Origin of the sequence: Halobaculum sp. CBA1158, assembly GCF_021431925.1 — an archaeon.
In the GTDB taxonomy this organism is placed as follows: Archaea; Halobacteriota; Halobacteria; order Halobacteriales; family Haloferacaceae; genus Halobaculum.
Map to the genome: position 1 here is coordinate 57,672 of NZ_CP090372.1, position 55,442 is coordinate 113,113.

Sequence of the window (55,442 nt, forward strand, 5' to 3'; positions counted from 1 at the left end):
TCGATCAAGGACAAGGGGTACTTCCTGAAGGCCCCCTCCAGCGTCGTCGGCGCGGACGACGGCGTCGAGCTCCCGTTCTCGGACCGCCGCGTCGACCACGAGATCGAACTCGCGTTCGTGATGGGCGACGACGTGAAGAACGTCGACGCCGAGGACGCGTGGGACCACATCTTCGGCTACACGATCCTGCTCGACATCTCCGTGCGCGGCGACCAGGACCGCTCGAACCGCAAGTCGTACGACACCTTCACCGTCATCGGGCCGAGCGTCGTCACGGCCGACGAGATCGACGACCCGCAGGACCTGGAGATGGAACTGCAGTTGAACGGCGAGACCCGCCAGCAGGAGAACACCGGGGACATGGTGTACACCTGCGCGGACGTGGTGCAGTACGCCTCGCTGGGCGCGACGATCGAGGCCGGCGACGTGATCACCACAGGGACGCCCGAGGGCGTCAGCCAGCTCCACGGCGGCGACACCATCGACGCCGAGATCGAGGACGTGGGCGCGATGTCGGTCGACGTGACCGAGCGCGACGTGCGGTTCGCGGACGTGAACGTTGCGAAGGGCGGCCAGGAGTAGGGCTCTCACTCTCAGGGCGAGGGTAACGCCCGCTCTGCCGCGATCTGTAATTTCTTGCCGCGACCCGTCGTGAATGCGTGTGGCGCGTTCATCGATCGATCTCCCGCACGACGCGAGCGGGAGACGGTCCGGTCGTCTCCGCCTCGCCCGTGAGTCGCGTCCGGAGGCACCTCACGCGGTCTCGAGGAGTACCTCGGCGGTCCGTCCGGGGGCCGAGAGGAACGGCGAGTGACTCGTGTCGAGCGTGTGGACCTCCGCACACGGCAACGCCTCGTACATTCGTTCTTGCGCCTCAGGCGTGATCGCTCGGTCGGCCGTACAGCTGACGTACACCCGCCGAACGCTCCCGAATTGGTCCTCGGTCGTCTCCACGGGCGCGGACATCGCGGCGAGCGACTCCGGCCGGAGCAGCGATCGTGCGAGCGTCACGTCCTCGGGCGAGCAGTCCGCGTAGAACGACTCGTCGATCGCGTCGTCGGCGACGGTTGTGAGTCCGGCCTCCTCGTCCAACTGGAAGTTCCGCGTGACGACCGACTCCTCGTCGGTCTGGGCGTAGTCGAGGAGCGACTCGCCGGACTCGGGGAGGAACGCCGAGAGGTAAACGAGCGCGTCGACGGCCTCGGGAGAGCGCTCTGCGACCCCCGTGATCACCATCCCCGCCATGCTGTGGCCGACGAGTACGGTCCTGCTGTCCGTCTCTCGAACGGCGTCGTCGACCCGGTCAACGAAGTCCTCCAGCGTCGCCTCTGCGACCGGACCGGTGTCGGTTCCGTGGCCGGGAAGGTCGACGGCGACGACCTCGTGGCCCGCGTTCTCCAGTCGGGGTACCACTTTGTACCACGCCCAAGCCCCGTGCCAGGCTCCGTGGACCAGCACGAACGTCGTCATCGGTGACCAACTCCGGCGTCAGGTCGGGTTACTTCCATAGAAATACCTCATAACCCTGTGTCATAACGGTTCTCCCTCGGACGGGAATGGAGAGCGCTTCGGCGGGCGGCCTACGAGGACGGCTCGGCCTCGGCGTAGAAGTTGAACGCCTCGAACACCGGCCGGTCGGTCATCCCCAACAGGATCGCCTCGCCGTCCGGTTCGTGGTGGTGAATCTCGTCCGGCGGGACGACGAAGATGTCCCACTGGCTCCACTCGAGCGCCTCGTCGCCGACGTGGGTCGCGCCCTCGCCCTCGATGACGAAGTACACCTCCACGGCGTTGTGGAAGTGCGGATCGGTCGGCCCCTCGTTCAGGAGCTGCGCCCGGAACGACATCGTCGGGAACAGCGGTTCCTGTCCGGTCGCGGGGTTGACGTACGCCAGCGAGTAGCCGTCGTGGGGGTCGGGGTCGTCGTTCTCGGCGCGCTGTCGCAGCGACTCCTCCATCTCGTCCCAGCCGAAGCGGTACGGCGGCGTCGGCTCCCTGTTCCCCTCGAACGGCCCGGGGATCGACCCGTCGGACTTCTCGTCTGCCGGCCGCCCGCGGCCGTACTGGGAGTCCCAGTACCCCTGTGTCTTGGTGACGGGCTGGCGTTCGAGCTCGTGGTTCTCGAAGACGTTCTTGCGGTTGAGCGAGTCGAGCACGAGCGGCAGGTCGAGCACGTCGAGCCAGGCGGCCGTCTCGTCGGAGTCGTTGACGTGGTCGTGCCACTCCCATTGCGGGGTGGTGACGAGGTCGTTGTCCTCCATCGGGAACTCCTCGCCGGCGACGACCGTCTTCATGTCCTCGTTCCCGTTGATCGTGTACCGGAGGGCGTTCGCCCCGTGTCGGTGCGAGGGCGCGGTCTCGCCGGGCGAGACGGTCTGCACGCCGACGTAGATGGTGTTCGAGATGGCGTTCCCGAGGGCGGTGTTGATCGGAACGGCGACCCGTCGCTGGAACCCCGGCGGCAGATCCGCGATCGGCACGTCGGACTCGATGCCGTCGATCGACGCCTGGATGTCCTCCCACTTCCAGATGTCCGGCTCCATGTCGCCGAACGTGTTCCCGAAGTCGTCTTCCACCTCCCACAGCGGGCGGAGGTTGTTCTCCTCGAGAAGCTCCCGAGTCTCCGTGCTCATCTCTAGGAGTTCCTCCGGATCTTGCTGAGCCATGGTGAGATCGTAGCACAGATCGCTCATAAGTGTATTGGACGGCGGGGTCGCCGTCGCGGTCGGTGTCCCCCGCAGTTCGCTTGTCGTCCCGCCTCATGGGGGGTAGGGGGTGCCAGGGGTCCAGGGTGGCAGGGAAAGCGTTCCTCCCGGCTCAGACCTCGGCCTGCGCGTCGAAGACGTCCGCCGACTGGAACACGGCCCGACAGTCCTCACAGACCATCTGTCCCTGGATCGCGTACTCCCAGAGCTTCCCGCCGCAGGTCGAACAGTCGAAGTGCGCGCGGACGAACGGGTCCTCCTCGGCGTAGGGGTTCTCGAACTCGGCCATGTGTCGGCTTGCTCCGGGAGAAGCAAAAGCATATCGTCGGCGTCGTTCGGTCGTCGGACCTCGACGGGTCCGCGCGGCGCTCCCGCCGCCCCGTCTCAGTCTTCGGCGTACGACGAGAGCGCCGCGCGGAGGTCGTCGGGGATCTCGCGCGACCCGCCGCCCTGTTCCGTGCACACGCGCTGTTCGTACCCCGAGAAGGCGACCGCCCCGTCGTGGCGGGCGACGTAGTCGAACCGGACGCTCCGGGTACCGAGATCGGGGACGAGCGAGATCGTCACGTCGTCGCCGGCCTCGACCGGCCGCTCGAACTCGAAGTCGATCTCGACGAGCGGGAGCCCGTATCCGTGGTCCTCGGTGATCGCCCAGAAGGGGAACCCGATCTCCTGCATGAAGATGTCGGAGGTCTCGTGGAGCGCGTCGACGATCCGCGGGTAGTGGGCGATGCCGAACGGGTCCGTGTCCGAGAACCGGACGGTCCACACCCGCTCGAAGCGCTCGCTCATTCGCCCCCCTCCGTGCGGTCGTCGTCGAGCACCACGAGCGCGTCGAGCGCGACCGCGCCCTCGCCGGTCGCCAGCACCGGGTTCACATCGACCTCGACGATCGCCTCGTGTTCGATCAGCAGGTCGCCGACGGCGACGACTACGTCCGCCAGCGCGTCGAGATCGGCTGGCTCGCTCCCGCGGTATCCCGCGAGCAGTCTCGCCGCGGTCAGCGACTCGACGGCCTCCCGTGCCTCCGCTCGGTCGACGGGCGCGAGCCGGTGGCTCGTGTCCTCGAACACCTCGGTGAACACGCCGCCCAGGCCGGCGAGCACGACCGGGCCGAACGAGGGATCGCGCAGCCCGCCGACGATGACCTCCGTGCCGGCGTCGGTGTCGGCCAGTTCCTCGACGAGCAACCGGGCGTCGACGCCGGCCGCCTCCGCCTCGGTCTCGATGCGCTCGGCTGCGCTCCGGACCGCTTCCGCCGAGTCGAGGCCGACGGCGACGCCCGCGCCGCTGCCCCACTCGCTCTTGTGGGTCACCGCCGGCGACGACACCTTGAGCACGACCGGGTACCCGATCTCCTCGGCGGCCGCGACCGCCCCGTCGGCGTCGTCGGCGATGACGAAGTCGGTCGTTTCGACGCCCGCCCCGCGCAGCAGCGTCTTCGACTCAGCCTCGGTGAGCGTCGTCCGCCCGTCCGCCAGCGCCGCCGCGACCGGGTTCGCGTCGTCGGCGTCGGTGTCATCGGCGTCGGTGTCGTCGGCGTCGTCGGCGTCGTCCACGGGCGTCATCTGCTCACCCCCTGCTCCGCGGCGGACTCCGGGACTGCACCGGCCTCGCGCAGGTCGGCGTAGCGCGCGAGCGTCGCCGTCGCCTCCGCGGCGCGCTCGGGCTGAACGTACACCGGCACGCCCGCCTCCCGGAGCGCGTCGACCTGATCGGCCATCGCGTCCGGCGGCCCCTCGGTCGCGAACAGCACCGGCGTTCCCGTCGCCTCGTGGAGGCCGTCGAGCGCCTCGACCGGGAACCCAAGGGCCTCCTCGAACAGTTCGTACACCAACACCGCGTCGATGGCGTCGTCCGCGGCGACCGCTTCGACGACCTCGCCGAACTCGGGCATCGGTCGGCCGGTGTCGACGGGGTTGCCGGAGAAGGTGATCCCCGGCAGGATCTCGTCGATGCGCTCGCGCGTCTCCGCGCCCAGTTCCGGGAGCGTCGCGCCGGCCCGCTGGAGGCGGTCGGCGATGATGATCCCCGGCCCCGCCTGCGCGGTCACGACGCCGACGTTGGCCCCCGAGGGCTCGGGCTCGTGTGCGAGCGCGACGCCGGCGTCCAACAACGCGGCCGTCGAGTCGACCGTCGGAACGCCGTACTGCTCGAACCCGGCCAGGTAGAGGTCGTGGTCGCCCGTGAGCGCGCCCGTGTGCGACTCGGCGAACTCGCCCACGTCCGACTGACCGACCTTGTAGGCGGCCACCGGCGTCTCGGCGTCGCGACACGTCTCCAGCAGGCCGCGGGCGTCGTCGGTCCCCTCGACGTGGAGCACGATGGCGTCGGTGTCGTCGTGGCCGTCGAAGTACTCGATCGCCTCCTCGAAGCCGACGTTCGCGCGGTTGCCGAGACCGACCATCGCCGAGAGGCCGTACCCCTCGCGGGTCGAGCGGAACGCCAGGTCGTGCGCAACGCCGCCCGACTGGGCAAGCACCGCCACGTCGCCGGCGGGCACGGTCTCGACCCCGCTGGCGAACGAGAACAGCAGGTCGCTCCCGGGAACGACGTACCCGCTCGTGTTCGGTCCCAGGAGGGCGATGTCGTGTTCCGCGGCGGCGTCGACGACCGTCCGCTGGAGTTCTTCGCCCTCTTCGCCGGCCTCGGCGAAGCCGCCGGAGTAGATGACCGCCGCGCCGACCCCCGCCTCGCCGCACTCGGCGATCACGTCGGGGACGACGGGCGCGGGGACGCACAGCAGCGCGAGGTCGACGCCGTCCACGTCCGTCACCGAATCGACGAACGGCTCGCCGAACAGTTCCCCCTCCCCGGACGGATTGACGGGGTAGACGGGACCGTCGAAGCGGACCGCACTCGCCATGGCCTCGTAGCCGATCTTGTCCTCGTTGGCCGACGCCCCGACGACGGCGACGGCGTCGGGGTCGAACAGGCGCTGTAAGTTCACGACGTGAGGTTCCGGCGGGGCCCGCATATCGTTTTCCCCGCCGGCGAACGCCGCGACGGCTTTCACCGATTCGGCGTCGGGCCGCGTCGGTTCCCCGTCGACAGCGAGGGCGGCGTCTCGCGAATCACCAACGCCGGAGGGGTCCGTCGTCCCGGCGAAGAGCTGTCCGTGATCCCGGTAGCGAAGCCGCCGTCACCGCGGTAGGGAAGGGTTATTGTAGGAGGCGAGCGCGCGGACCCACAGGACGATGTCTGACCGACCCGGCCCGTTCGCCCGCCTCGAATCCCGGCTTCCGGTCGACGCCCCGTGGCTCTCGGTCCCCGTCGGGGTCGTCGCTGCGGGGGCGATACTCGCGGCTGCACCCCTGCCGACGGAGGCGGCACGGATGCTTGCGATCACGGCGTTCTGTATCGCGCTGTGGGTCGGCACGCCCGTCCCGCCGTGGCTCACCGGCGTCGTGGGGATCGGACTCATCGGGGTGAACTTCTCGACGGAACTGGCGCTGTTCGGGTTCCGTTCGCCGGCGACGTGGCTGATCGTCCTCGGCATTCTCATCGGGGAAGCGACCCGCCAGAGCGGCCTCGCAGGGCTCGTCGAGCGCCGCGTGATCGAGGTGATGCCGGCGGAGGCAGCGACCGACCCGCGGGCGGCGTACCGCTACCTCCTCGTCGCGTTCTCGGCCATCGGCGCGGGGTTCGTCTTCCTCGTTCCCTCGGCGCTGGTGCGCGTGCTGATCCTCGGGCCCGTCCTGATCTCCGTCGGCGAGCGCTTCACGCAGCGGCGGGCGCGGGTGGGGCTGTTCCTCGGGCCGCTGTTCGTCACCTACTACGCGGGTGCCGGTGTGCTCACCGGCTCGCTCGGCAACATCATCATCACCGGCATCACGGAGTCAGCCGCGGGCCTCTCGATCGGCTGGGTCGAGTGGCTCGTCTGGCTCGGTCCGGTGATGACGGTCCTCCGAACGGCCGTGGTCGTCGCCATCGCGTACGCCCTCTACCGCCCGACCACCGGCGACGCGCTCGCCGCCGACGCGGGCGAGGTAGCTGCTGTCACCCCGAATTCGAGCGGGAGCGAGGAAGCGACCGACGAGGGCGTGGTTGCCGGCGACGAGCGTCGGATGCTCGCGTTCCTGTTGGTCGGCGTGGCGATCTGGGCGACCGACGCGATCCACGGCCTCCACCCGCTGTACGGCGCGCTCGTCGTGGCGGTGCTGGTGTTCCTCCCGCGGGTCGGCGTCGTCGACCTGGAGGCCGCCGGCGACGCCGACTTCACGATCCTCTTTTTCCTCGGTGCCATCTTCGCCATCGCCGAGGGGCTCCAGCGCACGGCCTTCACAGACGCCGCCGCGGGCGCGATCCTGTCCGCCGTGCCCGCCGACGCGTCGCTCCCGGTCGTCCTCGGGGCCGTCTCGCTGGTCACGGCCGCACTGACGCTCGTGATGGAGGGGCTCGCGGTCGCGAGCGTCCTGACGCCCGTGCTCGTCGCGTTCGCCCGCGACGCGGGCGTCCCGCTGTTGCCCGTGGCGATGGTGGAGGCGGTGACGCTCGTCACCTACTTCTTCCCGTACCAGTCGGCCGTCCTCGTGGCGCTGCTCGGACTGGACGTCGTCGAGTCCCGCGAGGTGATCCGCATGGCGACTGCCTGCTCGCTGGCGACGCTACTCGTGCTCTTGCCGATCCAAATCGCCGTGTTCACCGTCGCGTTCGGCTGACCGACACGGAAGCCGACTCCGGGGTCGAGACCCCTAGCTCGCCCGGCTCACTCCTCGATCTCGTCGAGCACGGCGTCGCGCTTGATCTTCCCCGTGCTCGTGCGGGGGATCGACGCCGACTCCGACCGGACCGTGTAGTTGCGGGGGCGCTTGAAGTTCGCAAGGTCCGTCTCCTCGCGACAGAATTCGTCGAGGTCGTCCCCGGTCACGTCCGCGTCGGCGACGACGACGACGGCGCTGACGACCTTCCCCCAGTGGTCGTCGTCAACGCCGTAGACGAACGCCTCGTCGACGGCCTCGTGGTTTTCGAGCGCGTGCTCGACCTCGACGGGGTAGACGTTCTCCCCGCCGCTTTGGAACATGTTGTCGACGCGGTCGACGATGTAGAGGTAGCCGTCCTCGTCGACCTCGGCCACGTCGCGCGTGCGGAGCCAGCCGTCGAAGAAGGACTTCTCTTCGGCCTCGGGGTTGTCGATGTAGCCGCGGGCCATGCCCGGACCGCGGGCGATGATCTCGCCCTGTTCGCCGGCGTCGACGGTCGCCTCCGGGTCGGGGTCCTCGGTGATCGGCGCGGTCTCGACGACGCGCAGCTCGTAGGTGTGGGCCTCTTTCCCGATGGTGCCGTAGTGGCCCTCCTGGTCCTCTGGGTGTGCATACGAGAGGTTCGGGCCGGCCTCGGTCATCCCGTAGGTGTTGTACAGCTCCTCGCTGAGGTGCTCGTGGGTTCGTTCGACCAACTGTTCGCTGACGACCGACCCGCCCGTGCGGACGTACGTCAGGGAGTCGGTGTCGTAGTCGCCGTCGGCGGCCACGTCGTTCATCGCCGTCAGCTGCGTCGGCACGGCGAGCAGGCCGGTCGCGTTCGCTTCCTCCACCAGCGACAGCGCCGCCGCCGGGTCGAAGTCCGACTGCACGAGCACCGTCGCGCCCGCGAGCAGGTGCGGGTAGATCCAGGCGTCGCTGGAGACCATATGGTACCACGGCGTCGTCATCACGCCGACGTCGGTGTGGTCGATGCCGTGCTCCATCACGCCCTGGATCGCGCCGTACCACAGCTGTTCGCCGTCGAACGGCACGGCCTTCGGGAGGCTCGTCGTCCCGCTGGTGTAGAAGACGCTCGCGTCGCCGTCGGCGGGGAGACCGGGGTCGGAGTCGGCGGCGGCGGCCGCGAGGAGGTCCTCGTAGTCGACGACGCCCTCGATATCGACGTCTGCTTCGCCGGCGTGGACCGCGAACTCGAACTCGCCGCGGTCGAGCATCGCGCGCGCCGTCTGGACGTTCGCGTCGTCGAACAGCAGCGCCTCCGCGTCGGCGGCCTCGCACATCCGGACCAACTCGCCGGCCTTCGCGCGGAACGGAAGCTGGACGGTGGGGGTCCCCCGCTTGTGCCCGACGATCATCGACTCGATCATCTCCGGGCCGTTGACGCCGAGGCTCGCGAGGGGGCCGTCGTTCACCCGTGACTCCACGGCGTTCACGAGGCGCGTGGTCCGCTCGTCGAGTTCGTCGTAGCTGAACGTCCGTCCGTCGTCGGTCATGACGGCGGTCTCGGAGCCGTGGCACCGGACGGACCGTCGGAAGGCGTCGAGAAACTTCATGGCTCGTGGTGGTGTGTGAGCCACTCGCGCGAAGTATTAAATCTTCCATCGAGCGCGCGCCGTCGGTCGGGTCGTCCACGTGCGTCGCCGACGAGACGATCGCGACCGGAGGCTGTCGGGACCCGTCGGGCCGTCACCGACAGGCTTTCGCACGCTCGGAGGCGTGCGACCGGTATGGATCGGGGAGAGGCGGGAGATCCGAGGGGGCCGGCCGAGCCCGGATCGCCGGCGGGATCGCCGGTCCGAGCGCTCGCGACGCAGGTGAAGCCCCGGTTCATGGCTCCGGCCGTCGCGACCGCCGCCTTCGGCGCGCTCCTCGCCCCGGCGGTCGACCCCGTCGTCGCCGGACTCCACGTCGCCTGCGCCGCCCTCGCGGTGTACGTCGCCCACCTTCGCGACGAGCGCGTCGACGCGTACGTCCGCGGCGAGGAGGACCCCGCCGTTCCCCCCTCCGCGCTCCGGGCGGCTACTGTCGCCGCCAGCGCCGGCTTCCTGCTCTCGGTTGTGGGGCTGTGGGCGCTCGCCGGCCCGCTTCCAGCCGCGTTGACGCTCCCCCTGTGGCTGCTGGGACTGGCGCACGCGCCGTACCTCGACACGAACCCCGTCACCGTCTCGCTGGACTACCCGGTCGCGGTCGGGCTGACGATCGTCGGCGGCTACGTCGCACAGACCGGCGCGCTCCCGGCCCGGGTCGGGTGGGTCGCCGTCGCGTTCGTCGCGCTGCTCGCGGGCGCGACGATCACGCTGGACCGACTCGACCGGGCGTTCGACGCCGGGATCGGCAAACGAACCGTCCCCGTGGTCGTCGGCGACGCCGGGGCGGCCCTGCTGGCGGCCGGACTGGTCGCCGCCGCCGGGGCTGTGACGGTCGCCGGCGTCGCCGCGGGAGCGCTTCCCCGTCCGGTCCTTCCGTCGGCAGTCGTCCCGTTCGTCGCCGGGATCGCGAGCGCACGCGCGTCGCCGGGTCGAGCGACCCGAGTCCAGATGGCCGCGTCGTACCCGTTCGCCGGACTCGCGTTTCTGGGTCTGTGCGTCGGAACCTCCTGCGCGATCGCCGGTCGGCTGCCGTGGTAGCCCGTCGTCTTCACCGGCGCGGCGAGTCGTTCCCCCGCGTCAGCGGTACGCGAGGCCGACCTCGATGTCGTCCGCGGCCGCCCCGAGTCGCTCGGCCAACTCGCCGGTGCAGCGGTCGCGGTCGACCCGGTGCGCCGGGCCGGCGATCGCGATCGAGCCCTGCACCTCGTCGCCGTCGAACAGCGGGACCGCGACCGCGTGGATCCCGCGGAGGTCCTCCCCGAGGTTGAGTGCGAAGCCGCGCTCGCGCACGGTCTCCAACTCCGTCGCGAGCGCCTCGCGGTCGGTGATCGTCGCGTCGGTCATCGCCGGCAGCCCTGAGTCGGCGGCGATCTCGTCGACCTCCTCGGTCGGGAGGTGCGCGAGGATCGCCTTCCCGCCGGAGTTGGCGTGCATGTGCGCCCACGACCCGACCACGGAGTTGACGTTGATCTCCGCGCCGGCCGCGCGCCCGTCGATCACCATCACCCGACCGTTCTCGTGGACCATCAGCCACGTCGTCTCCCCGGTCTCCTCGGCCAGGTCGTCGAGCACGGGGAGGGCGACGTCGTACACCGCTCGTTGCGTCCGGACGTACTGACCGTGGCCGAAGAACTCCAGACCGAGGCGGTACTCGCCGTCGCGCCGCACGACGAACCCGTGCTCGCGCATCGTCGACAGGTGGCCGTGGACGGTGCTCTTGGCCAACCCCAGCGCGTCCGCCAACTCCGTCACGCCCGCGCCCTCTGACTCACGGATCTGTTCGACGAGAGCGAAAAGCGTCTCGTCGGACTTGACGCCCCTCGTCCCGTCCGTGTCCCGTTCCATGTGCACACCACCGCACGGGCCGTACTAACGCTTTTGGGGCGGGACGATCGGCCGCAGTAGCTCCGTCTCGGCGCGGCGTTCTACCGTCGATCCACTTGCTTCCGGCCGTGCTTCGCGCCGTCGCCCCCGACGTGGCACTCCCGATCACCCGACAAAACGCGTTCGATAGCAACGAACGATATTATGAGAACCCTGTGGCCCGTCAGACCGCTCTGTCGAGCGATCTTACTCGGAAAACCGGCCCGATACGCCGCTGTCGACTCCGTATTCCACACGCACGTTCATTACATACGTACACTTGTAACAAGCCGACGGTCGGCTTCCGATCCCGATCGGACGCTTTCGATCGCGTTCTCGATGTCGTTCGCCGATCCGGTCGTTCGCGAGTGAGCGGATTGAGGGACGCGATCCGAATACGTGTCTCCTCATCGTTCGCTGATGACGAACGAGTCGCTTCATCAAACGGCCCTCTGACGGAGGCGGAACGGCCGATCGAAGCGCCGTCGCGGCCGGGATGCCTCGCCGTCGCAATCCCGAACGTGCCGCGTCGCCGCGAAGCCGACGACGACACATCAGAGAGCCGCGTCGTGGTGATATCCCGACGCAACGCTTAATCTCTCGGTGGGCGGATCTCGACCGAGCAATGAGTTCCGACGCCTCGACGGCGACCGAGCGGGTCCTGCGCGATCACCTCCGAGACGGGGAGATCGCGCCGGGGGCGACCGTCGGTATCGACATCGACCAGGTGCTGCTTCAGGACGTGCTCGGCCCGCTCGTGTGGATGGAGTTCGAGGCGCTCGGGCTCGACGCCGTCCGCATCGACCCCGTCGTCACCTACGCCGACCACCAGGTGTACGGCATCAACGAGGCGGACGCCGATACCCACCGCTACCTCCGGACGGTGGCGCGTCGCCACGGCGGTCACTTCTCGAAGGCCGGCGCGGGCATCTGCCACCAGGTCCACCGCGAGCGGTTCATCGAACCGGGCGCGACCCTGCTCGGCAGCGACTCGCACTCGACGACGATGGGGGGGTTCGGCGCGCTGGGGATCGGTGCCGGCGGCCTCGATGTCGCCGTCGCGATGGCGGGCGAGCCGTACGCCGTCGAGGTGCCGGAGGTCGTCGCCGTCGAACTGACCGGCGAGCTTCCGGCGTGGGCGACCGCGAAAGACGTGATCCTCGAACTGCTCCGGCGCGGTTCGGTGAAGGCCGGAGTCGGTCGCGTCTACGAGTTCGTCGGCCCCGGCGTGGGGACGCTTTCGGTTCCCGAACGGTGTACGATCGCGAACATGACCACGGAGCTCGGCGCGACCAGCGGGCTGTTCCCCAGTGACGAGCGGACGCGCGAGCACCTCGCGCGGCTCGGTCGCGAGGACGCCTACCGTCCCCTCGCGGCCGACGAGGGGGCCGAGTACGCCGACCGGATCGCGGTCGACCTCTCGGCGATCGAGCCGCTCCTGGCCGCGCCGTCGATGCCCGACCGCGTCGCTCCGGTCGGCGAGTACGCTGGCGTCGACGTGGACCAGGTCCTCGTCGGCTCGTGCACCAACGGCTCGTATCACGACCTCGCGACCGTCGCGTCGGTCCTCGAGGGCGAGGCGGTCGCGCCCGACACCGACGCGGTCGTCGTCCCCGCCTCGAAGCGCAGCGTCCGCCTGCTGTCGGAGACGGGCGGCACGACCGCGCTGTACGACGCCGGCGTCGGGATCTCGGAGAGCACCTGCGGCCCCTGCATCGGCCAGGGGCACGTCCCCGCGCCCGACAGCGTCAGCCTCCGGGCGTTCAACCGCAACTTCGCCGGTCGTTCGGGCTCCGAGGACGACGCGGTGTACCTCTGCTCGCCGGCCGTCGCGGCCGCCAGCGCCGTCGCCGGCGAGATCGTCGACCCCCGCGAGACGGACCTGTCGCCGCCGACGGTGACCCTTCCGGACGACATGACCGGCGGGGAGACCGACGTGCTCGGCCCGGACCCGTCGGTCGCGGTCGACCGCGGCGAGACGATCGGCACGATCCCGGAGGGGACCCCGCTGGCGGAGTCGATCGCCGGTCCGGTGCTCATCGTCGTCGGCGACGACGTGACCACGGACCACATCGTCCCCGCGACCGCCGAGGTCATGTCGCTGTGGTCGGACCCGCAGGCGTGTGCGGCGCACACGCTCGCCCGAATCGACCCCGAGTTCGCCGACCGCGCCGCCGCGGCCGACGGCGGCGTCGTCGTCGCCGGCGAGAACTACGGGCAGGGCTCCAGCCGCGAAAACGCCGCGCTCGAACTCGCCGTCCTCGGCGTCGACGCCGTGATCGCCGAGAGCTTCGCGCGCATCCACCGCGCGAACCTCGTCAACTTCGGCGTCGTCCCGCTCGCGTTCCGCGACGCCGCGGATCGCGACGCGCTCGCGGAGGGCGACGCCGTCGCGGTCGACGGGCTCCGCGAGGCGGTCGTCGCCGGCGACGAGTCCGTGACCGTCCGAACCGACGAGGGGTCATTTGCGGTCGACCTGGCGCTGTCCGAGACGGATCGCGACGTGCTCGCGGCCGGCGGTCGCCTCCGGTACGTCGCCGAGGGCGGCGACTGAGACGGCGGTATACGTGGAGAACGCGGAGAACGAGGGATGCCGGAAACGGCCGGTTTCCCGGCCGGCTCAGTAGTTCCCCGTCGAGATGATCGGCGGGGCGGTGTGGGGGCCGTACGGCGCGTCGTCGAGGTACTCGCCCGCGGGCTCGAAGTAGTCCGCGAGCGCCGCGGCGGCCTCCTTGCGGAGGTTCGTGATCGGGTTGTCGCCCTGGAGGTACTCCAGGGCCGTGCCGGCGGCCTCGAGGTTGTACTCGGCGGCCGTCTCGCGCCGGGCGGCGTACAGTTCGATCTCGTCGCGTGCTGTCGGGCGATTCGCGTCGATGGCCGCGGCGATGGCGCTCGCGGCCTCGTCGGCGTCGGCGATGCCCGAGTTCATCCCGCGCGCGCCGAACGGCGCGAGCAGGTGTGCGGCCTCACCGGCCAGCAGGACGCGGCGGTGGTCGTCGACGAAGGTGTCGGCCATCACCTGCAGGAACTTGTAGCTGGACACCCACGTCACCTTGTCCTCGTACTCCTCGCCCATGACCGTGCGGACGAACTCGCGCATCTTGTCGTCGCTCACGAGTTCCTCCACGTCGTCGTCGGCGTGACATTGGATGTCGAGCCGCCACCCGCCCGTGAACGGGACGAGCATCACGTTTCGGCCGCCGACCTCGGGATCGTCGTAGTGGAACAGCCGCTCACACCGCCAGCGGTCGTCCTCGTCGTCCAGTTCGTCCACGTCGGCGATGATGAAGGAGTTCTCCGACTGGTCGCCGTCGAAGCTCGCGCCGATCTCCTTGCGGACGGTCGATCCGCCGCCGTCCGCGCCCACGAGGTACTCGGCGTCCCACTCGCGGCCGTCGCTGGTCTCGACGTGCACGCCGTCCTCGCCGGTCTCGACGGTCTCGACCTCGGCGTCCCAGTGGATGTCGATCCCGGCGTCCTCCAGCGCCTCGTGCATGAACTCCTCGGTCGTCTCCTGTGGGATGCTGGAGAAGTGGGGAATGTCGCCGTGCCCGCCGGGATTGTCGTACGTCCGCTCGAACACGTCCTTTCCGCGCCAGGCGGTCCGCCGGGTGGGCCAGACGAGCCCCTCGTCGACGAGGTCGTCCGCCAGTCCGGGGTGGACCCGGTCCAACGTGTGCAGCGTCGAGCCGTGGACGTAGATCGCGCGGCTCCCCGATCGGTCGCGGTCCTCGGGTTCCGCCTCCAGGATCGCCGCGGGAACGCCGCGAGCGTTGAGGGCGAGCGCGGTCGACATGCCGGTCGGGCCCGCGCCGGCGATGAGCACGTTCTCCTCGGTAGCACCACTCATAGGTATCACGTATTCCATCTCACAGCGTCGGCATAGCTATTGTGATCCCGGAGTCACCGGTCGGTGCGATCACGGTCGCCGGGCGATCTCCGAACCTGCCGGGACCGATCGCCGGTACTCCCGACGCGAGGTCGGTAGACTGCCGGTCGATGTCGCGGCCGAACGGCACTACTCAGATGCTGTACCGGTAGTTCAACGACACCTCGTCGGCGGTTTCCACGACGGCGCGGATCCTGCTACTGCGGTACTCCTCGTTCTGCAGCCTGCCGGTGGGACACGCGATCGAGATCGTTCCCACGACGTCGCCTTTCACGATGACCGGTGCGGCGATGATGCTCACGCCCACGTCCTGCTGGTCGCTATCGACGGCGTATCCGTCGCGTTCGATCTGATCGAGCTCGTCCCGCAGTTTCGCCATGTCCGTGATTGTGTGTTCAGTTATCTCCGGGAGCCCGTGCGTGTCGACGATCTCGTCGATTCGGTCGTCGGGGAAGTTCGCAAGCATCGCCTTTCCGGCGGCCTGCGTGTGGATGTGGAATCTGAGCCCCGGGTACGTCCCCATGTCGACCGTGGAGGTGTCGCCGTTGTTGTGGAGCAGCACCCACTCGCCGTCCTCTTCGAGCCCTACCTGACAGAGGTCGTCGGTCTCCTCCGAGAGCTTCCGCAGCGGTGCCCGCGCCGCGTTGAACAGGACGCTCCGGTACTTCAGCCGACTTCCGAGGCCGAGGAACCGGTACCCGATTCGGTAGGTTCCCCCGTCGTTGATCACGTAGCCGGTCGACGCGAGCGTCGTCAAATAGTCGTGTGCAGTAGCCCTGCTCACTCCCAACTCCGTGGCGACGGCCGACGGCCCGGCCGAGCGCTTGCGCTCCAACACGTCGATGACCTCGAACGCCCGAACGACCGTTTTCAGCGGGGTCGTATCTCCACCCATAGTGAACGATCATCGGTGTTTGTGATAAATCGTTCGAGATTGTCTGACGACGCCTCCGTGAGAACGAGGCGGAGGTCATATCGACAGTCTCGATTGGGTCCCGAACTCGCCGGTTCCGTCGTAAGTCTCTCGGTACGTGCGTTCTCCTACTTGATACCGGGCCTACGTCGATATATCTCACGGGGACTGAGCTCCCGATCGGCGAAATCTATTCGAGTATCTCTTACACACTTCGCCGACAGATCCATTACAGTACTAGCTTTGTAATTTTCTCCGCCGACTGAAGCGTACTTCCGGCAGGGATTCGGTATTACTACCGTACTAGGTCTGAAGACGCTGATACCGGACGAATTCGGATCGCCGATGGACGTCGAACGCTGTTCGAATATCTCTAACATTTGGAGTCGACGCCGTTCCGTCGGAGTCGGGCCGTCGCTCGCGGCCGTGGCGTCGCCGTCCGGCGTTCGACGGTCTGATCGGTAGTTCGGCGATGCTTGCGGGTTCTTCGGGGGATCATTCGCGACCGGGGCGAACGCTGGATATAACTGCGTCATGCGCGAGGGGACAGCCGTCATGAGTCAGCCAACGCTCACAGAACAGATCGGATTAGACGACGAGGTCGTGTGCGTCACAGGCGGTGCCGGCGGGATCGGGACGGCGATCGGGGAGACGGTCGCCGAGCTCGGTGCCGACGTGGCGCTGGCGGACGTCGACCTCGCGGGCGCGAGAGAGAACGCGGAGGCGCTGGAGGAGAAGTACGGTGTGAACGCCCTCGCCGTCGAGACCGACGTATCGTCGTACCCGGAGGCGGAGGCGATGGTCGAGACCGTCGCCGACGAGCTCGGCCCCATCGACGTGCTCGTGAACAACGCCGGCATCGCGTCGAACCAGCGCTTCGCCGACACCGACCCGGGCGACTGGGAGACGTGGATCGGGGTCGCCCTGTTCGGGACGCTGAACTGCACGCACGCGGTCATCCCGAGCATGGTCGCACGCGGCCGCGGGACGATCGTCAACTTCGCGAGCGGCTCCTACCGCGGCAACGACCCCGGACTCGCGGTGTACGGGGCCGCGAAGGCGGCGAACGTCTCGTTCACGAAGACGATCGCAAAGGAGGTCGGTCCCGACGGCGTGCGCGTCAACTGCGTCTCCCCGGGCACCGTCCGGACGCCCGCGACCGAGGACTGGCTCGACGCACACGAGGACACGATCGCGAAGTCGTACGCGCTCGAGCGGGTCGGCGAGCCCGAGGACGTCGCGAACGTGGTCGCGCTCCTGGCGGGCGAGGCGACCGGTTGGGTCACCGGAGAGGTCGTCCACGTGGACGGCGGCTACCTCCGACGGTAACGCCGAACGACCGTCGTTCTCGACCGACAGCCGTCCGTCGACGATATCCCGCCCGTACGACCGTCGGTTCGACGTCCGACGGGCACGCCGGCTCACGAGGTGGATTTTTATGCATGGGTTCCGTTGGCACAACCACGATGGCAGCCAAGAGCCCACCGGAGAGTGAGGAGAAACTGCAGCGTCAGATCCAGAACGGCCGGATGATCGAGTCGGTCGCGGAGATGACCCCCGGCTACCGGGACGCGGTGGTGACCCCGCTGAAGGTGAACGCGGACATCGAGCTGATGAGCGCGCCCGCGCTGTTCGAGCAGGCGATGAACGCGCCGAGCCTCGACGCGCGCAACGCCGAACTGTCGACCATTCAAGACGAGGTCGGCCACTCGTACATCTCGCTGCGGCTGCTTCGCAACCTCGGCGTCGACATCGACGAGTACCTCTACGAGCGCGAGCCCGAGGAGTGGCGGTCGGCGTACGCCTTCGAGATGTACCTCGACGACTTCGCCGAGCAGACCGTCTTCCACGCGTTCCTCGACCGCGGGGGGCTCGTCCTGCTCTCGGACATCTACGAGAACACCTCCTACGCGCCGTGGAAGCGGGCGCTGCTGAAAGTGGAGAAAGAAGAGCAGTTCCACATCCGTCACGGCGAGACGTGGTTCCGCCGCCTCGCGAACAAGAACGGCACGACGAAACGGAAGGTCCAGGACGCCGTCGACTGGCTGTTCCCGATGGGGCTGGAGCTGTTCGGGTTCCCGGACGACCTGAAGACCCGCACAGAGCAGCTCGACTACGGAATCAAGGGGCTGTCCAACGACGAACTCCGCCAGGAGTGGATGAGCCACGTCGTCCCGCTGTGCGAGGAGCACGACATCGACGTACCGGCCCACTACGACGCCGACGCGGACGAGTACGTCCTCGAGTTCGACTTCCCCGTCGCGTTCACCGACGAGGAGAAGCGCTGGCACTTCGACGACCCCGTCTCGTGGGACGACGTCCTCGACCGCTGGCGCAGCGGCGGTCCCGCCCGCGACGACTTCGTCGAGATGATCCAGACCGGCGACATCTACGACGGCGTCATCGGACACGGCGCGTGAGGCCCACAGCGAACCCACGAGCCATCCGAACCTGACCACGACCCCCCGAACACACCACCGAACAACAACACGACAACAAACACACAATATGAGCACACAGAACGTACGCGTGTCGGGATCCGGAATCGCGGCCGACGGGTCCGTCTCGGAGATCGAACGCCGGCTGGTCGAACGGATCGACGCGGAAGTAATGGACCCGCACATCCCGGTCAGCCTGGTCGAGATGGGCATGATCTACGACGTCCGGTACGACGCCGGCGACGTGACCGTGGACATGACCTACCCCTGCATGGGCTGTCCGGCCTACCAGATGCTGCAGGACGACATCGAGGAGAGCCTCCGCGGGTTCGACGAGGTCGACGACGTCTCGATCGAGGTCGTCTGGGACCCGGTCTGGTCGAAGGACCGACTCGACGAGGAGGTCCAACAGAAGCTGCGGGAGTCGGGGACGGCGATATGAACTACGAGGTGCTGACCCGGATCAGCCCGGGCGACGACCTGATCCACGTCGGGAGCGTCGAGGCCCCCTCGGACAAGCTGGCGAAGAACTACGCCGACACCACCTACGACGAGGAGGACTGGTCGGTGATGGTGCTCGTCCGGCGCGAGGACCTCATCAAGGTGACCGGCGACTTGAACGACGAGGTCGAGATGGGTGAGTTGGTATGACCGACGACTGGACGCCGGAGGCGGTCGACTACGTGCAGGCGATCGCCGACACGAAGCTGATGCTGTCGCATTGGTACGCCGAGCAGGCGTTCATTGGGCCGACCATCCAGGACAACATCGCGCTGTTCAGCCTCACGCAGGACGAGTACGGACAGGTGCGTCAGTTCTTCCTCCAACTCGAGGGACAGGGTCGCGACGCCGACTGGCTCCGGAGCGACCGCGACGGCGACGAGTTCTTCAACGCCGCGACCACCGACGAGGCGGCTCCCGACTGGACGCGCTTCGAGGTGCGGTTCGGGCTCACCGACCGCGCGGCACACCTCATGTTCGACGCCATCGTCCACGACGACTTCACCGGGCTCACGGACAAGATGAGCGAGGAGGAGTACTCCCACTTCGACTTCCACGACGGCTGGCTCGAACACCTCGCGGAGGCCGAGCCGGCGGAGTTCGAGGCGGCCCTCGAGGAGTCGCTGGCGGACGTGCTGGCGTTCATCGGTCCGGCCGCCTACGACGACGAGACCGACCCGCTCGTGGCGTCCGGCTTCACCGACCGCTCGGTCGCCGAACTTCGCGAGGCCTTCCTCGACCACCTCGCGGGCCTCATCGAGGGGACCTCCGTCACGGTCCCCGACCCTGATCCGGTGTCGACGGCCGAGTGGGACGAGCGTCGCCGCCGGCTGATCGGCGGCGGGATCGGACCGGACGTCCTCGAGACCATCCGGGGCGACCGGAACAAGGAGTTCGCCATGGAATGACACGAGTCGCGCCCGACGGCGGCGAGGACGCCGACGCGTCAGAGGACGGCCCGGCGTGTCCGTTCTGCGACTCGACCGACGTCGTCAGGGACTCGGGATTCGGCCCCGAGATCTCGAAGGAACAGTACTACTGCAACAGCTGTGAGACCCCGTTCGAGCGGATCAAGTTCGGGGAGTCCAAACGCCCCGAAACCGGCCGCTGACGGCGACACGCCCCTCCGGGGATTTAATAAGGACTCGGGGACAGAGTTTGCTGTATGGATATCACCGTTCGCGAGGCGAGATCGGAGGACGGCGACGCGCTCCTCGATCTGTGGTACGAGTTCACGGACCACCTCTCGGAGTTCGACGACCGCTACGGTGCCAAGGACGGTGCCGACGACCACTGGCTTTCGTACTTTCAGAACCAGCTCGTCGACTCGAAGTACAGCGCCGTCCTGCTCGCCGAGAGCGACGACGAGTTCGTCGGCGTCCTCGAGGTTCGGATCGTCGGCGAGCACCCGATCTTCCAACTGGAGCGACACGGCCAGATACACGGGTTGTTCGTGCGCGAACGCGCTCGCGACGAGGGCGTCGGCCGGGCGCTGCTGGAGGCGGCCGCGGCGTGGCTCAGCGAGGACCCGCGCGGCGTCGACTTCTACCGGGTCGACGCCATCGAGGGGGACGACGAGGCGGCCACGGCGCTTTCGGAACTGGGACTGACGCCCGTGAAGCACACGTTCGAGGGGAGGATCGACTGATGGTGGAGACGTACGAGGTCGAGTTCGTCGAGGAGGGCGTCACGGTCGAGGTGCCCGCGAACAAGTCGATCCTCGACGTGGCCGAAGAGATGGGACTCCAACTCCCCTACCGGTGTCGACGAGGGATCTGCGGCGTCTGTTGTGCCCAACGCGAGGAGGGAGGCGAGGTCGACCAGTCCGAGGGGATGTTCCTCTCGCCGTCCGAGGAGGAGGAGGGCTACGTGTTGACGTGTGTCGGCAAGCCCCTGTCGGACCTCCGAATCGAGACGAACTCCGCGCCGTGAGTCGGCTCGATCGGCCGCGTCGGTGACGTTCGGCGCGACCTACCGCCCGACGTACTCGGGTTCCCGGTCCTCTGCGAACGCCGCCATCCCCTCGGCGAAGTCCTCCGTCTGCGAGAGCGACACCCAGATGTGTCCGCCGTAGTCCAGTGCCTCCTCGTACCCGACCTGTCGGGTCATGTTCGTCGCGTCCTTGATCCCTCGGAGGGCCAGCGGCGGCTGCCCGGCGAGCGTCTCCGCGAACTCCTCGACTGCGTCGTCGAGTTCGTCACCCGGGTGGACCTCGTTGAGCGCGCCGTACTCCAGCGCCTCCTCGGCGTCGATCTGCTTGCCGGTCATGCACAGCTCCTTGGCGTTGCTGACGCCGATGATCGTCGAGAGCCGCTGGGCGGCACCCCCGCCGGGGAGGAGCCCGAAGTTCACCTCGGGCTGGCCGAACGTGCTCGACTCGCTCGCGTACCGGAAGTCGCAGGCGATGGCGAACTCGAACCCGCCACCCAGGCACAGCCCGTCGATCTTCGCGATCACGGGGGCATCGTACGACTCGATGGCGTCGGTCGCCTCGCAGAACAGATCCGGGATGAGCTTCCGGTCGTCGTGGTTCTCGAGCCCCTCCATCTCGTTGAGGTCGAGTCCGCTGCTGAACGCCTTCTCGCCCGCGCCCTCCATGATCACGACGCTGACGGCGACGCCGTCGGCCTCGCGGTCCAACTCCTCCAAGCGGTCGAACACGCCGATCATATCGTGTTGCATCTGTTCGTCGATCGCGTTCATCGCCTTCGGCCGATCGAGGGTGACGCGGGCGATACCGGTCTCGTCGTCGAAGCTCCACGACAGGGTCTCGAACTCGTTCTCGGACATCGAATTCGGATTCTCCGTGTACCCTATTAAGAATCGTGGGTGTACGAGGAGGTCGACCCTGAGCCGTGGTGGCGCGACCTCGAATCACTCGTCTCCGAATAGCTCGACCGCCTCGGACGGGAACGCGACGCGCTCTCCGTCGCCGCCGAAACAGCCGTACGTCACGTCGCCTCGGATGCAGATGTCGTCCGTCGCGGGACGCCGAAGCTGATATGCGATGTCGATCGAACGGTCGTCTGCATCGAGCGTCTGTCCGACGATCTCGATGTCGTCCTCGAACCGGATCGACCGCTCCAGCGTGAAATTCCAGTCGACCGGCACGAACGGGTACGTCCCGTCGGTTAGCGTCCCGAGCGAGTGCCCGCGGTCCTCCAGGAACGTCTCCAGACAGATCGACAGCTCGCGCGCGTAGTCCTCGAAGTAGCCCAGTCCGGCCGCCTCGATGTGGGGCGTCCTGAACGGGACCTCCCGCGTGAATCTCGCACCGTCGCCCTCGGGCGCGCGAGGGGTGATTTCGATCGGCTCGAGGCCCGCGGGTCCGCGGGCCTCGAGTTCCGCTCGGACGTCTTCCGGGACCGGCTCGGCCGTTCCCTCCGGCGTGATCGTGATCTGAACCATCCTGGCGGTGCCGAAGCGTTCCCCGTCTGCGGCCCGCTCGAACCGGTATTCGAACTGGACGTTGGTCTCGCCGACCGCGACGGGATCGACCCCGACGACGACTGTGTCATCGTACCGCGGATACCGGGACAGTTCGGCGTGGATCGCGACGGGGGCGTACGGAACCCCGCCCGCGTCGACGATCTCCTCGACGGTGTACCCCAACTCGTAGGACAGTTCCTCGGTCGCCTCGATCAGCAGGTCGAAGAACGTCGCGTTGTGCATGAACGGGCCGTACGAGAGTTCGCCGAACCGTACCTTGTGACGGAGTAGCTCGACCATGCGCCTTCCCACGATAACCGGGGTGAAAACCGGTCGGGATCCGGTAGATTCACTCGACGGTTCGGGTGAGGCGTACGGCATCGGCTCGCGCACCGGTGTCGAGACCGTGGAGTCCGGCTATCCATCGACGTTCGACCGGCCGTCGTCGGTCCAAGCAGGCAGGATTTATATTCGGTGGGGTACGTCACCAGATAACGATGCTAACGGCGAACGATGTGACGAAGACTTTCGGCGGGCTCGTCGCCGTCGACGACGTGGAGTTCGAGATCGGCGACGGCGAGATCGTCGGCCTGATCGGCCCCAACGGGGCCGGGAAGACGACGCTGTTCAACACGATCACGGGGATCCTCGACCCCGAGCCGGGCGCGTCGATCACCTTCGACGGCCGGGACCTCGTCGAGCTCGAAACCCACGAGATCGCCCGCCACGGCGTGATCCGAACGTTCCAGATCGTGCGCGTCTTCGACGAGATGAGCGTGCTCGACAACGCCGCCGCGGGTGCGCTGTTCGGCACCGAGGACTCCGTCTCCAAGGAGGAGGCCCGCGAGATCGGACGGGAGGCGCTGGAGTTCATCGGTCTGGCTGACAAGGCCGACCTCGAGGCGGGATCGCTCCCGATCGCCCAGAAGAAGCAGCTCGAGCTGGCGCGGGCGCTGGCGGCCGATCCGAAGCTCGTGTTGCTCGACGAGATCGCGAGCGGGCTCACGCCCGGTGAGATCGAAACCCTCACCGAGACGATCCGTCGGATCCGCGACGAGCGCGGGATCTCCGTGTTCTGGATCGAACACATCATGGACGCGATCATGGGGGTCGCAGACCGGATCATCGTGTTGAACAGCGGTCGAAAGATCGCGGAGAACTCCCCGTCGGCGATCCGCAACGACGAGGAAGTCATCGAGGCCTATCTGGGTGAGGAAGCATGATCGAGGCAGACGAGATCGACGCCTCCTACGGCGGGATACAGGTGTTGTGGGACCTCTCCGTGTCGGTATCGGAAGACGACGGCGTGGTCGCAATCGTGGGCCCCAACGGCGCGGGCAAGTCGACGCTCCTGCGGATCCTCTCGGGACTTCACCCCATCGACGACGGCCGGGTGACGCTGTGGGGAGAGGACATCGACACGCTCGAGCCCTCGGACATCGTCCGCAAGGGATTCGTCCACGTCTCCGAGGAGCGGAACCTCTTCGGCGAGATGAGCGTCAAGGAGAACCTCGAGATGGGTGCGTACACTCGCCGGGACACCCTCGAGGAGAACCTCCGTGAGATGTACGAGCTGTTCCCGGTCCTCGAGGAGCGCAAGGACCAGAGCGCCGGGTCGCTCTCGGGCGGGGAACAGCAGATGCTCGCGATCGCACGCGGGCTCATGGCGGAGCCGAAGATCCTCGCGCTCGACGAACCCAGCGAGGGGCTCGCTCCCCAGATCACGACTCGGATGTTCGAGAAGATCGAAGCGATCAGCGAGGACGTGACCGTGCTGATCATCGAACAGCACGTCCACCGCGCGCTCTCGCTGGCCGAGCGGGCGTATCTGCTGGAGAACGGTGAGATCGTCACCGAGGACACCGGCCAGGGACTATTGGACTCCGAACACGTCGAGCAGGCGTACCTCTGACTCGCCGCGGGCGTCGCTCGAAACTCACGCGGAGAACGGAGGAGAAGTCGTTTTTCACGAACCGACCGTCGCGGCGGCGACGCCGCCGATCAGTCGGCGGTTCCCTCGGGCGGCGGGTCCGCGTCCCCGTCGTTCCAGGGCGCGTACCGTTCGACCAAATCGTCGAGGACCGGGACCACCCCGCTTCTGAAGTAGAGGAACAGGAAGATGAGCATCAGGCCGAAGATCGGTTCGCGCCAGTCGGTGAACGACTGCACGAGCACCTCCTCGAGTGCGACGACGATACCCGCGCCCACGACGGGGCCGAGCGTCGTCCGCAGACCGCCGACGATCAGGACGATGAGCACCAGCACGTCGACGGTGAGGAACGCGAACGACCCCGGGAGGATGTACGCGGCCTCCCTGGCGTAGAACGCGCCCACGAAGCCGAAGACGAACGCGGCGATGAAGCCGGCAATCACCTTGTACCGAACGACGTCGACGCCGATCGACGAGGCGGCGACCTCGTCCTCGCGGATCGCCGCGAACGCGACGCCGAACCGCGAGTTCACCAGCCAGACGTACAGCACCAGCAGCGCGAACAGCAGCACGAGCAGCACGTAGTAGAGGACGAGTTTCTCGCCCACGCCGATCGGTCCGGCGATCGTGTCCAGCGAGAAGTACCTGTACGGGAAGCCCGTCGACCCGCCGGTGAGGCCCCGAGCGCCCACGAACACCTCGGACAACACGATCTGGAGGTTCAGGGTAAGAATGGAGATCAGCACCACGGTGAACTTCCGCTTGGCCGATACCCAACTCACGGCGACCCCGATCAGGCCGGCGATGAACGCGGCGATGGGGAGCGTGAGCCACGCGGTGACACCGAACTCGTCTGCCATGATCGCCGTTCCGTAGCCGCCGACGCCGGCCAGTCCGCCCATGAACAGGAACAGCTGGTCGGTCTGCCCGAAGACGATGTTCAACGCGACGCCGAACATCGCCACGACCACCAGGTGCGCGAGGATGCTCTCGTAGTAGCTGCTGCCGAGCACCGGGAGCGGTGCGATCGCCAGCAGGGCGGTGACGAGGCCGACGCGGCCGAGTTCTCCCCTCGGAAGCGCGTTCATGCTATCGCCTCCGGCTTGGCCAGCAGGAACACGATCGCCGCCCCGAAGAGGATGACCGTCGCCACGTACGAGCCGACGAAGAAGTTCGCGAACTGGTTAACGAACCCGAGGAGCACCCCGGCGACGATCGCGCCGCCGAGACTCCGGACGCCGCCGACGATCGACACGATGAGCGCGAACGTCGTGTACTGGAAGCCGTCGGCGACCGAAACGGTCTGCCCGACCGCCCAGACGACTCCGGCGATGCCCGCGACCGTGACGGAGAGGACGAAGATGAGCGTGCGGATGCGGCGGGGGTTGACACCCACGAGCTGTGCGCCCTGCTCGTCTTGGAACACAGTCCGCGTCGCCTTTCCGAGGTACGTCAGCCGGAGGAAACTGAACAGGATCGCGAGCGCGACGGCCCCGACCCCGATCACGACGAGCGAACTGCTCCTGACTACTGCCGCTCCGATCGTGACCGTCGGCAGATCGACCGGAAGCCCGTAGCTCCCCGGGAACGAGGGGATGGCTATCCCCGACGTGAGGCTCAGTCCGTTGATGAAGAAGCCGTCCAGGAACACGGTCAGTCCAAGCGTCACGAAAATCCCGAGGAGGATCCGTTCCTCACCGGTCGAGCGATACACCAACGAGAGGAGCGTTCGGTCGACGAGAAGCCCGATCCCGGCCGCGACGAGTACGCCGATTACCGCGGCGACGATCACGCCCTGGCCGCTGTTGACGGCCCAGGAGGCGATCAGTACCGCGATCACGGAGAACACGCCGATGGAGAGGTTGAGTACCTCCCCGAGCCCGAAGACGAGCGTGATACCGACGCCCAGTAGTGCCAGAAAGACACCGAAGGCGAGTCCGTCGATGGCGACAGCGGCCATCGTGCTGATTGTTACCATAAACGTGTGCTCAAGACTGTGGGTGTGGTGTGTATATGTTTCGGCTTTCAACGGTCATTGAGATGTCGGTGCGGTCCTCGAACCGCCGGAACCGGAACGCGTCCGACCCGGCGGTCGCCCGGTCGTTACTCCCCGGGCACTCGGGCCGGAACCGGCTCGGACCGGTAGAGCTCCTCGTAGCTGTGGTTACCGTTCGAGTCGTACGAGGGAGCCTCCAGAAGGAGGTTGCTGAACAGCACGACCTGCTGGTCCAGTTCGCCGTACTCGTTCCACTGGATCGGCTCGGCGAACAGCGTGTCGACGGACGTGTTCCGGATGCCGTTCGCGATCTCGGTCGGCTCGGTCGAGCCGGCCTCCTCGATACCCGCCGCCAGGATGTACGCGGTGACGTACCCGTAGGCGGTGTGAGTGTTGAACTGCATGTCGTACTCCTCGGCGAAGGCGCTGCCCACCTCCGTGAACGCCTCCTCGTACGGGTTCGAGTTGTGGATGTGGACGTAGTTCTCGATCGCCTCCTCGGAGAGCGCGCCCGTAAGCAGTTGCGGCGGGGCGCTCGATCCGGTGATAACGTCGGGGTTCAGTCCGACCTCGTACGCCTGGTTCGCGATGCTGACCCCGCCCGGCGGGTGGCCGCTCGAGATGAGCATCTCCAGGTCGTCGGAGAACTGCCGCAGGTAGGACGTGAAGTCGCTCGCGCCGACGGGTGCGACCTGGATGTTCACGTCGACATCGAAGTACTCGTTGATGGCGGTCTCGGCCGACCGCCCCCACGCGTAGTCGCCGATGATCGCGCCGACGTTCGAGTAGTCGGCCTCGGCGAAGGCGCTCGCCTGCGCCTGGATGTACGTCGACGCGGGGTTGAGTCCGACTCGGAACACGTGTCGCGTCTCCTGTGTGATTACGTCGTCAGCGCCGGACATGTGGAGCAGGTGCGGCACCTGAAGCTCCTCGGCGGTCTGTGAGACGCGGATCCCGACGTCGGAGGAGACCGCGCCGGTCGTCGCGACGGCACCGTCCTGTTCGACGAGCCGCCGGAAGCTCGAGTCCGCCTGTCCGGCGTCGGCACCGGTGTCGGTCACGCTGACTTCGAGGTCGCGACCGTCGAGCACGCCGCCGTTGGCGTTGATCTCCTCGACTGCGAACTGGAGCCCGTCGCGGTGGGGGGTCGCCCACGCGGCGAACGGCCCGGATACCGGCTCGAGCGCGCCGATGGTGATCGGGTCGGAACTTCCGCCGCCGTTGTCGCCGCCGTCGTCGCCACCGTTTCCGCCGTTACCCGAACATCCTGCGAGGACGCCGAGGGTTGCTGTACCACCGCTGGCCTTCAGAAACGCACGCCTGTTTATGCGTGTCATTGCCATTCGGTCGGATTCTACGTGTTTAATTGTGTCGGTGCCCCAGCCCCGTGTGCGGTGATCGATCGTGCAATTAACCATCGAACTGCCTTCATCCCGTGTACCATCTATTGAAACGATCTATCTCCGACGAACGCCCGAGGCACGGTACACTATCTGTTCGGGGACGGGTATCTGCGGCGGCCGTGCGGCGCTGTGGTGTGGATCGCCGGCGCTGTGGTGTGGATCGTCCGGTTCCCGTCTCATCGGGCGACTGTGCGCCGCGAAACACTTATGAGAATTCTGGATAGTCGATCACCGATGTCAGCAGACGATAGTCTCAGCCGTGCGGAAGTAACAGACCGGATCAGGCGCGCACGGGCGCTCCTCCAAGAGGTACGGGACGAGTCGGCGACGCCGGTCGTCGCGCACTCGGCCCACCAGGCGGACATGTACTGCCACCGACTCATGTGGGAACTGGGCGAGGAGACGGCGAACACGCCCGAGTTGGAGGAACGGATCGGCGTCGAGGGGAACGACTGATGCGCGACAGCTACCGCCCCCGGTACAACGCCGCCGCGGCCGACAGCGACCACTGGAACGAGTACATGGAGACGATGCCGCGGGAGGATCTCGACGCTCTCCACCTCAGGCGCATTCGGCGCAACATCGAGTACGCCTACGACAACATCCCGTTCTACCGGGAGCTCTACGACGACGCCGGCGTGACGCCGAGCGACATCAAGACGCTCGAGGACTTCAACACGAAGGTCCCGATCATCGACAAGCCGGACCTGATGGAGATCCAGAAGGAGCACGGCGGCGACCCGTTCCGCGGCCGCGACCCGTCCGGTCCCGAGCATCACATGTACCGGTTCCAGACGAGCGGCACTACCGGCGCGCCGCTGCAAGAGGCCGTGACTCAACCGGCGACGATGGCCGTGGGCGACGCGTGGAACTACGGCTTCTGGCGGTGCGGCGTCCGCCCGGACGACACGTTCTACTTCGCGTTCCCGTTCGGCACCTTCCTCGGGTTCTGGAGCGCCTACTGGGGCGTCCGCCGGCTCGGCGCGACCGTCAGAAGCGGTGCCGGCCAGTCGACCGAGGAGCGCATCAACGACATCGTCAGCGTCGACCCCGACGTCGTCGTCATGACGCCGACGTACGCGATGTACCTGCTGGAGAAGGCCGACGAGATGGGCGTCGACCTCTCGGAGACGAGCGTCCGACTCACCGTCCACGCCGGCGAGAAGGGACCGTTCGTCGACTCGGTCCGATCGCGGATCGAGGAGGGGTGGGACGCGGAGGTGTGGGACGCGTACGGGCAGTCCGAGTCGATCTTCCTCGGCACGACCATGGACACCGACTCGGGAGGCGTCAACCCCGTCGAACCGTACTACTACTCGACCATCGTCGACCCGGACACCGACGAGGTCATCCACGAGGACGGCGCGCGCGGCGAGCACATCATCACCTGTCACATTCCGACCGCGCCAGGGCTCACGCTCCGGTACCGCTCGCACGACATCGTCGAGATGTACCACGACTCGCGGGACGTGTTCGACACGGACCTCACCTGGAAGTTCTTCGAGGGAAGCGTCCTCGACCGGACGGACAACATGCTCACGCTCCGGGGGACGAACATCTACCCGCGGGCGATCGAGGAGGTGATGACCGGCGTCCCGAACGCGACGCCCCACTACGAGATCCACGTCGACCGCGAGTCCGGCAACGACCAGATGACGGTGCAGATGGAGGCCTCACCGGACCTCGATCGCGACTCCTACGGCGACCTCGAGGACGAGCTCCGGGCGGAGTTACAGGAGGCGGTCGGCGTCAGGATCGACTTCGAGGTCACGGAACCCCAGAGCCTGCCCAGGTACGAACTCAAGTCCAAGCGGTTCTTCGACCACCGCGACCAGTCGTGAGGCGCGGTCGGCACCTGTTCGTCTCCGATTCCGTGTCGACGCCGTCGCCGCTCACCGTTCCCCCCGGATCGGTGCGGGAACCGACCCGAACGCCCGCCGACCCCGGTGACCGGAACGTTCAATGGGTCTACTGACAGACGGCAACACATGCCATCATCGGTCAGGAGACTCGACGCCGACGCGGAGGTCCCGCCGCAGGCGTTCGAGGACTACATCGTGGACATGGACTTCCACGTCAACCCGGTCGAAGACGAGCTGCTGGCGTACGTGGAGGACGACCGCGCGCTCGACAAACTCACGACCGAGTTCGGCGCGACGCCGGTCATGGGCAAGTGGGACGCCGCGTACGGCATCGAGGAGGGACAAGAGGGCTTGTTCACGCAGGGACGCGCGAAGTACGCCGAGGACGTCCGGGAGGCCTGCGAGACGATCGCCGTCGACGACCCGGTCGTCAACCCCGGGATCAACAACCTGAACCTCCAGCACCACCCGGTATTGAAGAACGCGGTCTGTCAGGCCGCCAACGACTACATGCTCGACAACTTCGCCGACGAGGGCATGTATACGGCGATGATGGTTCCCAAGTGGGACCCCGAGTACGCCGTCGAGGAGATCGAGCGGGTCGCCGCCGAGGACGGGATCGTCGCCGCCTACTCGTGGTTCGACCCGAAGGTCCCGTGGGGGAACGAGCAGTTCGACCCCGTCTTCGAGGCGCTCGTCGACCACGATCTCCCGCTGCTGCTACACGGCTCGCTCGCGTACTGGCCCCAGCACTCCTACGTCGGCGACGACATGCTCACCTGGACGGAGGTGCTCGGCTTCGACTGGCCGATCCACGGCATGGTCAACCTCGTCAACATGATCATGCGCGGGGTCTTCGACAAGTACCCCGACCTGAACGTCGTCTTTCAGGAGGCGGGCCACTGGTGGACGCCGTTCCTCCGCTACCGGATGGACGAGTTCTACGAGATGCACCCCGACGACGTCCAGATCACGCCCCGGAAGATGGAGTCGGGCGAGCGATACCTCCAACGCGCGCCCAGCGAGTACCTGCGCGACAACGTCTCGCTGTGTACGCAGCCGTTCGCGCTCCCGCGGAACTCCGGCGACGCGCGCAAACTGCTGGAGCTGTCGATGGCCGAGGAACTGTTCACTTACTCCAGCGACTGGCCCCACCAGACGCTCGACCCGCCGACGTGGTTCTACACCTCCAACGCCTTCGACGACGACGACCTCAGGGAGCGCATCCTGAGCGGGAACGCCGTGGACATCCTGAACCTCTGACCATGAGTGGGAACGACACCGTCGAGCCGACTGAGGACGGGTTCACCAGGGTCGCGAGCGCGTCGGAGGTCCCCGAGGGCGAGGGGATCGGCGTCAGCGTCGACGGGATCGAGGTCGCCGTGTTCAACGCCGGCGACGAGTTCCTCGCGATCAGCAACCGCTGCGCCCACCAACAGGCACCGCTGTGCAAGGCCGGCGACGAGAAGATCAACGCCGAGGACACGTGGACCGGGAAACGCGGCGGCGTCGACGTCGAGTCGAAGACGGTCGCGTGTCCGTGGCACCTGTGGTCGTGGGACCTCGAGACCGGGGAACACGAACCCTCGGGCAAGCGGATCGGCACGTTCGACTGCACGGTTCGGGACGGCGACGTGTTCGTCCGGATCTGAGCCGGGGGGCGTCGCCGGCGCGGTCGTCGCCGTCGCGTGATCGCTCGGCGGACTCATCTTTATTACCGCCCACCGCGGGCGTCGACACGTGCAGCAGGACAAGACCACGGGGATGGCCGAGGCCGTCTCCCGGATCGACCCCGGAAGCGCCGTCGCCGCCGGACTGGCGCTCGAACACGCGATCCCCTTCGCGGCCGGCCACGAACTGCTCAGACAGGGTATCGACGACCTCACGCTCGTCGGACCGATCAGCGACGTGCTGTTCGACCAGCTGATCGGGGCGGGGCTCGTCTCGCGCGTCCGCGCGGCGTGGACGGGCAACGTGAGCGCCGGCAGCGGCTACAACTTCCGCCGGGCGGCCGAGTCCGGCGACATCGAGGTGGAGAACCACTCGAACTTCTCCATCGCGCTCGCGCTCCAGGCGGCGTCGATGGGAGTGCCGTACCTCCCGACGCGGTCGCTGCTCGGCAGCGACATCGCGACCGAACCCCAGTTCCAGGTCGCCGACGACCCCTTCGAGGGCGAGCCGATCGTCCGGGTCCCCGCCGTCGCTCCGGACTGGGCGGTCGTCCACGTCCAGCGCGCCGCGCCGACCGGTGACGCCCACTTCTGGGGGAACACCGGGATCACCTACGAGGCGGTCCGCGCGGCCGATCACGTGCTCGTCACCTGCGAGGAGGTCGTCGACGTCTCGACGATCAAACGCGATCCGAGTCGGACCCGCATCACGCGCGAGCAGGTGGACGCGGTCGTGGAAGCCCCCTTCGGGGCCCACCCGTCGCCCGTGGCCGGTCACTACGACCGGGACAACGAGTTCTTCCTCGAGTACGCGGATGAGACGCGGGAGGCGGACGGCTTCGACGCCTGGGCCGACGCGTGGGTCCACGGCGTCGACGACCGCGAGTCGTACCGCGAGCGGTACGAGCGCGAGGTCGGTCGGGACCTCTCGGTGACCGAGCCGACCGTCGCCGCGGAGGTGCGCTATGGGCAATGAGCGATCGGCGGGCGGCACCGGCGGAGACGGAGCCGATCGGGAACCGGTCACGCCGGGGGAGTACACGCCCCGCGAGCAGATGGTGAGCGCGGCCGCCCGCGAGATCGACGACGGCGACGTGGCGTTCGTGGGGATGCGACTGCCGCTCATCGCCTTTCAGGTGGCGGTGAGCACCCACGCGCCGACCGCGATGTCCGTCTTCGAGAGCGGCGTGGTCCGCGACGACCCGGCCGACGGTTTCCTCCACACGATGTGTGACCTGTCGAACCTGAACCGCGCCGTGTCGCTGACGGAGATGACCGACGTGATGGGTCGGCTCGCTCGCGGCGACGTAGACGTGGGCTTTCTGGGCGGCGCTGAGATCGACCGATACGGCAACCTCAACACCACCCGCGTCCGCGACGGCGACCGGACGATACGGCTCCCCGGCAGCGGCGGCGCGTGCGACATCGCCTGCATGGCCGACAGGACGGTGATCCTCATGGCCCACGAGCCGCGTCGGTTCGCCGAACGGGTCGAGTACGTGACCAGTCCCGGCCACGGCGAGGGCGGGGACTGGCGCGAGCGAGAGGGACTGCCCGGCGGCGGTCCCGACGCGCTTGTGACGACGAAGGCGACGTTCGGGTTCGACGACGGCGAGCTCTTCCTGCGGAGCTGTCACCCGGGCGTCGACCCCTCGTCGGTGGTCGGGGACTTCCCGTGGGACCTGCGGACCAGCGAGGGGGCCCGCGGCGAGCCCGTCGCGACGACCGACGTGCCGACCCGCGAGGAACTGGATCTCGTGCGCACGTTCGACCCCGACGGCTTCTGGACCGAGTGATCGGCGGCCCGGCGGGCAGAGTCGTCAGGTCGCCGGGCCGCCGGGGTGCACGCGACTCCGGGCTCCACGGAGGCGTCGTCGATCCCGGGGCCCGCGGAGGCGTCATCGACCCCGGGTGAGCGGTATCGAGCCGGCGTCTGCAACCTACATAATCGTCGCGGTAGGAACTTCTATAACGCCCCCGTTTCCACTATCGACCGTCATGCAATCCCACGTGCCCGAGGAGAAGCGGCCCAGTCCCGACTCCGCCCCCGAACTGGTACACGCCGTTCCGGAGGTACACTATCCGAACGAGATCAACGTCGCGACCGAGCTCGTCGACCGCCACGTCGCGGACGGCCACGGCGACGATCCGGCCATCCGCTTCGAGGACGACGAGACGACGTACGCGGAGCTACAGGCGCAGGTGAATCGGCTCGCGAACTCGTTGGCCGACCTCGGCGTCGAGCCCGGACACCGCGTGCTCGTTCGCTTCCCCAACCGCCCGGAGGCGGTGATCTCCTGTCTCGCGATCCAGAAGCTCGGCGGGGTCGCGCTCCCCTCGATGAAGCTGCTGCGCGCGAAGGAACTCGAGTACATCGTCAACGACGCGGGCGCGACCCACGCCGTCGTGTACGACGACCTCCTCGATGAACTGGAGAACGCGATGCCGGAGCTCGACACCCTTGAGGAGGTCGTCGTCGCCGAGCGCGGGGCGGGCGTCGAACACGACCACCACGGGTTCGACGACCTCCTCGAGGCGGGCGAGGAGACGTTCGACGCCTACGACACGGAACGGGACGACCTCGCGCTCATGCTGTACACGAGCGGGACGACCGGTCGACCGAAGGGCGCGGTTCACACCCACCGACAGCTGCTCGCGACGGCCGACTCCTACGCACGCTACTGCATCGAGCCGACGCGGGACGACGTGTTCGGCGGGAACCCGCCGCTCCCGTTCGCGTACGGCTACGGCGACCTGGTCACGTTCCCGCTGCGATTCGGCGCGACGACGAGTCTCGTCGAGGACGCCAAGCCGGTCGACCTCCTTCACGCCATCGAGGACCATGGCATCTCCGTGCTGTGTTCGATCCCCACGGCGTTCAACCAGATGCTCTCCGGGCACCCGGACGCGGCCGAGGAGTTCGACCTCTCCTCGCTTCGCGTCGGGATGAGCGCCGGCGAGCCGCTCGCGCCGAGCACGTTCGAGGAGTTCCGAGAGGAGTACGGCATCAAGCTGCTCGACGGTATCGGAACCACGGAGATGCTCCACATCTTCGTCAGCCACCGCCACGACGAGGAAGTCGATGCCAGCGCAACGGGCTTCCCGGTGCCGGGCTACGAGTGCAAGGTCGTCGACCCGGAGACCCGCGAGGAGGTCGAGCGCGGCGAGGCGGGCCTGCTCGCGGTCCGCGGCCCGACGGGCATCAGCTACTGGGGCCGCCCCGACAAGCAGGAGGAGGCGGTCGTCGACGGCTGGAGCTACCCCGGCGACATCTTCGCACACCGGCCCGACGGCCGCCTGGAGTACAAGTCCCGCCGCGACGACCTCATCATCTCCTCGGGGTACAACATTCCCGGCCCGGAGGTCGAGAACGTCGTTCAGGAGCTCGACGAGGTCGCGGAGGTCGCCGTCGTCGGCGCGCCCGACGAGCAGCGCGGCAAGATCGTCAAGGCGTTCGTCGTCACCGCCGACGGCGTCGAGGGGAGCGACGACCTCCGGGAGTCGATCCAGGACCACGTCAAGCAGACCTTGGCTCCGTACAAGTACCCACGGGCGGTGGAGTTCGTCCAGGAACTCCCGCGCACGGAGACCGGGAAGATCCAGCGGGTCAAACTCCGAGAGCGCGAAGAGGGGGAGAACTGACCGTCGCCTGGAACCGGACCATCCGACCGAGTCGCCCCGGGGACGCGAGCGCTTTTTGTTCCCCGCCGTGTTCCGACCAAGCGGATGACGAAACGGACATTCGAGGACATCGAGGAGGGCGCAGTCCACGACCTCGGCAGCTTCCGGGCCGAGGAGGCGGAGATGCGGGCGTTCGCCGAACGGTACGACCCGCAGCCGATCCACGTCGACCCCGAGGCCGCGGCCGACTCCATCTTTGGCGGCATCATCGCCAGCGGCTGGTACACCGCCTCGTGTTGCATGCGGCTGCTCGTCGACGGCTTCTTCAACGACACGGTGAGCATGGGCGCGTTCGGGATGGAGGAGCTCCGGTGGAAGACGCCGGTCCGCGCCGGCGACACCGTCGCGGTCGAGTTGGCGATCGCGAAGAAGACACAGTCCGACAGCCGCGACGATCGCGGCTACGTCGACGTCGACGTGACCGCGACCAACCAGGACGGCGAGGAGGTCGTCTACTGGCGCGCGACGAACATCATCGGGACCCGACAATGACCGGCGACCCGCCACCGACGCCGAATCCCACACCGACGCCGAATCCGCCAGCGACCCTGGTCGTCGACTTCCGCGGAGCAGCGGCGTGACGGTCGATCGGATCCCGGTCTCCTCGGGCGGTCCCGAGGGGACAAACAGCGCGTACGTGCTCCCCGATCGAGGGATACTCGTGGACCCCGGCCCGCCGGGCGAGGAGGCGTGGGCGGAACTGTGCGAGGGCCTGCGCGGCGCGGGCGTCGCACTCGACGCGATCGATCACGTCGTCGCCACGCACTGGCACGCTGATCACGTCGGCCTGACGACGCGGCTCGCGGCTGCTGCGGACGCGACGATCCACATGCACGAGCGCGACGCCCCGCTGCTGGCCGACTACGCCGCCGAACGCGAGCGTCGCCTGCGACGCGACGAGCGGACGATGCGCTCGTGGGGCGTCCCGGCCGACCTCGCGGCCGCCGTAGTCGACGGCGACGAGCCGTCACCGCTCCCCGACCGGACGCCGGTCGAGGCGCACGCCGACGGCGACGACATCGCGGGTGCGACCATGGTGCACACGCCGGGACACACCGCCGGTCACCTCGCGCTCGCGGTCGACGGCCACTTGTTCGTCGGCGACACGGTACTGCCGATGTACACCCCGAACGTCGGCGGCAGCGACACCAGGACGACGGACCCCCTCGCCTCGTTTCTCGACTCGCTCGACCGGCTGGACCGACTGGAAGCGACCGTACACCCCGGACACGGCACGACCGACGATCTCGCGGGCCGATCCGAGTCGATCCGCGAGCACCACCGAACGCGGAGCAGACGGGTGCTCGACCGGGCGTCGCGACTGGACCGGCCGACGCCGTGGGCGATCGCGACGGACCTGTTCGGGGAGATGCGAGGGGTCCACGCCAAGTTCGGTGCCGGCGAGGCCGCGGCCCACCTCGGGTACCTTGAGGGACACGGCGACGTGGAGCGCGTCGACGAGGAACCGCTCCGGTTCGAGTCCAGCCGCGAACCGGAGTCGGACCCGACAGCGTTCGAGTAGACCGGTCCACGGCTTCACGCCCCACTCACCCCCCACTCACGCCGGCGCTAGAGGTCCAGCGTCTCCGTCGCGATCGTGGTCCGCTGGATCTCGGACGTGCCGCCGATGATGCTGAGGATCTTCGCGTCGCGGTAGTACCGCTCCACGGGCATCCCCTTTTGATAGCCCTTCCCGCCGTGGACCTGGATCGCGTTGCGAGTGACGAACTCGGCGGCCTCGCTCCCCGCGAGCTTCGCGGCGCTGGACGCCCGGGTGTCGCCCTCGTCGGCCGCGATCGCCGCCGCCGAGGAGTACACGAGGTGTCGCGCACCCGCGAGCTGCTGGTACATGTCCGCTATCAACACCTGCACGGCCTGGTACTCGCCGACGGGACTGCCACCCTGTTCCCTGTCGCCGGCGTACGCCGTCGCCTCGTCGAAGGCGGCGCGCGCGATCCCCGCGCCGATCGCGCCCAATCCCGTGCGCGCCATGTCGATCGTCCCCATCGCGATGCGGAATCCGCCGCCGACTTCCCCGAGGAGGTTCTCGGTCGGGATCTCCACGCCGTCGAGCCTCGAGTCGCCGGTGACGTGGCCCCGCATGCCCATGTACTCGACGCGGTCGAACTCGAACCCCGGGGCGTCGTCGACGCCGGGGACGATGAACACGCTCACGCCGTGAGAGTCCTCGGGCTGCGGGCGCTTTCGCGCGACCACGAGGTGCACGTCGGCGACGCCGGCGTTCGTGCCGAACGCCTTCTCGCCGGTGAGGCGGTAGCCGTCGTCGGCATCCGTTCCCGCGTCCGCCTCCGCGACCGTGCTCAGTTCCGTCGGCGAACTCCCCGCGTCGGGCTCGGTGAGCAGCATCGCGCCGACCGCCGCTCCGGAGGCCATCCGCGGGAGGTACTCCTCGCGCTGGGCGTCGGTTCCGAACCGGGCGATCGGCAGCGCCGCGAACGTGTGCCCCTGGATCGTCTCCGCGACCGCGCCGCTCGTGGCGGCGATCCGCTCGACCGCGAGACAGTAGCCGAGGAAGTCGCTCGTCAGGCCTCCGTACTCCTCGGGAAGTAGGAGTCCCAGCAGCCCCCGGTCTCCGGCCTCCTCGATCACGTCCCGCGGGAACTCGTCGGAGGCTTCGATCTCCGCGGCCCGCGGCTCGACGACCTCCGTCGCGAACGCGTTCGCTCGGTCTCGGACGGTCCGATGGTTCTCACTCAGCGCCGACTCGATGAGATGCATGCTATCGGCTCCTCCCCGAACCCAGATAAACCTACGCGCGAGCGACCGCGCCGCCGACGGCTCCATCTCTCAGGAATGTCGTCCCGCGCCGCCGCCTCCCGGTTCACTCGTCGGCCAGCGCTTCGACGAGCGAGTCGATCGAGTACGACGACAGCGCGCGCGCGTCGTCGTACAGCGTCTCGATGACGTACGTCGAGTTGGTGCGCTCGACCGCGGGAACGCGCTCGAACTCCCGGAGCAGTCGCCCGACTGCGTCGTCGTCGGGCAGGTGCGCCACCGCGACGAAGTCCGTCTCACCCATCGTCGACAGCAGCGTCGTCACGCCCTCCAGGTCGGCGATCGTGCCGGCCACGTCGTCGTGGTCGCCCGCGTAGTCCGCGAGCACCTCCACCAGCACCGTCACGCCCAGGCCGAGGGCGTCGAGGTCGATGTCGTACAGGTCGTTGCGGATCACGCCCGCATCGCGGAGGTTGTTCAGGCGGTAGTGTACCGTCGACACGGGGATCCCCGTCTCCTCGCTGATCCGGTCGGGACTGCCAGTCCCGTGGTCCGCGATCGCCTTCAGGATCCGCAGGTCGCGCTCGTCCATACGTCTCTCCCCGTCCTCCACCCCGATAGTTCCAGCCCTCTCCAGGTGATCACCAGTCCGATCGAACTCGGTTCAACTGAGCGCGGGTGACCTCGCGGCCGCGGTCGTCGCGCTCGGGACGATCCTACTCGGTCGACCTCGACTCGGCTCCGGACGTTACTCTCGCTCCGCTCGGAGCGCGATGTCGCCGCTGGCCGCGACTGCGACCGCGACGCCGGCGTAGGTAAACGAGACGTAGACGCCTGCGTCGTCGGCCCCGTTTCCGGTCAGCACGTCGTTCAAGCCGTCTACGTCGATCCGATCCTCCAGCGGTGGGAGCGCCGTCGGGTCGCGACCGGTGACGGCCGCGACCGCCTCGATCACGGCGATACTCGGCTGCACATCGGGGTCGACCTCCGAGCGAAACGCGCGATCGGAGCCTTCGCGCTCGAGTTCACGCTCGCCCGACGCGGTCTGCTCGCTCGTCTCCGCGTCCCATCGGGGAGGCAGATCGTTTCGATCGGACCACGAGTCCATCGCGACGACCATAGCGGACCGACGGGTAAAAAGAGGCGGACTCTGGGGTGAGGGCGGTCGTCGACTCCTACCGAACGCCGGGACCGATCGAATCGGGACAGTCCCACCGACGCCTCCCGGGAACCAGGTGAGTACGGTGGGTACGCTGCCGCTTCCGGCGAGGAACGCCCCGCCTAACTTACTCGCAAGCGGGTGTGGATCGCCGTATGCATAACTCGTCCTCACCGAACTCGGATCGGTCGGAGTCGGTCGTCCCGGAATCGATCGACCCGATTTCGATCGCGTCGGGCAGCCTCACGCGTCTCGAGCTCTCGTTGTGGCGCGCGCTGAAGACGACCGACGAGCCGGAGTCGCGGTATCACATCCGGACCGCGTTGCAGCACGTCGAGGTGGTCCGAACTGCGGGCGCACCCGACGGCGATGCCGAACGCACGACGGGAGACGAGCAGCGATAGTCCGTCCGAGGGACGGATCGATCCGGGAGGGCCGACATCAGCGAAGTCGCTCGAACGGTCGGGTCGATACCCGATCGAGTCGATACCCGGGTCAGACCGACCGCGGCCGATCACCCCGCGGCTCGGGTCACACCCGGTCGTCGAGGCTCACAACGTCGTCGCGGCCGACGACCATGAACGCGTCCTCGCGGAGCATGTCCTCGTCCGTCGGCAACACGATCACCTCCTCTCCCCCGCTGGTCGAGGTCGGGATGAAGTCCAGGTCGAGGAGCCGGTAGCCGAGGTCGTCGATCGGGTCGGGATTCGGCGGGAGCTCTCGCCAGTCCTCGTTCACGAACGGCACCGTCATAGCCCTCGTTCGACGGTGAACGTCGCGTCGCCGTCGACGGTCACTTCGGTGATGTCGCCGTCGAACCGGTAGGCGTCGACGCCGCCGCCGACGAGGCCGATCACCTTGCCGTCGCGGGCGATGTCGCGGATCCGATCCCAACCGGCACCGTCCTCGGTGACTCGGCTCGCCTCCGTGTCGCGGACGACCTCGCCGCTGACGGTGAACGTGTAGTTCGTCGGCGAGTCGGCGTCCTGGCCGTCGACGAGCACGCGCTTCGAGAACTCCTCGACGCCCGGGTCGTCCGTGCGGTCGCCGTCGCCTCCGGCGTCGGCGTCGCCCGATCCGTCGTCGGTCGAGTCGTCGCCTCCGTCGACGCCGGTTCCGCCGTCGTCCGTCCGATCGTCGTCGCCGTCGCCGTCGGCGATTCCGGTTCCGCCGTCGTCGGTCCGACCGCCGTCCGTCGAGTCGTCGCCCGTGGAGTCGTCGCCGGTCGACCCGTCGTCGGTATCGCTACCGTCCGTCGATCCGTCGTCGGTCGATCCACCCTCGTCGGTGTCCGGACCGCCGTTCACCAGTTCCTCGAACGTCGTGGTCGTGCCGTCGAGCGATACGGAGTACTCGTAGCCGTCGTCGACGAGGTAGTCGGTCACCTCGCCGTCGAAGCGGAACGAGTCCAGTTCGCCCGGCTTCAGGTCGTTGACGACGAGCGTCGAGGAGCCGTCGTCGTTGCGGACGACGTCCTCGTCGCGCGGGTCGGCGGTCTCTCCGTACGTCGCGCCGCCGGAGACGTCGATCCGCATGTCGAAGTCGCCGACGCGCGCGTCCGCCGACACCGGATTGTCCTCGCCCGCCTGAAGGACGATCGTGTGCTCGTAGTCGGCCGGATCGTCGGACCCGGTGTCCTCCTCCTCGGAGGACGATCGTCCCCACGGGCCGACGCCGGCGGCGACGCCGTCGATCTCGTCGGCAGCGTCGTAGCCGGTGACCTCGGAGGGAAGCGGGAACGTCGCGGACGCCTCGGTGAAGCCGCTTCCGGAGAAGTCGGGCTCGACGGCTCGGCTGCCCGAGCCCTCGACCGTGCAGTTCTCGATCGTCACGTCGCAGGCACCGTTGCTCTTGTCGCGAACGAGATCCCCGTCGGAGTCGTTGTAGAACGCGCAGTCGCGGATCGTGACGTTCGACCCGGCCGCGCCGTCGTGGATCTCGATCATGTCGGCCGTGCCGTCGACGTCGAGGAAGATGAGGGAACAGTTCTCGATGACGAAGTTCCCCTGTTGGCGCATCCGGATCCCCCGTGCGTACGGATAGTTGGTGTCGTCGTACGCGGGCGTCTCGGTCACGGCGATCAGACAGTTACGGATGTACGTCGTCGCGGTCTCGTCCGACTCGCGGTGGCCGATCCGGATGTTCGCGATGTTGTTGTTGACCGCCGCGCAGTTCTCGTACGTCATCGGCATCTTGTCGGTGTACGCGCCGTTGTTGGCCATCCACGCCCACGCCGAGTTGCGCACGGTCGCACGCTCGCCGCCGGAGGGGTTGTACAGCGCGCGGTCCTCGCTCCGCTGACCGCCCTCCGGCCAGACGAAGCCGTCGAGCACAGCGCCGTCACGGATGTCGATCCCCGCCTTCGACGAGGGGTTCGACCCGCGGAGGACGACGTTCTCGAGGGTCCCGCGCATGCTCCCGTCCATCGTCCCCGACTCGAGGTTCACGACCACGTCGCCGGGGTCGCCCTGCCCGACGATCCGCGTGTCCGAGCCGATACTGAGGTCGTCGCCGTCCCAGCTGTACTCGCCGGCCGGGACCGCCACGTCGCCCGACTGAGTCAGGTACCGGTTGAAGTCGCCCGCCGCGGCCGCCCGGTCGGCCAGCAGGCCGGCCCCGCCGAGCGTCGCGAACGCGCCGACCCCCTTCAGCAGCGTCCGCCTGCTGGTCGCGCCGGTAGCCTCGTCGTTCGCCTCGGTAGGCGCTTCGTTACTCGCGTCCGTCTCCTTGTGGCTGTTAGCCATGGAGCGGAAGGATGTACCTACCAAGAAGAAGGATACGACGCGATCGAGACAGAACGTCGATAGGATACGGCTACTTGCGGTCGAGAGGCAGTAAGCTGGACATGTCGTAGATACACAATTGCTACCAGTTCGATACCGAAGTAGTATGCTCGAGCTAGTGCGCGTCGACGCGGCGGGGCCGTGATCTCCGATTCAGTAGCACGCTGTGTACGCCGGTACGAAGAGTGTACGGCACGGTAAGGTGGCCGTTCGTCCCGGTAGGGTCGTCGTGGCGAGCACTCCTTCGGTTACGAAACTTGTACCGGACCCCATTCACGACGAGTCCGGTCGGCCACGCCGTGACCGGTCGGCTGACCATAACAAAGGTCGGTGCTCGGGTGGTCTCGGCCGTGAGTGACAGAGGAGACTCCCGGATGCGAACGCTCCTGATCGGGGTCGACGGCGTCTGTCGGCCGGTGTTGGACCCGTTGTTCGAGCGCGACGTGGTCCCGGCGCTGGAGTCGCTGTTCGAGCGCGGCGCGGGGGGAGATCTCGACTCCCAGTTGCCGCCGTGGACGCCCAGCGCGTGGCCCTCGCTGTACACCGGCGTCAATCCGGGCAAGCACGGGGTCTTCGATTTCCTGCGATTCGACGGCTACGACTGGTCGCTGGTCGACCGGACCGACGTGCGCGAGCACGCGCTGTGGGAACTGCTCGACCGCCACGACCTCACCAGCGTCGTGGTGAACGTCCCGGTGACCGGCCCCGCGAGGCCGTTCGACGGCGCGCTCGTCCCCGGCTACATCTCCCCCGAAGAGCCCGAGTGCCACCCCGAGGGGGTGCTCGCGGAGCTCCGAGCCGAGTTGGGCGACTATCGGGTGTACGCGCCCGCCGGCCGCGACGACGACGAGCGAGTCGAGTGGTACGAACGCCTTACCGCCATGCGCGGGGCCGCCTTCCGCCACCTCGCCGAGGAGTACGACCCCCACTTCGGGTTCGTCCAGTTCCAACAGACTGACACCGTGTTCCACGAGTCGCCCGAGGACGGGGAGGCCGTCGAGGGGGTGTTCGCCGCCGTCGACGACGAGATCGACGCGATCCTCGAGGCGTGTTCGCCCGACACCGTGATCGTCGCCAGCGATCACGGGATCGGCCCGTACGACGGCTACGAGTTCCGCGTCAACAGCTTCCTCGCGGAGCGCTCGCTCGTCCGGACGACGCGGGGCGAGGGCGGCATGCCCTCGTGGGGGGACCTGGCCAGATCCGGGACCGACGGCCCGTCGCTGGCGACTCGGCTCGTCCGGGCGGCCTCGGCCGTCGGGCTGACGAGCCAGCGGCTCGGCCGCCTGCTGTCGGCGCTCGGACTCGACGACATCGTGCTCGATCGCGTCCCGAAGTCGACGGTCCACGCGGCGACCGAGCGCGTCGACTTCCCGGCTTCGACCGCGTACATGCGCTCGCGCACGGAGATGGGCATCCGGATCAACGTGGCGGGTCGCGACCCCGAGGGAGTCGTCCCGCCCGACGAGTACGCCGACGTGCGCGAGGAGCTCATCGAGTCGCTCTCCGCCGTGCGGACGCCGGACGGCGAGCCGGCGTTTTCGGCCGTGCTGCCGCGCGAGGCCGTGTTCGACGGGCCGCACGTGGAGGAGGCGGTCGACGTCGTGACCGTTCCCAACGACTTCGACACGTACCTCTCGGCGGCGCTTCGGGGCGAACAGTTCGGGCCGCCGTCTGAGCCGTGGAACCACAAGCCGACGGGGATCGTCGCCCTCGCGGGCGACGGCGTCGACTCGGACGCGTCGCTGTCGGGCGCGCACCTGTTCGACGTGGCACCGACCGTGCTGTCGACGATGGGCGTCCCGCCCAGCGATCGGATGGACGGCGACACGCTCGAACCGGTGTCCGCCGAGCCGGCGGCGGCGTACCCGCCGTTCTCGTCTCGCCGTCCGATCGGGGAGAACAGCGGTGACGGCGTCGAGGCCGACCACGACGGGGCCGTCGCAGACCGACTCGCGACGCTGGGCTATCTTGAGGGGAGTCGATGAGCATCGAGGTGCGCCCCGTCGAGGACGACGACGCCTGGGACGGCTACCTGGCCCACGCGAGGACGGCCACGCCGTTTCACCGCGCGGCCGCGCTCGACGTGCTCGCGTCGGCCGCCGACGCCCGGCTCCACCGCCTCGCGGGGTTCAAGGGACAGGAGCCGGTCGGCGTGTTCCCCGTCTTCGAGGTTGACCGCGGCCCGGTGACGGGCGCGTTCTCGCCGCCGCCGGACCTGAAGGTGCCGTACCTCGGTCCGTCGCTGGTCGTCCGGGGAGACCCGCCGAAGCGCAGGCGACTCGACCGCCAGCACCACGCGTTCATCGAGGCCGCCCTCGACCACCTCACGGAGCGGGTCGATCCGGGCCTGGTCCAGGTGCGAACGCCGCCCGGCTACGACGACGTACGGGCCTTCTCGTGGCGGAGTCACGAGGTGGTGCCGCGGTACACGTACGTCGTCGACCTGGAGCGCGGGACCGACGACCTGCTCGCGAGTTTCAGTTCGGACGCCCGACGAAACGTCACCGACGAGTACGACGCGTCGTACTCGATCCGCCCGGGGACGCCCGAGGACATCCGTCGGATCGTCGCCCAGACCGCCGCACGCCACGCCGCACAGGACGAACCCTTCCCCGTCGACGCCGACTTCGTCGTCGACCTCCACGAGGCGACCGACGAGGGCGTCGTCCGGCCGCTCGTCTGTCGGGTCGACGGCGAGTTCGCCGGCGGGACCGTGTGCCTCGAGGGGGAGACGACGGCGATCCGGTGGCTCGGGTCGGCGACGCCGTCGGTCGATCTGCCGGCAAACGACCTGCTCGATTGGACGTACTGCCGGGCCGCGGCCGGCCGGGGCGTGACGGCGTTCGACCTCGCGGGGGCCAACACCCCGCGAATCGCCGAGTACAAGGCGAAGTTCGCGCCCGATCTGGTGCCGTACTACCGCGCGCGGAACTGTTCGCGGACCATGGACGTGGCCGTCTCGCTGTACGACAAGATCCGATAACAGGCACGGCCTTCGTGCTGTACAACCGTCGGCTATCCCCCCGTCGACGCTCCGGTTCGGTGCCGTCGTTACCGCTCGACCTCGAGCTCGAGCCAGCCGTCGGAGGAGACGCGCACGTCGACGCCGGCGTACTCGAACGTCACGTCGACCGAGGACGCCGACTCGGTCACGAGCGCGTCGAGCGCGTCGCCGTCGACCGACTCGTTGAGAACGTCCAGCTCCGTCTGATCGCGTCCGGTCGCGTCTGCGACCGCGACGACGACCGCCGTGCTCGGACTCTCGAAGTCCGTCCAGTCCGTTCGGTGAACGAGCCCGGCACCGCTGCCCGAGGTGAGTGTGGTGTCTCTCGTCATGTATTCCCAGCTGCTCTACCCCGTCTACCTGGTTCTTGATGTTAAGTAGTTCGGATCGATTCCGGAAAAGTATAATAAATCATATACAATTACCTCGTGGTATTCGGGGTTCTTCTCCACGAATTCACCATCGTACGGCGTCGGACGCCACAGTATATATTTGTTTTGTCATTACGATCAGCGGCCGAATTTAGCCGGGTGCAAATACATAAATAGCGGTCGCCGCGTCCGACTCCGCTACGGTTCGGGACGGCTGTTTGAGCGGCTCAGCTCCAGGTGGTGAGCACGCGTTCGTCGGCGCGTGCGGCACCTTCCTCGGGATCGCCCGACTCGTCGAGGTCGGCCGCTCTCGAACACGCGATACAGCGGCGGACGACGTCTCTGTTGTCCCCGAACACTCGTGCGAAGCGCTCCGTCACGTGGCTTCCGCAGGTCACACACTCTGGCATACACACTCAGCCCTCCGGGCACTCATTTTGTTATACAGAGCCGAACGTCGAGAAACCCGACCTGAGACCGCAGAAGGGCGAACCGATCGGTTCGACGGGCGATCTGACACCCGGTCGTTCGATCGTCGCCCAATCGATACGCTCGCCGTACGCGTTCCGCGGTCGCCCCCGCGTGACCGCGTGAGATCGCCGCGCCGACCGGCCGAACCGGCGACCCGATCGACGGACGCAGTCGGTGCTTACGCCGCGAGTGCACCGCATAACAATCGGACGCGAACTCCCTCCTCGGGGCGTGAACACGAACCGCCGGTCGATGCTGCGACGACTCGCGGCGGTCACGGCAGCGGCGGCGCTGGCGGGCTGTGGCGGTCGCGGGAACGACCCCTCAACGACGACGGGTCGCGAGACGGACACCTCGACGGTGACGACGACTCCCGGATCGACCTCTCCGACGACGCCCGAGGAGGTCGCGTCTCGATGGGGGTTCGAGCGCACGGTCGATCTGGTCGAGGCGGGCGCGGACCCAACGGGGGAGGAGCCGATCGACGAGGCGTTCGACGCCGCGGTCGCCCCCGACACGCTGGTGTATCTCCCGAGCGGAACCTATCGGGTCGCAGACGGGATCACCGTCGGCGGACTCGACCGAATCGGTCTCCTCGGTTCGGACGCGACTGTGGTCCCCCGCGAGGGCAACGAGGACAACCTCTTCTCGTTCGGCTGGCCCGAACCGGTCAGGGAGGCGCTGTTCAAGGGGATCACCTTCGACTTCTCCGCGCCAGACACCGGTGGCAGACCATTACTCGCGCAGGCGAGCGACTCGCTGTTGGTGGAGGGCCTGGTCGTCAAAGGCGAGGCCGACGTGAATCAGGACCTCGTGCGCGTCGACGTCACCGACTCCGACGGGTCGGGCGTCGTCCGCGGCCTGCGACTGCTCGACGGAGCGATTCCGGACTACCGGATCACCGGCTGTGAGGTCGGCGACGACAACCGCGGCGACGTGTCGTTCGTCGACTGCCGGATCGACGGCTTCCCGGACAACGGCCTGTACGCGAACCCGCCCGAGGGGAGCGTCAGCGTACTCGGGGGTCGATACCGGAACAACGGCGTCGCGGGCGTGCGCGTCGAGGTCGCCGACGACGCCGTCGTCCGCGGCGTCCACGTCCGATGTGACGACGCCGAGGGCGCGGGCGAGAACATGCGCGGGATCCGCCTGCGCGCGGGTAACTCGGTCCTCGTCGAGGACTGCCTCGTCGAACTGCTGGAGGTGACATCCAGCGACGGCGCGGTCACGTTCGCCTCCGAGTTGGGTGCGGCGACCGTGCGCAACTGCCACCTCCGCGTCGACGCCGACGGCGTCAACGCCGTCCGGATCAAGCGAGCGGCCGACCGACAGGTCCGCGAGGGTCCGTTCCGGTGTGAGTCGCTCACGATCGTCGGCTCCGCCGAGACGGGCGCGGCGATCCAGGCGGCCGACCGGAGCGGCTGTTCCTTCCGCGATCTGTGCGTCTTCCAGCCCGGCGAGGACCGCGACGGCTTCGACACGGACAACGTCCACGGCGAGGTCGCCGACTCCCGACTCGCCGTCACCGGCCGCCCGTTCCGACTGGAGAACTCGACGCTCGATCGCTCGAACGTCACCGTCTCGCCCGACGCCGACGAGGCGGCCGCCGGCGACGAGGGCGACGGCGACGCCGCGAGGTTCGGCCCGTGTGCCGACAGCGACCGCGGCAGCGACGTGGACCCTGACGGTGCCGACGACGCGTGATATCTGACTGCGACGCCGTGCGGGCGGACTGGAGCGACGCGGCGGATGTGACGCGGACGGGTCGCCCCCGTCGTGCGGTCAGCGCGCGGCTAACCGGTCGCAATCACGTCCATAACAATGTGTGAAACGGCGGATTGACGCACGACCGCCACCGGCGGAACTCGGATCATGTCTCCACGTAGGACGCCAGAACGGATCGGAGCACAGCCCCCTCCCGACAGCGTGCGTGCGACCCCCTCGGGGTCGCCGTACGCGACGCGGCTCGGAGGAGAATTATGACGCCCGGACGGACGGACGCGCACGGCCACGGTCGCGCCCGGTCCGACGGCGGCTCGCGCGGCGCGCGGATCGACCCCGGTGCCACACTCAAGCGAGTCGACGGTACGGGTCCGACCCTGGGCGCGGACGCGACGGTCCGGGAGGGAACCGTCGTGTACGCCGACGTGGTCGCGGGCGACGGCCTCTCGACGGGCCACCACGCCGTGATCCGCGAGGGGACGCGGCTGGGTGACGACGTGCTCGTCGGCACCCACGCCGTGCTCGACGGCGACTGCACGGTCGGCGACGGCGTGTCCATCCAGACCGGGGCGTACTGCCCGACGGGCACGAGGCTCGGCGACCGGGCATTCCTCGGCCCGCACGCCGTGCTCACGAACGACCGATACCCGCTTCGCACCGACGAGGGACTGGACGCCCCGACGGTCGAGGCCGACGCGTCCGTGGGCGCGAACGCGACGGTCCTCCCCGGCGTCACAGTCGGCGAGGGGGCGTTCGTCGCCGCCGACGCGCTCGTCGCCGAGGACGTGCCGCCGCGGACGCTCGCGGTCGGCTCGCCGGCCGAACACCGACCGCTTCCCGACCCGCTTCAGGGGGTGAACGACGCGTGATCCCCATCGCCGACCCGGAGATCGGCGAGGCCGAGCGCGAGCGGGTTCTCTCCGTGCTCGACTCCGGCCAACTCGCCGACGGCGAGGAGGTGCGCGCGTTCGAGCGGGAGTTCGCCGACGTCTGCGAGGCCGAGCACGCCGTGGCGACGACGAACGGCACGACGGCGCTGCACGCCGCCCTGGAGGCGCTCGGGATCGGCCCCGGCGACACGGTCGTCACGACGCCGTTCTCCTTCGTCGCCACTGCGAATGCGATCCGCCACGTCGGCGCTGAACCGGTGTTCGCGGACGTGAGCCAGGCGACGCTGACGCTCGATCCCGCGCGCGTCGCGGAGGTGCTGGACGAGCGTGACGACGTGGCCGCGATCCTCGCGGTCCACCTCTACGGGACGCCCGCCGACGTGGGGCCCCTGCGCGAGCTCGCCGACGAACACGACGTCTCCCTCGTCGAGGACGCCGCACAGGCCCACGGCGCGGCCTACCGCGGCGAGCGCGTGGGAAGCCTCGGCGACGCCGCCTGCTTCTCGTTTTACCCGACCAAGAACATGACCAGCGGTGAGGGCGGGATGATCACCACCGACGACGAGGCCGTCGCCGAGCGCGCGGCGCGATTCTGCGATCACGGTCGCACCGTCGAGTACCGCCACGGCGACGTGGGTCACAACTTCCGGATGACGAGCCTCTGTGCAGCCATCGGCCGCGCGCAACTCCGGAAGCTCCCCGAGTTCACCCTCGCGCGCCGCGGCAACGCCGCGTACCTCACCGAGCACCTCCGGGACGCCCCCGTCGAAACGCCCGCCGAGCCCGACGGCGTCCGGTCGGTGTACCACCAGTACACCGTCCGCTCGGACCACCGCGACCTGCTCGAGTCGCACCTCGCCGACCGCGGCGTCTCGGCGGCGGTGTACTACCCCCTCCCGATCCACGAGCAACCGGCGTACGATGACGTGGACGCCGACCTCCCGGTCGCCGAGCGCGCCGCCGATCGGGTGCTGTCGCTGCCGGTCCATCCGGGGCTCTCCGTCGAGGACCTCCGAACGATCGTCTCGGCCGTCACGGCGTTCGGCGACTCCGAACGCGTCCCGGAAACCGCTGCGGGTTCGAGCCCCGAGACCGGAACGGATCCCGAGCCCGGACCCGAGGCGTCCGGGCGGGTGGACTCGTGAGCGACGCCGACCGGCCGGTCCGGGTCGGCGTCGTCGGCGTCGGGAGCATGGGCCGCAACCACGCCCGAGTGTACCGCGAGCTCGCCGACGCGGAACTCGTTGGCGTCGCCGACATGGACTCGGCGGCGGCCGACCGCGTCGCCGGCGAGTACGGCACAGAGTCGTTCGACACCGACGACCTGCTCTCGGCCGTCGACGCCGTCAGCATCGCCGTCCCGACCTCGGCGCACGCACCCGTTCTGGAACGCTGCATCGACGCCGGCGTCCACGCGCTCGTCGAGAAGCCGTTCGTCGACGACCTCGCGGTCGGGCGCGAACTCGCCCGCCGAGCCGCGGCCGAAGGCGTCACCGTCCAGGTGGGACACGTCGAGCGGTTCAACCCGGCTGTCCGGACGCTGATGCGGATCCTCCCCGACCTCGACGTCGTCGCCGTCGACGCCCGGCGGCTCGGCCCCCCGGTCGACCGCGAGCTCGACGGCAGCGTCGTCTCCGACCTGATGATCCACGACATCGACGTGGTGAACGCGGTCGTCGACGCGCGACCCGGCACGCTCGGGGCGACCGGCGCGGCCGACGGCGACTACGCCACGGTGCAGTGCGTGTACGACGACGACACGGTCGCCACTTTCACCGCCAGCCGCGTCACCCGGCGGAAGGTCCGAGAACTGGAGATCACCGCCCGCGAGTGCCTCGTCGCCGTCGATTACCTCTCGCAGTCAGTAGAGATCCACCGCGGCGACCACCCCGAGTACATCGAGTCCAACGGCACGATCCGCCACCGCACAGAGAGCGTCATCGAGCGGCCGTTCGTCGAGACGGGCGAGCCGCTGAAAGGAGAGCTCGCGGCGTTCGTCGACGCCGTCGCCGACGGCGACGAGCCGGTCGTCACCCCGAAGGACGGCCTCGACGCCGTCGAGTTCGCCCGGCAGATCGAGGGGATACTCGGCCTCGGTTCGACGCCGTCGGCCGAACGAGAGGTGCACAGATGAGCGACCGTACGGGGGTGCAGAGATGAGCGAACGCACGGAAGTCCCGCCCCGGCTGTACGCCTCGAACCGCCACGAGCGCGCCCGACGCGAGGCGTTTCGCGAGGGACGGCTCCCGGTGACCGTCTACGGGCTCGGGAAGATGGGCCTCCCCATCGCCGCGGTGTTCGCCGAGGCGACCGGCGCGGTCACCGGCGTCGACGTGGACGAGTCCGTCGTCGCGGGCGTCAACGACGGCGAGTGTCACGTCGCGAACGAGCCGGGACTCGACGACCTGGTCGCGGAAACGGCGGCCGACGGGTCGCTGTCGGCGACAACCGACGCCGCCGCCGCCGCGGAGGCCGCCCGGATCCACGTGATCATCGTCCCGACGCTGATCACCGACGACGACCGCCCGGACACGTCGGTCGTCACCTCCGTCGCGCGCGACGTGGCGAGCGGCCTCTCGCCGGGCGATCTGGTGTGCGTCGAGTCGACGCTCCCGCCCGGCACCTGCCGGGACGTGCTCGGCCCGCTGTTGCGCTTCGAGAGCGGGCTCGACGCCGACGACTTCGGGCTCGCCTTCTGCCCGGAGCGCACCTCCAGCGGCCGGGCGCTCGCGGACGTGCGCGGCACCCACCCGAAGGTCGTCGGCGGCCTCGACCGCGAGGCCACGCGCGCGGCCGAGCTGGTGTACGACGAACTCACCGACAATGAGGTGATCCCCGTCGCCGACGCCACGACCGCGGAGGCCGTGAAGGTGTTCGAGGGGCTGTACCGCGACGTGAACATCGCGCTGGCGAACGAGCTGGCGCGGTTCACCGACGAACTCGGGATCGACGTGCGCGAGGCCATCGACGTGGCGAACACCCAGCCGTACTGCGACATCCACACGCCCGGCCCGGGCGTCGGGGGCCACTGCATCCCGTACTACCCGTACTTCGTGATCAACTGGCTGGAGACCGGCGCGCCCCTGCTCTCGAGGGCCCGTGAGGTCAACGACGCGACGCCGACGCACGTCGTCGACCTGCTGGCCGGGGAACTCGCGGACCGCGGCCGCGACCTCGACGGCGCGACCGTGGTCGTGCTGGGACTGGCCTACCGCGCCGGCGTCGCCGAGACGCGCGCCAGCCCCGGCGTCGACATCTGCCGGGCGCTGGCCGACCGCGGCGCGACGGTCTACGCCAGCGACCCGCTGGTCGACGCCGACGGTCTCGCGGCGACCGACGTGCACCACGACGAGGTCGGCGCGCTCGACGCGGACGCCGTGGTGCTCGCAACCGACCACGACGAGTTCGAGGCGATCGACTGGCGCTCCGTGCCGCGCTCGGCCGTAGTGATCGACACGCGCGACGCCCTCGACGCCGACGCGCTCGACCGCGACGTCTACGTCGTCGGGAGGGGACGGCGGTGACGGGCCTCCGAACCGACGCCGACGACGACGGTGTCGGCGGCGTCGACGGCTTCGTCGCCGACGGGTTCACCACCGACGCCTACGTCGACCTGCTCGATGCGGCCGAGGAGGGCGGCTACGAGTTCCTGACGGTTCGCGAGTACCTCGCGAGCGAGGACCTCCCCGACCGCTTCGTGATCCTCCGCCACGACGTGGACCGGAAGGCGGCCAACGCCGCCCGCCTCGCTCGGATCGAAGCAGAGCGGGGAGCGTCGGCGACGTACTACCTCCGTACCTCCACGTTCGACCCGGAGTTCGCGCGGTCGCTCGCGACGCTGGGTCACGAGGTCGGCTACCACTACGAGGACTACGTCCGCGCGGACGGCGACCTCGAGGCGGCCCACGACGGGTTCGCGAGCAGCCTCCGCGAGTTCCGGGCCTACTGCGAGGTCGACACCGTCTGCATGCACGGCAACCCCCTCTCGCCGCACGACAACCGGGAGATGTGGACCGCCGCCGACGCCCCCGGGTTCGACGCCTACGACCTGCTCGGCGAGGCGTACCTCTCGATGGACTTCGTGGACGTGACGTACTTCTCGGACACGGGCCGCACCTGGCGCGACGGCGCGTTGAAGATCAAGGACCACCCCGTCGGCGAGCACCACAAGCCCGTCTCGGCAGACGGCACCGCGGAGTTGGCCGCCCTGTTGCGTTCGGGCGCGTTCGACCGCGGCTGTCTGCTCGTCCACCCCGAGCGGTGGGCCGACTCCGTCCCCGAACTGTTCGTCGAACGCACCAAGGACCGGGCGATCAACGCCGTCAAGCGCGGCCTGCGCCTGGTCCGCCCGCCCGAAACACCGCCATCCGCTTCACCATCCACCTCATGACGACCATCACCATCGGACTCGACGGCGCGAACTGGGACCTGATCGTCGACTGGCTCGACGCCGGCGACCTGCCGAACCTCGCCGCGCTGATCGACGACGGCGTCGGCGGCGTCTGCCGGAGCTGTCTCCCCCCGATCACCGTCCCCAACTGGAAGTGTTACGCGACCGGGAAGGGCCCCGGAAAGCTCGGCGTGTTTCGCTTCGACCGGATCGATACCGAGCAGCGCGAGCACGTGTTTCACGACGCGACCGACTTCGACAGCGCCGAGCTGTGGGACTATCTCACCGACGAGGGCATGACCGCCGGCGTGATCAACAAGCCGTCGACGTACCCGCCCAAGGAGATCGACGGCTTCGTCGTCGCCGGCGGCCCCGACGCCTCCGAGACGGCGTACCGGTCGCTGGACCGCGGCTTCGCGACGCCCGACCGCGTCGAGCGGTTCCTCCGTGAGGAACTCGACTACCGCGTCCACCCCAGCCCGATGATCTCGCCGAGCGAGACGGGGGAGGCCGAGGTGGACGCGGTCCTCGACCTGATCGACCTCCGGTTCGACGCGGCGTCGGCGCTCCTGGAGCGCGAGGACCCCGACTTCCTCCACCTCACCGTGTTCTACAGCATGGCGCTCCAGCACTACTTCTACGACGACGAGCCGGTCGAGCGCGCGTGGAAGCGCATCGACGACCGCCTCGGGGAGTTCCTCGGCGAGGGTCACGACGTCCTGGTGATGTCCGATCACGGCACCTGCGATGTCGACGCCGTGTTCTACGTGAACGTCTGGCTCCAGCGACAGGGCTACCTCTCGGTCGAGCGCACGGTCGACGGCGCGCTCCGCAGGGCGGGGATCACCCGGGAGCGGGCGCTGTCGGCGGCCAAGCGCCTCGGATTGGTCGAGACGCTCAGCAAGGTCGTCCCGGAGCGAATCCAGCGCGTCGTCCCCTGGGAAGAGGGTGTCAAGCGCGACCGCGTGCTGTCTGTCCTCGACTGGGACGCGACCGACGCGGTCGCCAGCAACCAGGGCCCGATCTACCTGACGAGGTCGCCGGGGGAGCCGGGATACGAAGAGCTTCGCACGGAGCTGATCGAGGGGCTGGAGTCGCTTCGCCACCCCGAGACCGGCACCCCGATCGTCCGCTCGGTCCGCCGCGGCGAGGAGCAGTACACGGGACCACACGCCGACGAAGCGCCGGATCTGATCCTCGATCAAGGCGAGGGGATCCACACGAGCGACGCGATCGGTCGCGAGGAGCCGATCGCCGACTCGGGCGTCTGGCGCGGCGGCAACATGCCCGAGGGCGTGTTCGTGTTCTCCGGGCCGAGCTTCCGGTCGGACGGCCTCACAGAGCGCGCCCGGATCGTCGACCTCGCGCCGACGCTGCTGCACTCGATGGGCGCGGCCGTCCCCGACGACCTCGACGGCGAGGTGCTCGACGTGTTCGCGCCCGACTCGGCCGCCGCCGAGCGCCCGGTTCGGACGCGGAGTCCCCTCGCTCCCGACCGCGGTCGCGACGCGCACGCCGCCGACGCCCACGACGGCGGCGACGCCGACGGCGACGGAACCGGCGTCGAGGACCGCCTCGCCGACCTCGGCTACCTGGAGTGAGACCGATGCGGATCCTCGTCGACGTGAGTCACCCGGCGCACGTCCACCTGTTTCGCAACGCGATCGGATCCCTCCGAGACCGCGGGCACGCGGTCCGCGTCGTCAGCCGACGCAAGGACGTGACCACCGACCTGCTGGACGCCTACGGTATCGACCACACCCCGCTGTCGCGAAAGCGGCCGGGCGTCGCCGGCGTCGCCCGCGAGTGGGTCGGCCGCGGCGCGCGCCTGCTCCGCGTCGCCGCCGGCTTCCGCCCGGACGTGGTGCTCAGCAGGCTGAGTCCGACGGCCGCCTACGTCGCTCGCGCGGTCGGCGCACCGAACGTCGTGTTCCACGACACAGAGCAGGCGGGCCTGCTCGACCGGGTGACGACCCCGGCGGCGTCGGTGGTGTGCACGCCCGCCGAGTTCGGGCGCGACGCGGGCGATCGCCAGATCCGATACGAGGGCTACCACGAACTGGCGTACCTCCATCCCGCGCGCTTCGAGCCGAACCCGACGCGCCTGCGGGACGCCGGCGTCGATCCGGATGAGCCGTTCGCCGTCGTCAGGCTCGTCGAGTGGAGCGCCCACCACGACGGCGACGCGGCCGGCTTCTCGCCGGCGGTCGTCCGCGACCTGGTCGAGCGGCTCGCCGACCGCGGGGCCGTCTACGTCTCCGCCGAGGGCGACCTCCCGGCGGCGCTGGCCGAGCACGAGGCACCCGTCGCGCCCGACGCCATGCACGACCTGCTGGCGTTCGCCGACTGCTACGTCGGCGACTCGGGGACGATGGCGGCGGAGGCGGCGCTGCTCGCGACGCCGACGGTCCGGTACGACCCCTACGACGCGACGCTCGCCAACTTCGAGACGTTCGCCGACCGCGGGCTCGTCGAGTCCGTCGACGACGAGCGCGCCGCCGCCGACCGCGCGGTCGCGCTCGCGGACGACCCCGAGGCCGGCGGTCGCTGGCGTCGTCGCCGGCGGCGACTCCTGGCACAGAAGGTCGACGTGACCGCCTTCGCGGTCGAACTCGTCGAGGAGGTGGGCGGCGCGTGAGCCGCGACCGCGACCCGGACCGCGCTGGCGATGCCCGCGACGACCGCGACGCCGACGCGTCGAACGCCTCGTCCGCGTCGCCCTCGTCGCCCCCGCCGCCTCCGCCCGGCAACGACGACCTCACCTGGCCCGACGGCGAGCCGCCCGTGGAACGTCCCGTCCCCGACGACCACGAGTTCGTCCTCCTGCTCACCCACGACCTCGACCGGCCGTACAAGACGTACCAGTCGCTGTACTACGCCCTGACCGAGCCTGGTCGCCGGCTGCACCACCTCTCGACGCTCGCCCCCGGCTCGAACCCCTACTGGTGTTTCGACCGGCTGCGGTCGCTGGAGGCGGAACTGGGCGTCCGGTCGGCGTGGTACGTGCTCGACGAGCAGCGACTGCTCCGCGACCGCCCGCCCTCGGAGTGGCTCTCGATGGAGTCGATCCAGCTGTACGCCGGGCGCTACGACCCGACGGCCCCCGACGTCCGGGAGGCGCTTCGCGCGCTCGCCGCCGGCGGGTGGGAGGTGGGGCTCCACGGATCCTACGAGTCGTTCGACGACCGCGAGCGTCTCGCCGCCGAGAAGGCCACCGTCGAGGACGTGATCGGCCACCCGATCGCGGGCGGCAGGCAGCACTACCTCAATCTCCGGACCCCCGAGACGTGGGAGCACCACCGCGCGATCGGCCTCCGCTACGACGCGAGCCTCGGCTC

56 protein-coding genes (2 of these 56 cut by a window edge) are annotated in these 55,442 nt (G+C 68.7%); 34 read left to right on the forward strand and 22 right to left on the reverse strand.

Going from position 1 to position 55,442, the window contains the following annotated elements; translation table 11 throughout:
* Nucleotides 1–582, forward strand: the 3' portion of a protein-coding gene (locus Hbl1158_RS15175; protein ID WP_234299717.1) for a fumarylacetoacetate hydrolase family protein. 294 nt of this gene lie to the left of the window's left edge; only the last 582 of its 876 coding nucleotides appear in the window; its start codon lies beyond the left edge, outside the window; its stop codon occupies nt 580–582.
* A gap of 171 nt (nt 583–753) precedes the next feature.
* Here Hbl1158_RS15175 and Hbl1158_RS15180 read toward each other — a convergent pair whose 3' ends face one another.
* The 6 genes from Hbl1158_RS15180 to Hbl1158_RS15205 form a co-directional block, all read right to left on the reverse strand.
* Nucleotides 754–1,470 carry an alpha/beta fold hydrolase gene (locus Hbl1158_RS15180; protein ID WP_234299718.1) on the reverse strand — a complete coding sequence of 239 codons (717 nt, stop codon included), beginning with the start codon at nt 1,468–1,470 and terminating at the stop codon, nt 754–756.
* A 110-nt stretch (nt 1,471–1,580) separates the two neighbouring features.
* Nucleotides 1,581–2,666 (reverse strand): cupin domain-containing protein, encoded by a 1,086-nt coding sequence (locus Hbl1158_RS15185; protein ID WP_234299719.1) that lies wholly within the window; start codon nt 2,664–2,666, stop codon nt 1,581–1,583.
* Between the two features lie 151 nt (nt 2,667–2,817).
* Nucleotides 2,818–2,994 (reverse strand): hypothetical protein, encoded by a 177-nt coding sequence (locus Hbl1158_RS15190; RefSeq protein ID WP_234299720.1) that lies wholly within the window; start codon nt 2,992–2,994, stop codon nt 2,818–2,820.
* 95 nt (nt 2,995–3,089) lie between these two features.
* A complete protein-coding gene (locus Hbl1158_RS15195; RefSeq protein WP_234299721.1) occupies nt 3,090–3,497 on the reverse strand; it encodes an acyl-CoA thioesterase in 408 nt (135 codons plus the stop codon).
* Nucleotides 3,494–4,273 (reverse strand): acetate--CoA ligase family protein, encoded by a 780-nt coding sequence (locus Hbl1158_RS15200; RefSeq protein WP_234299722.1) that lies wholly within the window; start codon nt 4,271–4,273, stop codon nt 3,494–3,496. The genes Hbl1158_RS15195 and Hbl1158_RS15200 overlap by 4 nt, the downstream gene beginning before the upstream one ends.
* Nucleotides 4,270–5,655: a CoA-binding protein gene (locus Hbl1158_RS15205; RefSeq protein ID WP_234299723.1), complete on the reverse strand. Its 1,386-nt coding sequence runs from the start codon at nt 5,653–5,655 to the stop codon at nt 4,270–4,272. The genes Hbl1158_RS15200 and Hbl1158_RS15205 overlap by 4 nt, the downstream gene beginning before the upstream one ends.
* Nucleotides 5,656–5,902: 247 nt before the next feature.
* On the opposite strand from Hbl1158_RS15205, the gene Hbl1158_RS15210 reads away from it, so the two are divergent.
* Nucleotides 5,903–7,366, forward strand: coding sequence for an SLC13 family permease (locus tag Hbl1158_RS15210; protein WP_234299724.1), 1,464 nt, complete (start codon nt 5,903–5,905; stop codon nt 7,364–7,366).
* Nucleotides 7,367–7,413: 47 nt separating this feature from the next.
* Here the strand turns inward: Hbl1158_RS15210 and Hbl1158_RS15215 are convergent, their stop codons facing one another.
* Nucleotides 7,414–8,964, reverse strand: a complete 1,551-nt coding sequence (locus Hbl1158_RS15215; RefSeq protein WP_234299725.1) for a class I adenylate-forming enzyme family protein — start codon at nt 8,962–8,964, stop codon at nt 7,414–7,416.
* A 174-nt stretch (nt 8,965–9,138) separates the two neighbouring features.
* Here Hbl1158_RS15215 and Hbl1158_RS15220 point away from each other — a divergent pair, with 174 nt between their 5' ends.
* A complete protein-coding gene (locus Hbl1158_RS15220; RefSeq protein ID WP_234299726.1) occupies nt 9,139–10,038 on the forward strand; it encodes a UbiA family prenyltransferase in 900 nt (299 codons plus the stop codon).
* Between the two features lie 39 nt (nt 10,039–10,077).
* Here Hbl1158_RS15220 and Hbl1158_RS15225 read toward each other — a convergent pair whose 3' ends face one another.
* On the reverse strand, nt 10,078–10,845 hold the full coding sequence (locus tag Hbl1158_RS15225) for an IclR family transcriptional regulator (protein WP_234299727.1): 768 nt from the start codon (nt 10,843–10,845) through the stop codon (nt 10,078–10,080).
* 643 nt (nt 10,846–11,488) lie between these two features.
* On the opposite strand from Hbl1158_RS15225, the gene Hbl1158_RS15230 reads away from it, so the two are divergent.
* Nucleotides 11,489–13,417 carry an aconitate hydratase gene (locus Hbl1158_RS15230; protein WP_234299728.1) on the forward strand — a complete coding sequence of 643 codons (1,929 nt, stop codon included), beginning with the start codon at nt 11,489–11,491 and terminating at the stop codon, nt 13,415–13,417.
* Nucleotides 13,418–13,483: 66 nt separating this feature from the next.
* On the opposite strand, the gene Hbl1158_RS15235 is transcribed toward Hbl1158_RS15230, so the two are convergent.
* Both Hbl1158_RS15235 and Hbl1158_RS15240 read right to left on the reverse strand, forming a co-directional pair.
* The gene (locus tag Hbl1158_RS15235; RefSeq protein ID WP_234299729.1) at nt 13,484–14,713 is read right to left on the reverse strand and encodes an FAD-dependent monooxygenase; all 1,230 of its coding nucleotides are present in this window, start codon (nt 14,711–14,713) and stop codon (nt 13,484–13,486) included.
* A gap of 172 nt (nt 14,714–14,885) precedes the next feature.
* Nucleotides 14,886–15,647: an IclR family transcriptional regulator gene (locus Hbl1158_RS15240; protein WP_234299730.1), complete on the reverse strand. Its 762-nt coding sequence runs from the start codon at nt 15,645–15,647 to the stop codon at nt 14,886–14,888.
* Nucleotides 15,648–16,220: 573 nt separating this feature from the next.
* Between Hbl1158_RS15240 and Hbl1158_RS15245 the strand changes: the two genes are divergently transcribed.
* The 8 genes from Hbl1158_RS15245 (at nt 16,221) to Hbl1158_RS15280 (ending at nt 20,536) form a co-directional block, all read left to right on the forward strand.
* A complete protein-coding gene (locus tag Hbl1158_RS15245; RefSeq protein WP_234299731.1) occupies nt 16,221–16,994 on the forward strand; it encodes an SDR family NAD(P)-dependent oxidoreductase in 774 nt (257 codons plus the stop codon).
* 137 nt (nt 16,995–17,131) lie between these two features.
* Complete coding sequence (locus tag Hbl1158_RS15250; RefSeq protein WP_321169956.1) at nt 17,132–18,085, forward strand: Phenylacetic acid catabolic protein; 954 nt, start codon at nt 17,132–17,134, stop codon at nt 18,083–18,085.
* A gap of 88 nt (nt 18,086–18,173) precedes the next feature.
* A complete protein-coding gene (locus Hbl1158_RS15255) occupies nt 18,174–18,545 on the forward strand; it encodes a metal-sulfur cluster assembly factor (protein WP_234299732.1) in 372 nt (123 codons plus the stop codon).
* Complete coding sequence (locus Hbl1158_RS15260) at nt 18,542–18,754, forward strand: phenylacetic acid degradation PaaB family protein (RefSeq protein WP_234299733.1); 213 nt, start codon at nt 18,542–18,544, stop codon at nt 18,752–18,754. Before Hbl1158_RS15255 ends, Hbl1158_RS15260 begins: the two co-directional genes overlap by 4 nt.
* The gene (locus tag Hbl1158_RS15265; protein WP_234299734.1) at nt 18,751–19,512 is read left to right on the forward strand and encodes a Phenylacetic acid catabolic protein; all 762 of its coding nucleotides are present in this window, start codon (nt 18,751–18,753) and stop codon (nt 19,510–19,512) included. Before Hbl1158_RS15260 ends, Hbl1158_RS15265 begins: the two co-directional genes overlap by 4 nt.
* A complete protein-coding gene (locus Hbl1158_RS15270; RefSeq protein ID WP_234299735.1) occupies nt 19,509–19,715 on the forward strand; it encodes a hypothetical protein in 207 nt (68 codons plus the stop codon). Before Hbl1158_RS15265 ends, Hbl1158_RS15270 begins: the two co-directional genes overlap by 4 nt.
* Before the next feature lie 54 nt (nt 19,716–19,769).
* A complete protein-coding gene (locus Hbl1158_RS15275; RefSeq protein WP_234299736.1) occupies nt 19,770–20,252 on the forward strand; it encodes a GNAT family N-acetyltransferase in 483 nt (160 codons plus the stop codon).
* Nucleotides 20,252–20,536 (forward strand): 2Fe-2S iron-sulfur cluster-binding protein, encoded by a 285-nt coding sequence (locus tag Hbl1158_RS15280; protein ID WP_234299737.1) that lies wholly within the window; start codon nt 20,252–20,254, stop codon nt 20,534–20,536. The genes Hbl1158_RS15275 and Hbl1158_RS15280 overlap by 1 nt, the downstream gene beginning before the upstream one ends.
* Before the next feature lie 39 nt (nt 20,537–20,575).
* Here Hbl1158_RS15280 and Hbl1158_RS15285 read toward each other — a convergent pair whose 3' ends face one another.
* A complete protein-coding gene (locus Hbl1158_RS15285; RefSeq protein ID WP_234299738.1) occupies nt 20,576–21,394 on the reverse strand; it encodes an enoyl-CoA hydratase/isomerase family protein in 819 nt (272 codons plus the stop codon).
* 84 nt (nt 21,395–21,478) lie between these two features.
* On the reverse strand, nt 21,479–22,333 hold the full coding sequence (locus Hbl1158_RS15290; RefSeq protein WP_234299739.1) for a thioesterase family protein: 855 nt from the start codon (nt 22,331–22,333) through the stop codon (nt 21,479–21,481).
* Nucleotides 22,334–22,530: 197 nt separating this feature from the next.
* Between Hbl1158_RS15290 and Hbl1158_RS15295 the strand changes: the two genes are divergently transcribed.
* Nucleotides 22,531–23,256 (forward strand): ABC transporter ATP-binding protein, encoded by a 726-nt coding sequence (locus Hbl1158_RS15295; RefSeq protein ID WP_234299740.1) that lies wholly within the window; start codon nt 22,531–22,533, stop codon nt 23,254–23,256.
* Nucleotides 23,253–23,945 (forward strand): ABC transporter ATP-binding protein, encoded by a 693-nt coding sequence (locus Hbl1158_RS15300; protein WP_234299741.1) that lies wholly within the window; start codon nt 23,253–23,255, stop codon nt 23,943–23,945. Before Hbl1158_RS15295 ends, Hbl1158_RS15300 begins: the two co-directional genes overlap by 4 nt.
* A gap of 89 nt (nt 23,946–24,034) precedes the next feature.
* Here the strand turns inward: Hbl1158_RS15300 and Hbl1158_RS15305 are convergent, their stop codons facing one another.
* From Hbl1158_RS15305 to Hbl1158_RS15315, 3 genes are all read right to left on the reverse strand, one after another.
* Complete coding sequence (locus tag Hbl1158_RS15305; RefSeq protein WP_234299742.1) at nt 24,035–25,051, reverse strand: branched-chain amino acid ABC transporter permease; 1,017 nt, start codon at nt 25,049–25,051, stop codon at nt 24,035–24,037.
* Nucleotides 25,048–25,941, reverse strand: a complete 894-nt coding sequence (locus Hbl1158_RS15310; RefSeq protein ID WP_234299743.1) for a branched-chain amino acid ABC transporter permease — start codon at nt 25,939–25,941, stop codon at nt 25,048–25,050. The genes Hbl1158_RS15305 and Hbl1158_RS15310 overlap by 4 nt, the downstream gene beginning before the upstream one ends.
* A gap of 125 nt (nt 25,942–26,066) precedes the next feature.
* Nucleotides 26,067–27,296, reverse strand: a complete 1,230-nt coding sequence (locus tag Hbl1158_RS15315) for an ABC transporter substrate-binding protein (RefSeq protein ID WP_234299744.1) — start codon at nt 27,294–27,296, stop codon at nt 26,067–26,069.
* A gap of 300 nt (nt 27,297–27,596) precedes the next feature.
* Here Hbl1158_RS15315 and Hbl1158_RS15320 point away from each other — a divergent pair, with 300 nt between their 5' ends.
* From Hbl1158_RS15320 to Hbl1158_RS15360, 9 genes are all read left to right on the forward strand, one after another.
* Nucleotides 27,597–27,818 (forward strand): hypothetical protein, encoded by a 222-nt coding sequence (locus Hbl1158_RS15320; RefSeq protein WP_234299745.1) that lies wholly within the window; start codon nt 27,597–27,599, stop codon nt 27,816–27,818.
* Nucleotides 27,818–29,203, forward strand: coding sequence for an AMP-binding protein (locus tag Hbl1158_RS15325; protein WP_234299746.1), 1,386 nt, complete (start codon nt 27,818–27,820; stop codon nt 29,201–29,203). Before Hbl1158_RS15320 ends, Hbl1158_RS15325 begins: the two co-directional genes overlap by 1 nt.
* A 147-nt stretch (nt 29,204–29,350) precedes the next feature.
* Nucleotides 29,351–30,487 carry an amidohydrolase family protein gene (locus Hbl1158_RS15330; RefSeq protein WP_234299747.1) on the forward strand — a complete coding sequence of 379 codons (1,137 nt, stop codon included), beginning with the start codon at nt 29,351–29,353 and terminating at the stop codon, nt 30,485–30,487.
* A gap of 2 nt (nt 30,488–30,489) precedes the next feature.
* Nucleotides 30,490–30,876, forward strand: a complete 387-nt coding sequence (locus Hbl1158_RS15335; protein WP_234299748.1) for a Rieske 2Fe-2S domain-containing protein — start codon at nt 30,490–30,492, stop codon at nt 30,874–30,876.
* An 88-nt stretch (nt 30,877–30,964) separates the two neighbouring features.
* The gene (locus Hbl1158_RS15340) at nt 30,965–31,870 is read left to right on the forward strand and encodes a CoA-transferase (protein WP_234299749.1); all 906 of its coding nucleotides are present in this window, start codon (nt 30,965–30,967) and stop codon (nt 31,868–31,870) included.
* Nucleotides 31,860–32,690, forward strand: coding sequence for a CoA-transferase (locus Hbl1158_RS15345; protein WP_234299750.1), 831 nt, complete (start codon nt 31,860–31,862; stop codon nt 32,688–32,690). The genes Hbl1158_RS15340 and Hbl1158_RS15345 overlap by 11 nt, the downstream gene beginning before the upstream one ends.
* A gap of 202 nt (nt 32,691–32,892) precedes the next feature.
* A complete protein-coding gene (locus tag Hbl1158_RS15350) occupies nt 32,893–34,536 on the forward strand; it encodes an AMP-binding protein (RefSeq protein ID WP_234299751.1) in 1,644 nt (547 codons plus the stop codon).
* An 84-nt stretch (nt 34,537–34,620) separates the two neighbouring features.
* Nucleotides 34,621–35,067 carry a MaoC family dehydratase gene (locus Hbl1158_RS15355; RefSeq protein ID WP_234299752.1) on the forward strand — a complete coding sequence of 149 codons (447 nt, stop codon included), beginning with the start codon at nt 34,621–34,623 and terminating at the stop codon, nt 35,065–35,067.
* 85 nt (nt 35,068–35,152) lie between these two features.
* Nucleotides 35,153–36,097: an MBL fold metallo-hydrolase gene (locus Hbl1158_RS15360; protein WP_234299753.1), complete on the forward strand. Its 945-nt coding sequence runs from the start codon at nt 35,153–35,155 to the stop codon at nt 36,095–36,097.
* A gap of 47 nt (nt 36,098–36,144) precedes the next feature.
* Here the strand turns inward: Hbl1158_RS15360 and Hbl1158_RS15365 are convergent, their stop codons facing one another.
* From Hbl1158_RS15365 to Hbl1158_RS15385, 5 genes are all read right to left on the reverse strand, one after another.
* Nucleotides 36,145–37,314: an acyl-CoA dehydrogenase family protein gene (locus Hbl1158_RS15365; protein WP_234299754.1), complete on the reverse strand. Its 1,170-nt coding sequence runs from the start codon at nt 37,312–37,314 to the stop codon at nt 36,145–36,147.
* 103 nt (nt 37,315–37,417) lie between these two features.
* Complete coding sequence (locus Hbl1158_RS15370; protein WP_234299755.1) at nt 37,418–37,903, reverse strand: Lrp/AsnC family transcriptional regulator; 486 nt, start codon at nt 37,901–37,903, stop codon at nt 37,418–37,420.
* A 156-nt stretch (nt 37,904–38,059) separates the two neighbouring features.
* Nucleotides 38,060–38,284, reverse strand: a complete 225-nt coding sequence (locus Hbl1158_RS15375; RefSeq protein WP_234299756.1) for a HalOD1 output domain-containing protein — start codon at nt 38,282–38,284, stop codon at nt 38,060–38,062.
* A 717-nt stretch (nt 38,285–39,001) separates the two neighbouring features.
* On the reverse strand, nt 39,002–39,223 hold the full coding sequence (locus Hbl1158_RS15380; RefSeq protein ID WP_234299757.1) for a hypothetical protein: 222 nt from the start codon (nt 39,221–39,223) through the stop codon (nt 39,002–39,004).
* Entirely contained in the window at nt 39,220–41,214 is a 1,995-nt protein-coding gene (locus Hbl1158_RS15385) for a right-handed parallel beta-helix repeat-containing protein (RefSeq protein WP_234299758.1), read from the reverse strand. The genes Hbl1158_RS15380 and Hbl1158_RS15385 overlap by 4 nt, the downstream gene beginning before the upstream one ends.
* Before the next feature lie 413 nt (nt 41,215–41,627).
* Between Hbl1158_RS15385 and Hbl1158_RS15390 the strand changes: the two genes are divergently transcribed.
* Nucleotides 41,628–43,241 carry an alkaline phosphatase family protein gene (locus Hbl1158_RS15390; protein WP_234299787.1) on the forward strand — a complete coding sequence of 538 codons (1,614 nt, stop codon included), beginning with the start codon at nt 41,628–41,630 and terminating at the stop codon, nt 43,239–43,241.
* On the forward strand, nt 43,238–44,239 hold the full coding sequence (locus tag Hbl1158_RS15395; protein WP_234299759.1) for a GNAT family N-acetyltransferase: 1,002 nt from the start codon (nt 43,238–43,240) through the stop codon (nt 44,237–44,239). Before Hbl1158_RS15390 ends, Hbl1158_RS15395 begins: the two co-directional genes overlap by 4 nt.
* A 68-nt stretch (nt 44,240–44,307) precedes the next feature.
* Here Hbl1158_RS15395 and Hbl1158_RS15400 read toward each other — a convergent pair whose 3' ends face one another.
* Together Hbl1158_RS15400 and Hbl1158_RS15405 are read right to left on the reverse strand one after the other, a co-directional pair.
* The gene (locus tag Hbl1158_RS15400; protein ID WP_234299760.1) at nt 44,308–44,592 is read right to left on the reverse strand and encodes a HalOD1 output domain-containing protein; all 285 of its coding nucleotides are present in this window, start codon (nt 44,590–44,592) and stop codon (nt 44,308–44,310) included.
* Between the two features lie 266 nt (nt 44,593–44,858).
* Entirely contained in the window at nt 44,859–45,041 is a 183-nt protein-coding gene (locus Hbl1158_RS15405) for a hypothetical protein (RefSeq protein WP_234299761.1), read from the reverse strand.
* 313 nt (nt 45,042–45,354) lie between these two features.
* Here Hbl1158_RS15405 and Hbl1158_RS15410 point away from each other — a divergent pair, with 313 nt between their 5' ends.
* The 9 genes from Hbl1158_RS15410 to Hbl1158_RS15450 form a co-directional block, all read left to right on the forward strand.
* Nucleotides 45,355–46,806 (forward strand): right-handed parallel beta-helix repeat-containing protein, encoded by a 1,452-nt coding sequence (locus Hbl1158_RS15410; protein WP_234299762.1) that lies wholly within the window; start codon nt 45,355–45,357, stop codon nt 46,804–46,806.
* A gap of 275 nt (nt 46,807–47,081) precedes the next feature.
* A complete protein-coding gene (locus Hbl1158_RS15415) occupies nt 47,082–47,693 on the forward strand; it encodes an acyltransferase (RefSeq protein WP_234299763.1) in 612 nt (203 codons plus the stop codon).
* Nucleotides 47,690–48,859: a DegT/DnrJ/EryC1/StrS family aminotransferase gene (locus Hbl1158_RS15420; protein ID WP_234299764.1), complete on the forward strand. Its 1,170-nt coding sequence runs from the start codon at nt 47,690–47,692 to the stop codon at nt 48,857–48,859. Before Hbl1158_RS15415 ends, Hbl1158_RS15420 begins: the two co-directional genes overlap by 4 nt.
* Entirely contained in the window at nt 48,856–49,848 is a 993-nt protein-coding gene (locus tag Hbl1158_RS15425; protein ID WP_234299765.1) for a Gfo/Idh/MocA family oxidoreductase, read from the forward strand. The genes Hbl1158_RS15420 and Hbl1158_RS15425 overlap by 4 nt, the downstream gene beginning before the upstream one ends.
* 22 nt (nt 49,849–49,870) lie before the next feature.
* Complete coding sequence (locus Hbl1158_RS15430; protein WP_234299766.1) at nt 49,871–51,238, forward strand: nucleotide sugar dehydrogenase; 1,368 nt, start codon at nt 49,871–49,873, stop codon at nt 51,236–51,238.
* Complete coding sequence (locus Hbl1158_RS15435; protein ID WP_234299767.1) at nt 51,235–52,104, forward strand: hypothetical protein; 870 nt, start codon at nt 51,235–51,237, stop codon at nt 52,102–52,104. Before Hbl1158_RS15430 ends, Hbl1158_RS15435 begins: the two co-directional genes overlap by 4 nt.
* On the forward strand, nt 52,101–53,705 hold the full coding sequence (locus Hbl1158_RS15440) for an alkaline phosphatase family protein (RefSeq protein ID WP_234299768.1): 1,605 nt from the start codon (nt 52,101–52,103) through the stop codon (nt 53,703–53,705). Before Hbl1158_RS15435 ends, Hbl1158_RS15440 begins: the two co-directional genes overlap by 4 nt.
* A 5-nt stretch (nt 53,706–53,710) precedes the next feature.
* The gene (locus Hbl1158_RS15445) at nt 53,711–54,742 is read left to right on the forward strand and encodes a DUF354 domain-containing protein (protein ID WP_234299769.1); all 1,032 of its coding nucleotides are present in this window, start codon (nt 53,711–53,713) and stop codon (nt 54,740–54,742) included.
* Nucleotides 54,739–55,442, forward strand: the 5' portion of a protein-coding gene (locus Hbl1158_RS15450; protein ID WP_234299770.1) for a polysaccharide deacetylase family protein. The gene runs 379 nt beyond the window's last position; 704 of the gene's 1,083 nt are visible here — the first part of the coding sequence; the start codon lies at nt 54,739–54,741; its stop codon lies off the right edge, out of view. Before Hbl1158_RS15445 ends, Hbl1158_RS15450 begins: the two co-directional genes overlap by 4 nt.

Excerpts from the sequence above, each read along its gene's own strand:
- Hbl1158_RS15445 (WP_234299769.1), top strand. The coding sequence starts at position 53,711 with ATGCGGATCCTCGTCGACGTGAGTCACCCGGCGCACGTCCACCTGTTT.
- Hbl1158_RS15250 (WP_321169956.1), top strand. The coding sequence starts at position 17,132 with ATGGCAGCCAAGAGCCCACCGGAGAGTGAGGAGAAACTGCAGCGTCAG.
- Hbl1158_RS15230 (WP_234299728.1), top strand. The coding sequence starts at position 11,489 with ATGAGTTCCGACGCCTCGACGGCGACCGAGCGGGTCCTGCGCGATCAC.
- Hbl1158_RS15210 (WP_234299724.1), top strand. The coding sequence starts at position 5,903 with ATGTCTGACCGACCCGGCCCGTTCGCCCGCCTCGAATCCCGGCTTCCG.
- Hbl1158_RS15370 (WP_234299755.1), bottom strand. The coding sequence starts at position 37,903 with ATGGACGAGCGCGACCTGCGGATCCTGAAGGCGATCGCGGACCACGGG.
- Hbl1158_RS15390 (WP_234299787.1), top strand. The coding sequence starts at position 41,628 with ATGCGAACGCTCCTGATCGGGGTCGACGGCGTCTGTCGGCCGGTGTTG.
- Hbl1158_RS15235 (WP_234299729.1), bottom strand. The coding sequence starts at position 14,713 with ATGAGTGGTGCTACCGAGGAGAACGTGCTCATCGCCGGCGCGGGCCCG.
- Hbl1158_RS15285 (WP_234299738.1), bottom strand. The coding sequence starts at position 21,394 with ATGTCCGAGAACGAGTTCGAGACCCTGTCGTGGAGCTTCGACGACGAG.
- Hbl1158_RS15240 (WP_234299730.1), bottom strand. The coding sequence starts at position 15,647 with ATGGGTGGAGATACGACCCCGCTGAAAACGGTCGTTCGGGCGTTCGAG.
- Hbl1158_RS15310 (WP_234299743.1), bottom strand. The coding sequence starts at position 25,941 with ATGGTAACAATCAGCACGATGGCCGCTGTCGCCATCGACGGACTCGCC.
- Hbl1158_RS15350 (WP_234299751.1), top strand. The coding sequence starts at position 32,893 with ATGCAATCCCACGTGCCCGAGGAGAAGCGGCCCAGTCCCGACTCCGCC.
- Hbl1158_RS15380 (WP_234299757.1), bottom strand. The coding sequence starts at position 39,223 with ATGACGGTGCCGTTCGTGAACGAGGACTGGCGAGAGCTCCCGCCGAAT.
- Hbl1158_RS15255 (WP_234299732.1), top strand. The coding sequence starts at position 18,174 with ATGAGCACACAGAACGTACGCGTGTCGGGATCCGGAATCGCGGCCGAC.
- Hbl1158_RS15215 (WP_234299725.1), bottom strand. The coding sequence starts at position 8,964 with ATGAAGTTTCTCGACGCCTTCCGACGGTCCGTCCGGTGCCACGGCTCC.
- Hbl1158_RS15200 (WP_234299722.1), bottom strand. The coding sequence starts at position 4,273 with ATGACGCCCGTGGACGACGCCGACGACGCCGACGACACCGACGCCGAT.
- Hbl1158_RS15395 (WP_234299759.1), top strand. The coding sequence starts at position 43,238 with ATGAGCATCGAGGTGCGCCCCGTCGAGGACGACGACGCCTGGGACGGC.
- Hbl1158_RS15440 (WP_234299768.1), top strand. The coding sequence starts at position 52,101 with ATGACGACCATCACCATCGGACTCGACGGCGCGAACTGGGACCTGATC.
- Hbl1158_RS15265 (WP_234299734.1), top strand. The coding sequence starts at position 18,751 with ATGACCGACGACTGGACGCCGGAGGCGGTCGACTACGTGCAGGCGATC.
- Hbl1158_RS15410 (WP_234299762.1), top strand. The coding sequence starts at position 45,355 with ATGCTGCGACGACTCGCGGCGGTCACGGCAGCGGCGGCGCTGGCGGGC.
- Hbl1158_RS15415 (WP_234299763.1), top strand. The coding sequence starts at position 47,082 with ATGACGCCCGGACGGACGGACGCGCACGGCCACGGTCGCGCCCGGTCC.
- Hbl1158_RS15185 (WP_234299719.1), bottom strand. The coding sequence starts at position 2,666 with ATGGCTCAGCAAGATCCGGAGGAACTCCTAGAGATGAGCACGGAGACT.
- Hbl1158_RS15270 (WP_234299735.1), top strand. The coding sequence starts at position 19,509 with ATGACACGAGTCGCGCCCGACGGCGGCGAGGACGCCGACGCGTCAGAG.
- Hbl1158_RS15300 (WP_234299741.1), top strand. The coding sequence starts at position 23,253 with ATGATCGAGGCAGACGAGATCGACGCCTCCTACGGCGGGATACAGGTG.
- Hbl1158_RS15365 (WP_234299754.1), bottom strand. The coding sequence starts at position 37,314 with ATGCATCTCATCGAGTCGGCGCTGAGTGAGAACCATCGGACCGTCCGA.
- Hbl1158_RS15405 (WP_234299761.1), bottom strand. The coding sequence starts at position 45,041 with ATGCCAGAGTGTGTGACCTGCGGAAGCCACGTGACGGAGCGCTTCGCA.
- Hbl1158_RS15325 (WP_234299746.1), top strand. The coding sequence starts at position 27,818 with ATGCGCGACAGCTACCGCCCCCGGTACAACGCCGCCGCGGCCGACAGC.
- Hbl1158_RS15355 (WP_234299752.1), top strand. The coding sequence starts at position 34,621 with ATGACGAAACGGACATTCGAGGACATCGAGGAGGGCGCAGTCCACGAC.
- Hbl1158_RS15275 (WP_234299736.1), top strand. The coding sequence starts at position 19,770 with ATGGATATCACCGTTCGCGAGGCGAGATCGGAGGACGGCGACGCGCTC.
- Hbl1158_RS15260 (WP_234299733.1), top strand. The coding sequence starts at position 18,542 with ATGAACTACGAGGTGCTGACCCGGATCAGCCCGGGCGACGACCTGATC.
- Hbl1158_RS15335 (WP_234299748.1), top strand. The coding sequence starts at position 30,490 with ATGAGTGGGAACGACACCGTCGAGCCGACTGAGGACGGGTTCACCAGG.
- Hbl1158_RS15295 (WP_234299740.1), top strand. The coding sequence starts at position 22,531 with ATGCTAACGGCGAACGATGTGACGAAGACTTTCGGCGGGCTCGTCGCC.
- Hbl1158_RS15190 (WP_234299720.1), bottom strand. The coding sequence starts at position 2,994 with ATGGCCGAGTTCGAGAACCCCTACGCCGAGGAGGACCCGTTCGTCCGC.
- Hbl1158_RS15330 (WP_234299747.1), top strand. The coding sequence starts at position 29,351 with ATGCCATCATCGGTCAGGAGACTCGACGCCGACGCGGAGGTCCCGCCG.
- Hbl1158_RS15280 (WP_234299737.1), top strand. The coding sequence starts at position 20,252 with ATGGTGGAGACGTACGAGGTCGAGTTCGTCGAGGAGGGCGTCACGGTC.
- Hbl1158_RS15195 (WP_234299721.1), bottom strand. The coding sequence starts at position 3,497 with ATGAGCGAGCGCTTCGAGCGGGTGTGGACCGTCCGGTTCTCGGACACG.
- Hbl1158_RS15220 (WP_234299726.1), top strand. The coding sequence starts at position 9,139 with ATGGATCGGGGAGAGGCGGGAGATCCGAGGGGGCCGGCCGAGCCCGGA.
- Hbl1158_RS15245 (WP_234299731.1), top strand. The coding sequence starts at position 16,221 with ATGAGTCAGCCAACGCTCACAGAACAGATCGGATTAGACGACGAGGTC.
- Hbl1158_RS15385 (WP_234299758.1), bottom strand. The coding sequence starts at position 41,214 with ATGGCTAACAGCCACAAGGAGACGGACGCGAGTAACGAAGCGCCTACC.
- Hbl1158_RS15315 (WP_234299744.1), bottom strand. The coding sequence starts at position 27,296 with ATGACACGCATAAACAGGCGTGCGTTTCTGAAGGCCAGCGGTGGTACA.
- Hbl1158_RS15305 (WP_234299742.1), bottom strand. The coding sequence starts at position 25,051 with ATGAACGCGCTTCCGAGGGGAGAACTCGGCCGCGTCGGCCTCGTCACC.
- Hbl1158_RS15400 (WP_234299760.1), bottom strand. The coding sequence starts at position 44,592 with ATGACGAGAGACACCACACTCACCTCGGGCAGCGGTGCCGGGCTCGTT.
- Hbl1158_RS15430 (WP_234299766.1), top strand. The coding sequence starts at position 49,871 with ATGAGCGAACGCACGGAAGTCCCGCCCCGGCTGTACGCCTCGAACCGC.
- Hbl1158_RS15225 (WP_234299727.1), bottom strand. The coding sequence starts at position 10,845 with ATGGAACGGGACACGGACGGGACGAGGGGCGTCAAGTCCGACGAGACG.
- Hbl1158_RS15345 (WP_234299750.1), top strand. The coding sequence starts at position 31,860 with ATGGGCAATGAGCGATCGGCGGGCGGCACCGGCGGAGACGGAGCCGAT.
- Hbl1158_RS15180 (WP_234299718.1), bottom strand. The coding sequence starts at position 1,470 with ATGACGACGTTCGTGCTGGTCCACGGAGCCTGGCACGGGGCTTGGGCG.
- Hbl1158_RS15290 (WP_234299739.1), bottom strand. The coding sequence starts at position 22,333 with ATGGTCGAGCTACTCCGTCACAAGGTACGGTTCGGCGAACTCTCGTAC.
- Hbl1158_RS15320 (WP_234299745.1), top strand. The coding sequence starts at position 27,597 with ATGTCAGCAGACGATAGTCTCAGCCGTGCGGAAGTAACAGACCGGATC.